The sequence below is a fragment of the Bradyrhizobium sp. AUGA SZCCT0176 genome (assembly GCF_018130145.1).
In the GTDB taxonomy this organism is placed as follows: domain Bacteria; phylum Pseudomonadota; class Alphaproteobacteria; order Rhizobiales; family Xanthobacteraceae; genus Bradyrhizobium.
Map to the genome: position 1 here is coordinate 1 of NZ_JAFCMB010000012.1, position 55,989 is coordinate 55,989.

Below are 55,989 nucleotides of genomic sequence, written 5' to 3' on the forward strand. Positions count from 1 at the left end.
GACCTGTACCCCCTCACCCGGATCGCACCGGACGATGCTTCGCATCGCCGAGGCGATCCGACCTCTCCCCGCAAGCGGGGCGAGGTAAGACAGCGCCATCACCGCACTCACTTCACCAACGAGCATCCACCATCCGCCATCGGCCGGAACGCCTGATCGGCGGGAATCGTCGAAACCAGCTTGTAATAATCATACGGATATTTCGACTCCGCCGGCTTCTTTACCTCGAACAGATACATCGGGTGGATGACGCGGCCGTCCTGGCGGATGGTGACGTCGCCGAACAGCTTGTCCTTGCCCTTGAACTTCTTCATCTGCGGCACGGCGTCCCTGGCATGGTCGCTGCCGGTCGCCGCCACCGCGTTGAGATAGGCGAGCGTGGAGGCATAGACGCCGGCCTGATTGCCGCTCGGCATCTTGCCGTTCATGCCGGGCCGCGCCGCAAAGCGTTTGGCGAACGCACGGGTGTCGTCATCCATGTCCCAGTAAAACGCCTCCAGCAGTTGCAGCCCCTGCGCGATCTTCAATCCCATGCCGTGCACGTCGTTGACGAACAACAGGAACGCCACCATGGTCTGGCCGCTCTGCTGGATACCGAACTCATTGGCCTGCTTGACCGCATTGATGGTGTCGCCGCCGGCATTGGCAAGGCCGATCACCTTGGCCTTGGAGCTCTGCGCCTGCAGCAGGAACGACGCGAAGTCCGACGTACCGAGCGGATGCTTGCTCGAGCCCAGCACTTTGCCGCCATTCTTTTCGATGTAGTTGGTGGCCTCGGCCTCGATGCCCTTGCCGAGCGCATAGTCGACCGTGACGAAGTACCAGTCCTTGCCGCCGCGCCCCATCATCGCCGCCGCCGTGGTGTTGCCGGTGGCCCACGCGTCGTTGACCCATTGAATGGTGTTGGGCGAACAGGCCTTGCCGGTGAGGTCGGAGCTCGCTGTCGATGACGCCAGGAACGTCATGCGGGAGTCCCGCACCAGCGCATTGATGGCGAGCCCGACCGCCGAATTGGGCACATCGACGATGGCATCGACACCCTCGACATCGAGCCATTTGCGCGCGATCCCCTGACCGACGTCAGCCTTGTTCTGGTGATCGGCATAGACGATCTCGACCTTGATGTTCTTGCCGCCGCCGCCAAAGTCCTCCGCCGCCATGCGCGCGGCTTCCACCGACCCCATGCCGTTGGTGTCCTGGAAGATGCCGGAAATGTCGTTGAGCACGCCGATCCGGACGACGTTTTCGGAAATCTCCGCCCGCGCCGGTCCGAACGCGGCGCAGGATAGCGCGAGCGCCAGATAGACCCTGATATTCTTCATCATTCTCTCCCTATGGATGTGATCGTTGTTGTTCCCGGACTGCGCCGGGTTTGAATTCAGATCTGCCGGTCCGGCAGCCGCACGATGAGGCCGTCGAGTTCCGGCGTGATTTTGATCTGGCAGGACAGCCGGCTGTTCGGCAGCCGCTCGGCGGCGACGCCGTGGAGCAGCTCGTCCTCCTCCTCGCTCATGGGCGCGAGCCGCGCGATCCAGCCCTCATCGACATAGACATGGCAGGTCGCGCACATCGCGTTGCCACCGCACTCGGCCACGATCTCGTCGACGCCGTGCGTGGTTGCGACCTGCATGACGCTGGCGCCGACGCTCGCGTCGATGCGTTCGGAACGGTTGTCGGGACGATTGAAAATGATGGTCGGCATGATCAGGCTCACGCTGCTTTGATGGACACGGGCAGGCTTTCGAGGCCCCGCAGCGTGTTATTGAAACGCCGCGTCGCCGGCCCCGTGATCTCGATCGCACTGACCCGTTTTGCCAGCGCCGAAAGCACCGCCTCGCCTTCCAGCCGCGCGACCAGCTGGCCGACGCACATGTGAATGCCGGAGCCATAACCGACGTGGCCACTGGTCTTGCGCGTCACGTCATATTCGTCAGGCCGGTCCCATCGCCGCGGATCGCGGTTGGCTGCGGCGAGGAACATCAGGATTTTCTCGCCCTCGCCGATCCGCGACCCGCTGATCTCGACGTCCCGTGTGGTGGTCCGGAAGAACGTCTGCACCGGGCTTTCGAAGCGCACCGCCTCCTCAAAGGCGTTGCGCGCCAGCGTTGGGTCGCTCCGCAGCCGTGCCCATTGATCGGGAAAACGCGCCAGGCAATAGACCGCGGCGCCGATGCCGTTGACCGTGGTATCGAGGCCGGCGCTGAGCAGCGAGCGCACCAGCAATGGCGCTTCCGCGGCCGTGATATCGCCGGCATCGGCGCGGGCATGGATGCAGGCGCCGAAACCGCCGGGCGCGAGATTTTCACGCTGGCATTGGTCGGCGACATAGGCCTGATGCGGCGCCGAGCGCTCGATCGCGTCCTGACGCAGCTTGTTCGGCGGCCCGAACGAGTTGAAGACAAGGCTCGCATAGGGCAGCAGGTTTTCGCGCCCCTCCGGCTTGAGTCCGAGCGCATCGGGAAACACGGACAACGGATAGGCCTCGGCGAGGTCGGCGATGGCGTCGAAGCTGCCTTTGGCGAGCAGCGCTTCGACCCGGGATTCGGCGGCGGCGACAAAGCTGCCGCGCAATTGCTTCATCACCGTCGGCGATAGCACCCGGCTCAGCACCGCCCGTGTGCGCGCATGTTCCGGCGGATCGGCCTCCAGAATGATGCTTTGCGGCCGCCAGGCCTTTTCCTTCGCAAAGTCGCTGAGGCCGACGCCGCGGCTGGAGCAGAAGGTCAGGGGATCGTTGAGGACGGCATGGACCTCGGCATGGCGGGCGACGCCGTAGACGTTCCACTTGTCGAACCAGACGACCGGCCCAGCTTCCCGGAGCACCTCGTGAGCGGGATGCGGGTCTTCGAAGAACTCGATCGAGAACGGATCGATGTCCATATGCGGCACGCCCGCCGATGGCGTGAAGCCTGATGTACTCATTCCGACCTCCCAAAGTTTGTTCTTGTAAAGAGCTGGCGCATGTCTCTATCTCTCAAGCCCAGCGTTTGCAGCGATGATCAGGGACATGAGCAGTCAACCACCCGCCAGGAATGCGCGCCGGCAGAGACCGGCGGAGGTCGCAGATGCCGATGACGGCCCGACCCTCGATCTCGAGCGCTACGTTCCGGCGTTCATCACCTTCATCGCCAACAAGCTCTCGAACAGCGCCACCGCGTTCTATCAGCGCAATTTCGGCGTCAACGTCACGGAATGGCGGATCATGTCGCTGCTGGCGATCGAACCCGGCATCCCGGCCTCGCGGATCTGCCACGTGATCGGCTTCGACAAGGGACCGGTCAGCCGCACCCTGTCGATGCTCCAGAAGCGCGGCCTGGTTGCGATCCGGACCGCCCCGGACGACGGACGCACCCATTCGATATCGCTGACGGCGAAGGGACGCTCCACCCACGACAAGGTCATCGTCGCCGCGCTCGAACGCGAACGACGGCTGCTGTCCGTCCTGCGCAAGGACGAGCGGGAGGTGCTGATCGACCTGCTGCGCCGCGTCCACGGCAATCTCGATGCCGTCAAGGGCGTCGGCGGCCCATAGGCTGTCCGGCAACGACCATTTCATATGAAGCGCACCGGTCCGCGCCGCGGATGACACGGCGGCGTTCCGTGACCCGCTTTGGCTTTCGCCCATCCATACCTCCCTGCGAGACCCGGCAGCTGGACTGCTTCTGCGGCCATCATTGACCGAGAGACTGGCACGAATTAGTTGCCGTGGCAACAATATAGAGTTGCTAAAGCAACGAAATGCTCGGTCGGGAACTTTGGCCCTGCTGCATGCGGCTACGCTCGTCATGCCCGGCCTTGTGCCGGGCATCCACGTCTTTGCATCCTTTAAGCACGAAAGACGTAGATGGCCGGGACAAGCCCGGCCATGACGAAGGAGGAAATCTGACAGCTAAGGAAGGCTCAGACAGTACTGGCTGCTTTTTCGGCCCAACCCTGAGGATCGCCGCACGCCGCGCCGCGCCGTCTATTTCGACAGCGGACAGCCGCCGTCCTTCTCGGGCCGGAACGCGTCCTCGCCCTTGATCGTGCCGACCACTTTCAAAAGGTCCCATTTCGACTGCGACTCATCCGGCTTCTTGACCTCGAGCAGGTAGAGCGGATGGATTTTTCGTCCATCGGCGCGAATGAAACCCTTGCCGAACAGCGGATCGTCGGTTGGCATCGCCTTCATCGCTTCGACAACCGCCTTGCCGTCGGTAGCGCCGCCGGCCTTGTCGACGGCCTTGAGGTAGTGAATCACCGAGGCATAGACGCCGGCCTGCATGTCGTTGGGATAATTCTTCTGCGGGTGGCGCTCGGCAAACTTTGCGGCGAAGCGGCGGGTGCCGTCGTTCAGATCCCAGTAGAACGGATTCATGATCTGCGCGCCCTGCGCCGCCTTCAGCGTCAGCGCCGGCAACCCGTTCATGCCAAGGATCAGGCCGACCAGCTTCTGCTTCTGGGTGAGGCCGAATTCGGCCGCCTGCTTCATCGACGTGATGGTGTCATCGCCGGCATTGGCGATGCCGACGATATCAGCACCGGAGCCTTGCGCCTGCAGCAGGAAGGAGGCGTAATCCGCCGTCCCCAGCGGATGGCGGACGGCGCCGACCACCTCGCCGCCGGCGGCCTTGACCGCTTCCATCGCCTGCTTTTCGAGATCGTGACCGAACGCATAGTCAGCGGTGAGGAAGAACCATTTCTTGCCGCCCTTCGCCACCACCGCCTTGCCGAGACCGTGGCCATACGCGTAGGTGTCGTAGGTCCAGTGTACGGTGTTGGGGGTGCATTTCGCGCCGGTCAGCAGCACGGTTCCGGCGCCGGAGCCGATGAACACCTTGTTCTTCTGTTCGCTGATGCCTGCGACCGCGAGCGCGATCGCCGAGTTCGGCAGATCGAAGATCGCATCGACGCTTTCGTTTTCATACCAGCGCCGGGCGATGCCGACGCCGATGTCAGGCTTGTTCTGGTGGTCGGCCGCGACCACCTCGACGACCTTGCCGACGGCCTTGCCGCCGTAATCCTCGACCGCCATCTGGGCCGCGACCACCGAACCGATGCCCTGGTAGGTCGCGAACACGCCGGACTGATCGTTCAGGATACCGATGCGGACTTTTTCCTGCGCCTGCGCGCCCGAGACGAGCAGGACCGCGGCCGCAGCAACCAGCGGCGTCTTCAGCCGCGAAAAAACATGACCCATCCGGACCTCCCTGTGTTTACAACTCCAAAAGGCAATCTTCACGCTGCCGAAATTACTTATATAATATAAGTATTTTTCGGAGAGTCAATCTCGACCGGGAATCACCGAACACATGCAAAAACCCCGCAGCCGCGCCGCGGCGAAAAAATCCCCGCTGGTTGAAACCGCCGATGACAAGAGAAAGTCGCTCGATCTGAGCGCGTTACAGCAGACGCCCGGGTTCATGATCCGGATCCTGCAGCTGCTGAATTTCGAAGCTTTTTTCCGGCACTTCCAGGCGCTGGAAGTGTCGCCGGTCGAATACTCCATCCTCATGACCGTGCGCGACAACGAGGCCGTGACGCAGAGCGAACTCGCCGCCGTGCTCAAGATGCAACTGCCAAACCTCGTGAAGATCCTGTCTGCCATGGAAGAGGCCGGCATCGTGAGGCGGAAGCGATCGTCCCGCGACAAGCGTGCGGTCGAGCTTTCGCTCAGCGCGGCCGGGCAAAGGCGGGCCGATGAGGCAAGCCGGGCTGGCGAGACCTTCAATGAACACACGCTCGCCCCGCTCAGCAAGCCAGAGCGGGCGGCATTTCTTCAGATGCTGACGCGGCTGGTCGACGCCTACCGGCACGAACTTTCGCGAAGCAACGCCTCTTGAAGCTTAGCCGGCGCACCCGATCCACTCGGCCGATGCGCTGTCGTCCAACACCGCCACCGCGCCTGCCCGGCGGGTCAGCACCGCGCGCTGGTTGATGTAGCCCTTGTCGGTGATCTCGCCGCCATCGACGGAAGCAGGTTCGGCCAGCAGCAGCGCGCGCGTGGCGTGGCCGGACGAGTTGGTGCCCTGCGCTTTCAGTTTGGCGAGACCCTGCCCGATCGCGGCGCGAACTTCTTCGTGGCCGATGACCTCATCGGCGGCGGCGTTGTCGGGCAGACCGGCATGGGCACGACAAGCGGCGATGTTGGGGAACACCAGAAAGCGGACTTCATCGCCGCCATGTCCGGCGACGACAATATCCTGCGCCAGCGGCGCGAGTGCTGCGATGCCGGCGACGCGCAGCGTGCCGACATTGACCCACGTACCGGAGTTGAGCTTGAAATCCTCGGCGACGCGGCCGTCGAAAAACAATCCGAGTTCTGGCCGCTCGGGATCGGCAAAGGTCACGGCGTCGCCGATCAAATAAAAGCCTTCCGCATCGAACGCCTGCGCGGTGAGTTCCGGCGCCTTCCAGTAGCCGGGCGTGACATTCGGTCCGCGCACCCGCACCTCGAGCTTGTCGCCTGACGGAACCAGCTTCAGTTCGGTGCCTGATATCGGCACGCCGATATTGCCGGAGCGCCTGGCCTGGAAATGGCAGTCGGTCGCGAGCGGCGAGGTTTCGGTCGAGCCCCAGGCCGACACCATCGGCAGCGCGCGGCCGCTGGTTTTGATCGAGAGTTCCTCCAGCGCATCCCAGAGATTCTGCGGCAGCGCCGCCCCCGCATAGAACGCGAACTTCACCTCGCCAAAGAATTTTTGGCGCAGTTCCTCGTCACTGCGCAGCGCCGCGATCAGCATGTCGAAGCCGCGCGGCACGTTGAAATAGACCGTCGGCATCACGCTGCGCAGGTTCGCCAGCGAAGTCGCGAACAGCCCCGGCGCCGGCTTGCCGCCGTCGACATAGAGCGTGCCGCCATTGCGCAGCACCAGATTGAAATTGTGGTTGGCGCCGAACGTATGGCTCCAGGGCAGCCAGTCGAGGATCACGAGATCGTCGCGCGCCGCTTCCAGGAACGTCCAGGTCTGCGCCTTGGCCTGCTGGCTCGAGGTCAGCATGCGCTGGGTGTTGATCACAGCCTTCGGCGTGCCGGTCGAACCCGAGGTGAACAGGAACTTTGCAATTGTGTCCGGCGTGACGGCCTTGAAGGCTTTTTCGACGACCGGCGTTTCCGGTGTCGCCGCGATCTTTGGGAATGGGATCACGTCGCTATCGCTGGGATCGCTGCTGACAATTTTTGCCGAATGCAGCGGTGCAATCGCCGCGAGCGCCGCCGCGAATGGTTTGGCGTTGGAGACATAGATCGCGCCGGGCCCGAGCAGACTGATCATGCCCTTGAGCTTGTCGAAATCCCTGGACATCAGCGAATAGGCCGGCGAGATCGCCGCCGAGGGTACTCCGACATGCTGAGCAGCCAGCGCTAACAATGCATGGTCGACGCTGCTGTCGGACAGGATCACCAATGGCCGTTCCGCGCTCAGCTCCTGCGCCAGAATCCACGCCGCGGCCGAGCGAACCTGCCGCAATGCACCGGCATAAGTGACGGTGTTCCAAGGCACATCTGGTGTCTTGCGGTCGGCAAGAAAAATCCGCTCGGGCGTCTGCCGGGCCCAATGTTCGAGCCAGTCGCCGACGCAGCGCGCGCCTGGCTTCAGCGGCACCGTCGATTTCAGGATGATGCTGCCGTCCGTGCGGCGATCGGCAGAGATCGCGGGCTTCGCAAACAGCGCTTCGGATTGGTCGCGGCCTGTGGCGGCGGCTGTCGTCATCGGTTTCCTCCTCGCGCGGCCCATCGGCCGCCGGCCTCTTTGGGCCGCTCTTGCGCATATTGTTGGTCGCAACAATTGTTGTCGTCAACAACAATATTTCCTTCGCCGCTGCAAAGCGCTAGAAGGGAAGCGACGCCGGGAGAAACGATGTGTCCAACAGAGCGGCCCAACCAGCCTTGAAAACCCCGGTTTCCGCGAACGGCAAGCGCGGCGGAAATGGCAAGGCACGCGACCAGGAGCAGAATATCGAGATCGGCCTCGACGGGCTGGTCGGCCATGCCGGCTACGCGGTGCGGCGCTTCCAGATCTGGATCTTTCAGGATTTCATCCGGACGCTGGCGGCGGTCGATATCAAGCCGACGCAGTATTCGGTGCTGACGGTGATCGGCGCCAATCCGGGCCTGAGCCAGATGGCGGTCGCCAAACGGCTCGGGATCGAGCGCGCCCGGCTGGTGCACCTCCTGGACAGTCTGGAAGATCGCAAGCTGGTGCGGCGCGTCCAGTCCCGGACCGACCGCCGCTCCCACGCGCTGCACCTGACCGCACGGGGCGAGGCGTCGCTGCGGCAATTCAAGCTGCTCGCGGCCGAACACGAACGTCATGTGGCCGAGAAGATCGGGGCCGAGAACCGGGAGCAACTGCTGCGGATTCTGGCGCCGTTCACCTGAACGCGCGGGCGCGACGAACTCCAAGCCCCGCAGCTGACACCGCGCCTATAAATTAGGCAAAGACAAGGCGCCGCGCTTGGAGCGCGAGCACGCCTCGTTTTCCGACAAGGCAATTAAACCATGGACATTGCAGGGCTATTGCCGTCTCGCGGGTTGCATCCTTAATTGTACACAATGGCACATCGCTTGCTTCAATCCGGATGGAACTCCTCGCTTTGGGAAGTCGATCGTGACTGACCTCAGCCAACCCAGGACGGGCATCACGTGACTGAAACCGTTGCTGCGATCGTCGCCGCGCACCGCGCCGGCACCATGACGCCGGCCCAAACCGTCGCGCGCAGCTATCAGCGCATCCGCGACCACAACGATCCCGCCGTGTTCATCTCCCTGCGCGACGAAAAGGACGCGCTGGCCGAAGCTGAAGCGCTGAGCGCAAACGATCCGGCGACGCTTCCGCTGCTGGGCGTGCCGGTCGCGGTGAAGGACAATATCGATGCGCTGGGCCTGCCGACCACGGCCGCCTGCCCGGCGTTTTCCTATCTGCCGACGCGGGACTCGACCGCGGTCGCAAAGCTGCGCGCGGCCGGCGCCATCATCATCGGCAAGACCAATCTCGATCAGTTTGCCACCGGCCTGGTCGGCGTGCGCTCGCCCTATGGCACCCCGGTCAACCCGGTCCGCAACGATCTCATCCCAGGCGGATCGAGTTCGGGATCGGCGGTCGCGGTGTCAGCTGGGTTAGTGCCGCTCGCGCTCGGCACCGACACGGCAGGAAGTGGCCGTGTGCCGGCGATGCTCAACAACATCGTCGGGTTGAAGCCGAGCCTCGGGCTGATCTCCAATGCCGGAATGGTGCCGGCCTGCCGCACGCTGGATTGCGTTTCGGTGTTCGCGCTCACGGTGGACGACGCCGTGACGGCACTATCAGCGATGGCCGGCCCTGATGACGCCGATCCGTTTTCACGCGACCGGCCGCTCGGCGCGGTCACGGCATTTCCCGGACAACTCCGGCTCGGCGTTCCCCGCGACGGTCAATTGGTCTTCTTCGGCGACCGTGAGTCGGAGCAGGCCTATGGCGAGGCGCTGAAGCGCTGGACCTTGCTGGGCGCGACGCTGGTCGAATTCGATCTCGAGCCGTTTTATGAGACCGCGCGGCTGCTCTATGAGGGACCCTGGGTCGCCGAACGCTATCTGGTGATCCGCGATCTCCTGGCGTCGTCGCCGGATTCGATTCATCCCGTCACGCGCGAGATCACCATAGCCGGCGCGCGGCCGACCGCAGCCGATACGTTCGCCGCGCTCTACCGGCTGCAGGCGCTGCGGCGCGTCGCCGAGCGCACCTTTGGCAATGTCGATGCGCTGGTGCTGCCGACCGCGCCGACCGCCTACTCGACCGCGCAGGTGCTGGCCAATCCGATCGAGCTCAATAGCCGGCTCGGCACCTACACCAATTTCGTCAACCTGCTCGATCTCTGCGGGCTGGCGCTGCCATCCGCGATGCGGTCCGACGGCATTCCGTTCGGCATCACGCTGCTCGCGCCTGCCGGACATGACGCGCAGCTCGCCAGCATCGGCCGCGCCTTCCACGCCGATACCGGACTGAAGATGGGTGCCAAGGACCTGACGCAGCCGCCGCTCGCAGCATTGTCGCCGCAACTGAGTGGCGACGAAATCGCGATCGCGGCCGTCGGCGCGCATCTCTCCGGCATGGCGCTGAACGGCGAACTGACTGATCTCGGCGGACGCCTGCTGGAAGAAGCCTCGACCGCGCCGGACTACAAGCTCTATGCGCTCGACACCACGCCGCCAAAACCCGGCATGCTGCGCGTCGAGGCGGGCGCGGGATATCAGATCAAGCTCGAACTCTGGGCGCTGTCGGCGGCTTCATTCGGAAAGTTCGTCGCCGCGATTCCGCCACCGCTGTCGATCGGAACCGTTCGTTTGGCTGACGGCCGCGGCGTGAAGGGATTTTTGGTCGAACCGGCCGCGGTGAGCGGCGCGCGCGATATTTCAGCATTCGGCGGCTGGCGCGCGTTCATGGCTCAGAAGGTTTGATACTCCCTCGCCCCGCTCTTGCGGGGAGAGGGTTGGGGTGAGGGGCCTCTCTCCGAGCAAAGATTGTCGAGCGACCTGTACCCCCTCACCCGGATCGCACCGGACGATGCTTCGCATCGCCGAGGCGATCCGACCTCTCCCCGCAAGCGGGGCGAGGTAAGGAAGAGCGCCTCTACGGATGCGACACCGCGTAAATCTCATACTCCCCGCGTACCAGTTCGATATGCGCGCGCATCGCGCCCGCCGCGCCGGTCTTGTCGCCCCGCATGATCGCGACCACGACGCTGTCGTGTTCGGCGTGCGATTTTGCGAGGCGCCCGAGATTGCGGAACTGGGCGCGGCGGAACGGCTGCACCCGCACCCGCGTCGCCAGGGTCATCTCGGCGATATAGCCGTTTTGCGAGCCGGCATAGATTGCGTTGTGAAAGCGCTCGTTGACTTCGTGGAACCGCTCGGGATTGCCGGCGTAGCTCAGCACCCGCAGTTCCTCGTGGATCGCCTCCAGCTTCTGGCGTTCCGCGGCCGGCATCCGCTCCGCGGCGAGTCCTGCGCACAGCGCTTCCAGCTCCGCCATCGCCTCGAACATTTCAGTCAGACGCTCGATCGACGGCTGGGCCACCACGGCGCCGCGATGGGCGCGGGATTCGACCAGGCCGCTCGCCACCAGCTGCCGCAGCGCCTCGCGCACCGGCGTTCGCGACACGCTGAAGCGTCGCGCAATATCGGTCTCGTCCAGCCCCGATCCCGGCGCCAGCACCCCGCGAACGATCTCGTCGGCAAGCTGCAGCCGCAATTCCTCCGCGCGCGTGACCTTGTCCGCCTGCGGCGAGGCGCGGTCGACACGCCGCACCACCGGCTCGGACTCTAGGCCGGCTTGCGGGATGCGCGTTGGAAGATCGTCAAGGCTCATGTCGTTTGACCCAAAATCCCTTCGACTCCGATCCCTTTACGAGGCCGGCTCGTCAATGATGCTGACATGGGCGGCGACGATTCTCCACCCCTCGGGAAACCGTATCCAGGTCTGCATCTGGCGCCCCACCTTCTTGCCGCTCCACACGTCGCGATAAAATAACGTCGAGGCGACCGCGGTATCGCGGCCATAGGTGGTGATCACGGTCTTGTCGGTCGTACGCATCAGCCCCACCGGCGAGCGGCCGGCGCGGAACGCCATGATCGCCTCATAGCCGTAGAGATTTTCGTTGATGCCGTAGCGCAGCGTGTGGGGATCGTTGCGGAACAATTCGTCCAGCACCGCGACGTCGTTCGACACCAGCGCCGTTTCATAGCGCGCGAATTGCGCTGACACCTCAGTGAGCACGTCGGGAAGATCGATATCCATGGCTAAAGTCCTCTTGGCGCAGGCGCCGCAGCAACGCCGGATTGCTCCAGCGCATAAGCGACGCGAAGCGCGATATCCTCGCGCCACGGTGCGGCGATGATCTGAACCCCGATCGGCATCGGCGCCAGCGGCACCGGCACCGCGACCACGGGAAGCCCGATGAACGAAATCGGCTGGGTATGGATGCCGATATTGGCGCGCACCGGCAGTTCGACGCCGTCGAGCTTGAAGGTCACCTGGCCGAGTTTTGGCGCGGTGCAGGGCGTCGCCGGCGCGATGATCACGTCGACCGACTTGAACAGCTCCAGCACCTGCGTGCGATACCAGCGGCGGAATTTCTGCGCGCGATCGACCAGCGGCGCCGGCACCATCGCGCCCGCGATCAGGCGATCGCGCACCGCCGGATCGAAATCGTTCGGGCGCTTGCGCAGGCGATCGAGATGCAGCGACGCGCCCTCGGTGGTGGAGATGACGTAAGCCGCGGCCCGCGCGCGCGCGGCCTCGGGGATTTCAATCGTCTGCGTTGCACCGAGAGCCTTGGCAACGCGCGCCACGGCCTCGACGGCCTCCGGAAACACGTTCTTCTGGAAATAACCGCCGGCTATTGCGACGCGCAACCCGCCGATGCCTTGCGTGAGCTGCGACGTCACGGGCTCGAGCGGCCGCGTGGTGCACGCGGCGTCATCCGCATCAGGCCCCTGCATCACATCATAGGCCAGCGCGAGATCGCCGACGCTGCGCGCAAAAGGTCCGAGATGATCGAAGCTCGCCACGAACGGAAACGAGCGCGCCCGCGACAGACGGCCGTAGGTCGGCTTCAAGCCAAAGATCCCGCAGAACGACGACGGCACCCGGATCGAACCGTTGGTATCCGAGCCCAGCGCGATCGGCACCAGGCCGCCACCGACCGAACTGCCGGAACCACCGGAGGAGCCGCCCGTCATGCGCGTCGGATCGTGCGGATTGCGCGACGGGCCGTCATGGACGTTCTCGCCGGTGAAGTCGTAGGCGTATTCGCCCATGTTGAGCGCGCCGACCAGGACGGCGCCCGCCGCCTCCATGCGCTCGACCAGCGTCGCATCGCGCGACGACGGCGCAAGGTCGCGGTTGATCTTCGAGCCTGCGCGCGTCGGCAGGCCCTTGACGTCGAACAGGTTTTTCACCGCGAATGGCACGCCCGCGAGCGGGCCCACCTTTTGTCCCGCCGCAATCGCCGCATCGACCGCGCGCGCCTTGGCCCGCGCGCGATCCGCGGTCACGTCAGTGAAGGAGTTCAGAACGGAATCATGTTTGGCGATCCGCGCCAGCGCGTCTTCGGTCGCCGCAAGCGCGGTCATCCTGCCACCGCTCACGGCCTGCGCGATCTCTTGAGCGGTCTGTTGAACGGTCATGGCGCGTTCAGGCTGCGAAGACACTGGCGGGCTCGGTTTCGTCGGGCAATGCAAATTCATCGACCAGCCGCGCCAGTCTCAGCGATACTTCGAGGTTCGCGCGCACCGCCGGCCGCCAGGAATCTTCCACCGGCAGCGCCAGCGCTTTGGCGACGGCGTCGATATAATCGTCCAGGGGTTCGGCCATTTCGCTCCCATCCAGGTTTATGAGTGAACCGGCAACGGCGGATGCGGGATCGCCGTCAGCAGCTCCTTTGTATAGGCGTCCTGCGGATTGCCCAAGACCTGTTCGGACGGGCCCTGCTCCACGATTCGTCCCGCGCGCATCACGATGACACGATCGCACAACAGGCGCACCACATTCAAATCATGGGAGACAAACAGATAACTCATACCCATCGACGCCTTGAGGTCCTGCAGCAGATTGAGCACCACCGCCTGCACGGAGACGTCGAGCGCCGCGGTCGGCTCGTCGAGGATCACGAGCTTTGGGTGCAGCGCAATCGCGCGGGCGATGCCGACGCGGGCTTTCTGGCCGCCGGACAATTGATGCGGAAAGCGATCGAGCAGATTAATGGGGAGACCGACCAGCCCGGCCAGTTCCTCGCAGCGGGCGCGCAGCGCGTCGCGTCCCCTGATGTCGCCGAGCTGCATGATCGGATCGACAATGGCGCGCGCCGCCGTGAAGCGCGGGTTGAGGCTGTCGGTTGGATCCTGGAACACCATCTGGATGCTTTTGCGTAGCGGCAGCCGCGCAAAGGCGTTGGGCAGCATGGAGCCGATCTCGTCGCCGTCGAACACGATACGGCCCGAGGTCTGGTCGAGAAGCCGCATTACCATCATCGACGTCGTGGATTTGCCGCAGCCGGATTCACCGACCAGACCGACGCTCTCGCCGTGGCCGACCGTAAAGCTGATGCCGTCGACCGCGCGGAACAGTTCGGCCTCGACCGGCGGCTTGCGCGAGAACAGCTTGCCGAGCACGGCCGTGGCGCCCTGGCGCGGATACTCCTTCACCAGTTTCTCGACCAGCAGCAGCGGCTTGGTTTCGTTGTCGGCCGGCCCAGCTGAAGTCAGCGCCGGCAGCGCCGCCGCGTCTTCCTCCGGCAACAGATCGCGCAAGGAGACACCGAGCCGCGGCGTCGCGCGCATCAGCTTCTTGGTGTAGGCATGTTCGGGGTTGGCGAAGATGTTGGCGGATTTCGCGGTCTCGACCACGCGGCCCTTTTCCATCACCACCACGCGGTCGCAATAGGCGGCGGCAAGGCCAAGGTCATGAGTGATCAGGATGGTCGACATGCCGCGCCGTTTCGTGAGCTCGACGATCAAATCCATCACGGCCTTTTGCGTCGTGACGTCGAGGCCGGTGGTCGGCTCGTCCGCGATCAGAAGCTGCGGATTGCAGGCCAGCGCCAGCGCGATCACGACGCGCTGGCACATGCCGCCGGAGAGTTCGAATGGATAGGCGTGGTAGCGCTCGCGCGGGCGCGCGATCTTGACCTGCTCCAGCGCTTCGATCGCCTTCTCGCCGCGATCACTGGCCGCTGACTGCACATGCTGGCGCAGCACGTCCTCGATCTGGTCGCCGACTTTACGGATCGGATTGAGCGCCGCGCGCGGGTTCTGGAAGATCATCGAGATTTCGCGGCCGCGCAAATCGCGCATCTGGTTCTCAGTCGCGGCCTTGACGTCGATGCCGGAAAACATCACCGAGCCCTCGGCGATCTTGCCGGCGCGGTCGAGGATCCGCATCACAGCGTAAGATGTCACCGACTTGCCGGAGCCGGACTCGCCGACGATGCCGAGCGTCTCGCCCTTGGCCACGGAGATGTTGACGTGCTGCACCGCCTTGACGATACCGCGCCGTGTGGCGAATTCCACCGTGAGGTCGTTGACGTCGAGCAATGGCTGCGCGGTCATTGGCTCGCCCTCAAGTTCTGCGCTGCGGATCGACGATATCGCGCAGACCATCGCCAAGCAGGTTGAAGCAGAACACCGCGATCATCAGCGCGAGGCCCGGGAACAGCGCGATCCACCATTCGCCCGACACCATGAAGCCGGCGCCCTCCGCGACCATGATGCCCCATTCGGCGGTCGGCGGCCGCACGCCAAGGCCGATGAACGACAGCCCTGCGGCGTTGAGGATCGCGTAACCCATGGTCAGCGACATCTGCACGATCATGATCGGCATGATGTTGGGCAGGATGTGCACCAGCAGAATCCGGAACTCGCCATTGCCCGACAGCCGCGCCGCCTGCACGAAGCCGGCGTTGCGCCGGACATTGGCCTCGGCGCGGGCGACGCGGGCATAGAGCGGGAAATTCACGATCGCGGTCGCGATGATGATGTTCTGCACGGTATTGCCCAGCGCAGCGACGATGCCCATCGCCAGCACGAACAGCGGAAACGCCATGATGGTATCTGCGATGCGGCCGACGATGCGGTCGGTCCAGCCGCCGAAATAGCCGCCGGCGATGCCGGCAAGCCCGCCCATCAGGAACACCAGCGCCACGGAAGCCACCGCGATGAACACATCCAGCCGTGTGGCCACGATGACGCGGCTGAAAATATCGCGGCCCAATTGATCGGTGCCGAACCAGTGCGCCGCCGACGGCGCCTTCAGCGCGGCTGAAGTGTCGCTTGCCAGCGGATCATAGGGAACAACATAGGGGCCGAATATCGCCGCGAACAGGATCACGACCAGCAGCCCGAAGGCAAAGGCGGTGACGCGGTTCTCGCCGAGCACATAGCGGGTATGTTCGAAGATCGCCGATAGTCCCGAGGTTCGCGCGGGACCGGCGGGTTCGACGGCAGGCGCAACGGTGCTCATGCTTATTACCCTTCCAATCTCACGCGCGGATCGATCACGCCATACAGAATGTCGATGATCAGATTGAGCAGCACGTACATGACCGCCATGGTCAGCACGAAGCCTTGCACCGGCGCGAAGTCCGACGAGATCAGGGCTTCCACGGCGTAGGAGCCGATGCCGGGCCAGGCGAAGACTTTCTCCACCAGCACGTTGGCCCCGAGCAGGAACGAGAACACCATGCTGAGCGTGGTGATCACGGGCAGCATCGCGTTACGGAAGGCGTAAGTGACGATCACGGTGCCCGGCGACAGGCCGCTGGCGCGCGCGGTGCGGACGAAATCCGAGGCCAGCACCGCCAGCATCGAGGCCCGCGTCATGCGCGCGATCGGCGCCAGCGAGAAGATCGCCAGCGTCGTTGCGGGGAGGATCAGCTGGCTCAGCGCGGAACGAAACGCCTCGAGGTCGCGCGCGATCAGGGTGTCGATCAGATAGAAGCCGGTCACCGTCGGCGGCGCGCTGTAGAACACATCGAGCCGGCCGAGCGGCGCCGGCGACCAGCCGAGCCGGAAATAGAAGACATAGACCAGCACCAAGCCGGTAAAGAACACCGGCAGCGACACGCCGGCCGTCGTCGTTATTCGGCAGAGGTGGTCGATCCACGAGCCGGGCCGGGTGGCGGCCAGCACGCCAAGCGGGATAGCGATCACGATGGAAACAAACAGGCCGAGCAGCGTCAGCTCGGCAGAAGCCGGCAGGCGATTGCGGATTTCGGCGGCGACGGGCTGGCCGGTGGTCAGCGAATTGCCGAAATCGCCATGGGCGAGATCGTTGGTGTAGCGGAAGAACTGTTCGATCAGCGGCTTGTCGAGGCCGAGTTTTTTCCGGATCTGCTCGACCGCCTCCTTGGTCGCGGCCGGCCCGGCAAAATACGCGGCGGGATCGCCGGGTAGCGCCCGCGTCAGCAGGAACGTCACGATCACGACCCCGATCAACGACGGGATCGCAAACATCAGCCGCTTGCCGATCATGGTCAGCATGGCGGATTACGCCTTCACCAGCGCGCGATAGTCGAGCCTTCGGTGGAACCAGTATTGATAGCCGGAGATGTTCTTCTGCATCGCGACGTTGACGAAGGGCTGATACAGCGGAATGCGCGGGATATCCTTGTAGGCGAGATCGACGAAACCCTTCACGTCGCTGTCGTAGGCCGCCTTGTCGCCGGTCGAGGCCGCGTTGCGCGCGCCGTCGATCAGCTTGTCCATCTCCGGCGACTTGTAGCTCATGGTGTTGAAGACGGAATTGTTGCCGTGATAGCACCAGTAGAAGAAGTATTCGGGGTAATCGAGCCAGCCCGAGAACACGTTGGTGTAGAGCGGCATCTCCTTCTTGTTCAACTCGGTACGCCAATTGGCGCCAGGGATCTTGTTGATCGTGGCCTTGATGCCGATCTGGGCGAGGCTCTCCTGCACCAGCACGCAGAGCGGCTCGTTGACCCCGGCGAAATTGAGATCGAACGAGATCGTGGTCTCGAAACCGTTGGCGTAGCCGGCTTCCGCCAGCAGCGCCTTCGCCTTGGCCATATCGGTGGAATATTTGGTCGGCTGCGGCCACGCCACTTCGGTGGCCTTGTCGGCGGACGCGCCGAACATCGGATTGGCGAGGCCGAACAGCACGACGTCCATGATTTTTTGATAGGGAAGCGCGTAGGCGATCGCCTGGCGCACCTTGGGATTGTCGAACGGCGGCTTGGTGACGTTCATGCCGATATACTGGATGCCGTTGGAGAACGGCAGCGACACCACGTTGAGCTTGCCATTGGCCTTCATCTCCTGGAAATCCTTGAACGGCAATTCATAGGAGATGTCAGCGTCGCCGCGCTCCAGCAGCGCGCGGCGGTTGCCGGCCTGCGGCACCATGCGCCAGATCACGCGCTTGATCTTCGGCAGGGGGCCACCGACCCAGGCGTCGTTGCGCTCCATGATGACTTCGGTGCCGGCGGTCCACTTCGACAGCTTGTAGGCGCCCGAGCCCGCGGTCTGCTGTTTTGTGTATTCGAGACCCCAGGGGTCCTTCTCGCTCGCATTCTTCTTCACGAGCTCGGAATTGACGACGCAGGGTACGATGACCGCGAGGTCGGGGATCGTCAGCCGGTCCTTCTTGGCAAAGTCGACGCGTACGGTGTTGTCGTCGACGACAACGAACTGCTCGGGCTTGGTCAGCGAGCCCGCGCTCATCTGGAAGGTCGGAAAGCCGCCGACCGAGACCGCTCGATCGAGCGACCATTTGACGTCCTTGGCCGCGACCGGCGTGCCGTCGTGGAATTTCGCGTTCTTCTTCAGCTTGAAGGTCACCGACATGTCGTCGATCTTCATGTCGTCGGCGAGTTCGCCCTTGAACTTGTCGCGGTCGTAATACGGCACGCCGCCGGGACCGCTCTTCATCTCATGGGTGATCAGGCGGTCGTAGCAATTCCACGACACTTCATAGCCGGGCACGTTGGTGCCGACGCCATGGATGTCGAGGTTGTTTGGACCGCCTTCCGAGACGATCAGAAGCGTCTCCGACCGCGCATCGGCCTTGGCGGGGGAGAAAATGGCCGGCGCCGGCACCAGGGCGCCGGCGGCGACCCCGGTGACGGATTTCAGGAAATCGCGACGCTTCATGGTGATGCTCCAACGCCCGAGGGAAACGGCTTTGGAACTGGGAATCGCAAGGTTCGTGCCAAACCTTAATGAAGGGCTAACCTCTCCATAAGAGATTGATATTACATAGTAATATCAATTATCTGACCAAATTGTCTCGACGAAGCGAGCTTCAAATTGCATACAAAGATGCATAATTGCCCGCTCTTTGAGCAGAAATTTTGTACGCCTCTTTGATGTGCGGTTTCGTCGCACCCGTCAAACCGGCCACACTAGGTCCTGCAATTCGGAAAGGTTGCCGGCCCTGCCCTGCCAGTCCTCGATGCAGATATGCCGGACCGGATCGCTGGCCCGATGCAACAGCATCAGCGCCATCAGCCGCCGTTTCATGGCCGGATTGATGTCGGCGGGCGCGTATCCGAACCCTTCGAACAGGCTGCGTATCCGCCGTGGGTTTCCCGCGGCCATGAACGCGCTCGGACCCAGCAGGTCATATTCGCCCCAGCCGGTCATCACGTCGCCGAAATCAAACAGCCCCGAGAGGCGCCAGCCGGTGCCTTGCTGGCTCAACAAGAAGTTCTCCGGAATGTATTCGCCGGTCAGGATGACCGGCGGCTTGTCCAGCGGAATAAGCGTCGCGGCATCGCGCAGGATGTCGTCGAAGCCATCGAGAAACTTCTTTGACATCCCGAGGCGCTCGTGCCGCGCGCGGCAGCCCTCGATTTGCCTGGATATGAACCGGTCCCATTGCGGCTCGATGTTTGCGAGTTCTCCGAGCGGGGCGCGCTGCACTTCGGCGATGGCCGCGCCGATCTGCGCAAGCACGCGTTCCTTCTGGTCTTCAGGCAGCCTCGGCCAGACCTCGGAGCCGACGACACCGTGCAGCCGCGTGATGATGAGATAGGGCCACCCGTCGCGCTCGCCTTCGAACAGGATTTCCGGAATCGGGATGCTCAATTGTCCGCGTAACTGCCTCAGCGATGCGCGCTCGGAGACAAACTGGCCGCGAAGGATTGGCGGAAAGAGCTTCAGGATCAGGTCATCGTCGAGGCCGATGACGAGGTTGGTACCGGTCGCGAAAACATGCGGCGCCGCCGGCTTCAAGCCGTGGCCATGCGCGATGTCTGATACCACCGGCAGCCAGCGGGACTGGTCGGCGCGCCAGGCCTGAAAGGCCTCGAAATCGGAAAGAACTGGCAGCGAAGGTGTCATCACTCAACCGTCATTGCGAGCCAACGGGTCGCGCGAATGCGCACCCGATGACAGGCTCCGCGAAGCAATCCATTCTTTCTTTCCTTGGAGCGATGGATTGCTTCGCTTCGCTCGCAATGACGAAAAAATTGATTTCTCGCGCCCTATCGGTCCGGATTCGCCCGCTCGAACTGGCGCAGCAGACGGTTGCCGCGCTCGGCGGCGAGGTCGAGGGCGGCTTGCGCGGTCCGCTTGCCGCTAAAGACCTGCTCCAGTTCCTCGTCGATCGCGTCGCGGATCAGCACGAACGAGCCAAGCCGGATTCCCTTGGAGTGCTCGGTCGGCGGCTTCAAGGTCATCTGCTCGATCGAGATCGCCGCTCCGGGATTGCGATCATAAAACCCCTGCGCACGTGAGAGATCGAAGGCGGCGCGGGTGATCGGCAGATAGCCGGTGTTCTGGTGCCAGCCCGCCTGGACTTCCGGCCTCGACAGAAACGCGAAAAACTTCGCGACCCCGGTATATTCAGCGCGTGGCCGGGCCCGCAGCACCCATAAGGTCGCGCCGCCGATGATGGTGTTCTGCGGCGCGCCAGTCACGTCGGGATAATACGGCATCAGGCCGTAACCGACCTCGAATTTCGAATTGGCCTTGATGTCGGCGCGGGTCGCCGACGAGCCGATGAAGATTCCGCACTCGCCCTTCTGGAAGCGCGGCTCGGCCGACTGGCCGCGGCCGCTATAGTCGTACACTTTCGTGGCCTGCCATTCCGCCAGCTGCGTGATGTGACGCACCACGCTCGGGTTGTTGAAGGTCAGTTCGGCGTCGAGACCGCCAAACCCATTGCCCTTGGTCGCCAGCGGCAGGTTATGGAATGCCGAAAAATTCTCGACATTGATCCAGGAAGGCCAGGAGGTGGTCAGGCCGCAGACCGCGCCCGCCGCGCGCAACCTCTTCGCCGCAGCCCCAATTTCGGGCCAGGTTTTCGGCGCCACTTCGGGATCTAGACCGGCGGCGCGGAAAAGGTCCTTATTGTAATAGAGAATCGGTGTCGAGGCGTTGAACGGGAACGACAGCATGTTGCCGGCGACGTCGGAATAATAGCCTGCGACGGCCGGCAGATAGGCAGCCGGCGAGAACGGCTCCGACTGGTCGCGCATCAACTCGAACACCGGATAGATCGCGCCCTTTGCCGCCATCATGGTCGCGGTCGCGATCTCGTTGACCTGAACGATGGCGGGCTGGCTGCGTGAACGAAAGGCGAAGATCGCCGCCGTCACCGTTTCGGTGTAATTGCCCTTGTAGGCCGGAACGATCCGGTAGTCGGATTGCGAGGCGTTGAAATCGGTCGCGAGCTTCTCCAGCTGCTTGCCGAGTTCACCCGACATCGCGTGCCACCACATGATCTCGGTGGTCGCCTGCGCCGGAGTTACCAGCACGGTGAGTGCGAGCGCGACGGGCTGAAACAACCTCAAGACCGACTTCACTGATGAATCACTTTGCCAAAACCGCTTGTCAGGACCGCGACCAAATCTGCGCGCTGCGCCCTCATAGATGCCCGCGCCCGCCGTTTCAATCCACCACCGCCGTCGCACCGCACAATTAACGATTGCAGCGGCTCCGGATAGCCAAGTGTGGGCGCCTTCTGCTAAAAAAACATTGAACCTTTTCTTCCCGCCGCAGACTTCTTCACAAGGGGATTTGTTGCCTGTGTATCGCCGCGCCGACCTTTCGCGGATCATAATGCTTGTTCTGGCGTTGTTCCTGACAGCGGCCGCAACGAGCGTTTTTGCGCGCGAATTTCGCGCCGCCGATACCCAGAACGAGAGTTATCCGACCGTGCAGGCGCTGCACTACATGGGCAGCCTGGTTGCGGAACGCACCGGCGGCCGCCACGAGATCAAGGTGTTCCATTCGCGCCAGCTCGGCGAGGAAAAGGAAACCCTGGAGCAGACCCGCGCAGGCGCCATCGATATCAATCGTACCAACGTCGCATTGATCGGGACCATGGTGCCGGCGATGAATGTGCTGGCGATGCCGTTTCTGTTCCGCTCCATCGAGCATTTGCAGAAGGTGCTGGATGGTCCGATCGGCAACGAGATCCTGGACAGCTTCGAACCTTACGGCTTCGTCGGCCTCGCGTTCTACGATTCCGGCGCCCGTTCGATCTACAACCACGTCCGCCCGGTCACCTCGATGGCCGACCTCAAGGGCTTGCGGATTCGGGTGCAGCAATCCGAGCAGATGGTCGAGATGATCCGCTCGCTCGGCGCCGATCCGGTCGCACTGCCCTACGGTCAGGTGCTGACCGGACTCTCGACCAAATTGATCGACGGCGCCGAGAATAACTGGCCGTCCTTTGTCACCACCGATCACTACAAATTCGCCGGCTTCTACACCCTCACCGAACATACGATGAGCCCGGAAGTGCTGGTGATGTCGAAAAAGGCGTGGTCTAGCCTGTCGCCCGAAGACCAGAAGGCCTTTCGCGAAGCCGCACAGCGCTCGAGCCGCTTCATGCGCGAAAAATGGCGCGATCTCGAAGAGCGCTCGCGCAAGCAGGCGGAAGACGCCGGCGTCAAGATCGTCACCGATTTCGACCGCAAGCCGCTCGAGGCGGCGATGGCGGGAATTTACGCCAAGGCGCAGCAAGACCCCGCGATTGCGCGGCTCATTGAACGAATTCGCAAGGTGCAGTGAGTTGGCCGCAACCTCGCAACAAGACGGATCAGTGGAACGGCCGGCGAGCCTCGCCGCACGCGGCCGTATTCGCATCGTCCAGGTGCTGCGCGCGGTCCCGATCCGCTGGCGCATCCTGTCGATCGCGGCCTTGAACTCCGCCGTGGTCGTGGTGCTGGCCGCGCTGATATGGAACGGCGCCAAGGTGCTCGGTTCGGCCTGGGAAGATGTTCGCCACGTCAGGGAATCCGACAAGATCCTGGCGCTGCTTGAAAGCGAAACCAGCCGGCTGCAGAACCTGATCCATCGCTACATCAACCAGCCGAGCCCGGAACTGTTCGCGGAGATCCTGCTGCTGCGCGAAGCCGTGCTCGGCACACTGACCAACCGCGCCTCGAACGACCCGATGCTTTCGGGCTCGGTCGAGCAGCTCGAGCAGGTCACCGACCGCTTCCTCAACGGTTTCGGCGAACTGCGCGCGGTGCAGGCGACGATCTCTAAAACCTACGAGCAACAGGTGCTGGGCCCGGCCAGGGACATGGCCGGGCTCTATTCCATCATCGAGGGCGCCACCGGGCACCGCGATGCGCTGATCTGGCCGTCGCTCGGAAAATCCCGCGAGGCGTTTACCGGGATGCTGGTCGCCGCCAACGCCTATTACCTTTCGCTGGCGTCGGCTTCGGCCGAGGACGCCCGCCGCAATACCGAGACGATCGAAAAAACCATCCCGGTGATGTCCGACCTTGCCGACAATGATTTGCAGCGCATGGCGCTGACGCGGCTGCATGCGAAAACCCTGGCGTTGCGCGAGGGACTGGCGAAGCTGACCGAGCAGCTTGCGATCCGGACCGAATTGTTGCGCAACACCATCGACGCCAGCCAGGCCGATGCGATCGGCGTGATCGACAGCCTGTCGGTGAAGATGCGCCAGCGCGAGCAAAAGGCGCAGGAAACCTTCGACCGCACGCTGGCGGGCATTTCGCGCCGGGTGCTGTCGATCGCCGTGATCTTCCTCGGCATCATCCTGTCCGCGGGTGTCCTGATCGCGCTCTCGATCCGGCTGCCGCTGCAGCAGATCATGGCGTCGATGCACGCGATCACCTCGGGCAATTACGATCGCGCCGTGCAGGGCACGTCAGCCAAGGACGAGGTCGGCGCGATGGCGCGCGCGGTGGAGGTGTTCCGCGAAAACGCCATCGCCAAACGCAAGACCGAGGACGAGCTGCGCGCGTCGAAGGAAAAGGCCGAGGGCGCGCTGCTCGAACTCAATGCCGCCCAGCAGAACCTGATCGACGCCGAACGGCTGGCGGCGCTGGGCGGCCTGGTCGCCGGCGTCGCCCACGAGGTCAACAACCCGATCGGCATCAGCCTGACGGTGGCATCGAGCTTCGCGCGCCGCGCGGAAATCTTCGAGACCGAGCTGCGCACCGAGCCGCTGCGCCGCTCCAAGCTCGACGAGTTCGTCAAGAGCTCGCGCGACGCCGCCGGGCAACTGGTGGCCAATTTGCACCGTGCCGGCGAACTGATCCAGTCGTTCAAGCAGGTGGCGGTGGACCGCTCCCATGCCGAGCGGCGGCAATTCAGCCTCAGCGAGGCCACCGACCAGATCGTCGCGAGCCTGCGCCCGGTGTTGAAGAAGGCGACGATTACGCTGTCGGTCGACGTGCCGGAGGGTCTGTTGATCGACGGCTATCCCGGCTCCTACGGCCAGATTTTAACCAATCTTTTCCTCAACGCAGCCAATCATGCCTTCGCCGACGGCCGTTCCGGCGCGATCTCGCTTTCGGCACGGGCCCGCGGCAGTGACGATGTCGAAATCATTTTTGCCGATAATGGGGCCGGAATGACGCCGGACGTCCAGCGGCAGGCGTTCGATCCGTTCTTTACCACGCGCCGCAACGAGGGCGGTACCGGACTGGGCTTGCATATCGTCTATAATCTTGTCACTCAACAGCTCGGCGGCCGGATGATGCTGGAGTCAAGGCTAGGACAAGGCACCACTTTCCGCATTATCATGCCCAAGGTCGCCAAGGGAATCGTAACCAGCGGACCCACTATCACAGACGCAGCAGCCGACGGAACCCCTCAATGGCCGAACAGGACGATGTCCTCCACCTGATCGACGATTCCGAAACCGCCCCGGATGATTCGTCTGTACGCAAATGGAAGATCGCCGTCATCGACGACGATCAGGCGGTGCATGAAGGCACCCGGTTTGCGCTGAGCGACTACAACCTCCACGGCGCCACGCTGGAAATCCTCTCCGCCTATTCCGCGGCTGAAGGCCGCGTCCTGATGCGCGACAATCCCGATATCGCCGCCGTGCTGCTCGACGTCATCATGGAAACCGACGTCGCCGGCCTCGACCTCGTCGAGTACATCCGCAACGACATCAAGAACGAGACCGTCCGCATCATCCTGCGCACCGGCCAGCCCGGCCAGGCGCCGGAGCGCCGCGTCATCGTCCAGTACGACATCAACGACTACAAGGCCAAAACCGAGCTCACCGCCGACAAGCTGTTCACCTCGCTGACCGCCGCCTTGCGCAGCTATCAGCAGCTCGAGCGCATGGTGCAGACAAGGCGCGGGCTCGAAATCATCATCGACGCCGCCTCCACCCTGTATGATTTCAAATCGATGCAGCGCCTCGCCGAAGGGGTGTTGACGCAACTGGCTTCGCTGCTCAATGTCGATTGCGCCGGTATACTGGTGCTGCGCGACGACGGCGCCCCCGGCAGCGAATTCTCCGTGCTGGCGGGTTCGGGTTGCTACAGCCGCTTCATCGGCTCGACCAGTTCAAAATCACTCGATCCGGATTTGCGGCAGATGGTGGAAGACGCCTTCACGCGCCGCAAGAACGAGTTCGCCGACCACCGCAGCGTGCTTTACCTGCGCACCGGCTCTGGCCGTGAGGTCGTGGTGCTGCTGCAGGCCGAGCGCCAGCTTTCCGACACCGATCGCGCGCTGGTCGAGATTTTCTCCAGCCGGCTGTCGATCGCGTTCGACAATGTGATCCTCTACCAGCAGCTGCACGCGGCCAATACCCAGCTCGAAGACCGCGTCGCCCAGCGCACCCGCGCGCTGATGCAGGCCAACCGCCGGCTTTCGGCGCAGTGGCTGCGGCTGCAGCGCGCCAACGGCTTCAAGAATGAAATCCTCGGCACCGTCGCCCACGACCTGAAAAACCCGCTCGGCGTCATTCTCGGCCGCACCGAAATGCTGAACGAACTGATCAGCGCCGGCTCGCCGAAGGAAAACGTCACTGCGCAGGTCGACCACATCCGCGACGCCACCAAGCGCCTGACCTCGATGGTCGATCATCTGATTTCGGATGCGATGGCGGACGCCTTCGACATCACCATCCGCCGCGAGCCGGTCGACGTCGGCGCCCTGGTGGCCGAAGTCACCGACGCCAATCTGCCCTCGGCCGTGAACAAGCAGCAGACCATCAACGTCTCCGCGCCGCCGAATTTCGTCACCATGTGTGACGTCGACCGGATCCGCGAGGCGATCGACAATCTGGTCAGCAATGCCATCAAATATTCACCTATCGGCGGCAAGATCACGGTGGGCGTCACCCATGAGGGTGACAACACCGTCGTGCGGATCACGGACGAGGGCGCGGGCCTGTCGCCCGAGGATCTCGGCCGGCTGTTCGGCCGCTTCCAGCGGCTGTCAGCCAAGCCGACCGCGGGCGAAAGCTCGACCGGCCTCGGTCTATCGATCGTCAAACGCATTATCGACATGCATGGCGGCCATGTGACCGCGGATAGTCCCGGCCCCGGACAGGGGTCGACGTTTACGGTTACACTGCCTGCAGCAGAGACATCATGAGCCAGAGCCAGCACATCATCATCGTCGACGACGAGGCGCCGGCCCGCGAAATGGTCGGCGATTACCTCAAGATGCACGGTTTCGCCGTGACGCTATGCGACGGCGGCAAGAGCCTGCGCGGCGTCATCGAAACCAATGTGCCCGACCTCGTCGTGCTCGACCTCAACATGCCCGAGGAAGACGGGCTCTCGATCATCCGCGACCTGAAAAGCCGCATCAACGTCCCCGTCATCATGCTGACGGCGACCGCAAGCCCGATCGACCGCGTCGTCGGCCTTGAGCTTGGGGCTGACGATTACATCGCAAAGCCCTGCGAGCTGCGCGAATTGATGGCGCGCATCCGCTCGGTGCTGCGCCGCAGTGCGCCGGTCAAGGCGGCGACGCCCGAGGCCGCCGGCGCCAAGGCGGAAAAGGAGCAATTGGTGCGGTTCGGCACCAAATGGCTCGATCTCGAGGCCCAGGCGCTGCGCGACGACGAAGGCAACGAGCATCCGCTGACCGCGTCCGAATTCGGCCTGTTGAAGGTGTTCGCGGCCAATCCGAAGCGGGTGCTGTCGCGCGAGCGGCTGCTGGAGCTGGCGAATGCGCGCGACGCCGAAGCGTTCGACCGTGCGGTCGACCTCCGCATCATGCGGATCCGGCGCAAGATCGAGATCGACCCGACCAAGCCCGCCGTGATCCGCACCATCCGCGGCGGCGGCTACCTGTTCTCGCCGACCGGCGAGAAGGGTTAGCTGCGAAAATCAGCGTCGTCCCCGCGAAGGCCGGGACCCATAACCACCTACAGTCGTGATTCTGCACGTTTGGTCGTTGTCCTGTTCCAACAAGATTGGCTGCGGCGTATGGGTCCCGGCCTTCGCCGGGACGACAATTTCTCCCGCACTGCGGAACGATTTTCGATCTGAAATCCTCCAATTTTCCGCACATTGAAATCATTATCATTTTCGCCCGAAATGTTTCGTCGCAGCCGCTGTGACGAAACAATTCTCCCCGGCACGAAACCATTTTCCCCCTTCCGTGCAGACATCCCGAAACGTTCGTTAACTAGAAATCTCCCAACGACACGCCGCCAAGCGGCGAACTGGGAGTTTGTCATGCCGAACGTGATTGCCATCAACGCTGCAGCCCGCAAGCACATTGCCGATGCCCGCGCGACATCGGACGAATCGCTGCTGGAGAGCATTGCCAAAGGCGACCGCACGGCGATGCACGTGCTTTATTCCCGGCATCACGTACGGGTTTACCGCTTCATCCTGCGCATGGTGCGCGATACCACGATGGCGGAAGACCTCGTCAGCCAGGTGTTTCTGGACGTGTGGCGCACCGCCAGCCAATTCGAAGGCCGCTCCCAGGTTTCGACCTGGTTGCTGTCGATCGCCCGCTTCAAGGCGCTGACCGCGCTGCGCCAGCGCAAGCATGAGGATATCGATCAGGACGACGTGCTCGAGATCGCCGACGAAGCCGACACCCCGGAAGCGTCGCTCGACCGCAGCAACACCAGCGCCATCCTGCGCGCCTGTGTCGCCAAGCTGTCGCCGGCGCACCGCGAGATCATCAACCTGGTCTACTACCACGAGAAGTCGGTGGAAGAGGCCGGCGCGATCATCGGTATTCCCCAGAGCACAGTGAAGACCCGGATGTTCTACGCCCGCAAACAATTGGCCGACTTGCTTAAGGTCGCAGGCGTGGACAGCATCGCCGCATAAAACTTAGATATTTCAATCAGTTATATTGGCATAGGAAGCAAGAAACCGGGTCGATTTCGAAGCCAAAGATTAAAGGCGACGAAACAAATGAAACAATCCACGACATCACCCGGAAAAACTCTGCCCCTATACCTATCATCAACAACGCAACACCAACGCCGAACAGGAGAGCGAACATGCTGAAGCCGTCCTTCCGCCTCTTCATTGTCCCGCTCGGCGCGGTCGCCACCCTCGCTTCATTGTCCGCCCAGAACGTCTCGCCCCGCGCCCAGCGCGATACCGGTTCGATGTTTGTGCGCGAACAAGTGGTCGATTGCAGCACCAAGAGCGCCGCTGAGGTCTGTGTGATCCCGGACGCCGTTCGCTAAACAAGTTTCTGACGAGCCGACCAAGCTTTAACCGACCAAGGCTTAACCTCCCAAGAACCTCCAACGACCCGGCCGGGATGCCCCCCGCCCGGGTCGCTCTGTATTTGGCGGGTGCGATCCGCTCCCTCAGCTATCGTTCAGGACTAATTTGCAACTAATTCGCATTTGCATTATCGTCATGACCTGACTTTAGGGATTTCAAGGATCACAGGGGGAGGCCACCATGTTCGTCTCGTATCGCGCAGCCATCGGCGCGTCTGTTTTGCTCGGCCTCGTCTCGGGCGGGGCGATCGCGGCCGGCGATTTGTCGCGGCAGACGCCGATCGAGGTCACCGTCGCATTGGGCTCGCCGGGCAAGCATGAATTCACGCCGAAGCAACTGAAGTTCGAGACCGGCAAGCTCTACAAACTGATCCTGCGCAACGACAGCAACGACCCGCATTATTTCACCTCGCATGCGTTCTCGGCGATGGTATGGACGCGCAAAGTGCAGGTCACGCAACAGCGCGACGGCAAGGGCGTGACGCTGGCCGAATTCAAGGGCGCGATGCGCGAGATCGAAGTCTATCCGGGCCACTCCGCCGAATGGTGGCTGGTACCGGTCGCCGCCGGCCGCGTCACCGACCTGCGCTGCGACATCAAGGGCGCCGACGGCAAGACCCACGCCGACCTCGGCATGACCGGCGAGATCGTGATCGAGTAATGGTGCGCTTCCTGCTTGACGCGATCGAGCCGGTCGTGATGTTTGCCGCTGACAATGGAAGCTGCGGCAAACCCGGATGAAGTTCGGCTGCGCAAGGGATCCTCGCTCAGGGAAAGGTTTGTCCAGGCGGGCTCCGGCGCTGTAATTCTTCTGATTATTGTCCCGGGCCTGCTTACCTGGGCCTCGGGCGGCCGACCATTCATTCCTGCACTCTGGGTCGTGCCGCTCGGATTGTTCCTGATCGGCGTTGCCGCCCTTGAGCGCAATGTGGCCTGGATCATCACGCAAGATGGCATCCTGATCGGCGAGCAGCGTCCGCTTGGTCAGGTGCACAAGCGAATGATCAGCCATCACGACATCGCAGAGGTTCGCGTCCGCAAGAACAGGTTCAGCTATCCCGCGAGTTTCAGCCTCGTGTGCAGGCTGGCCTCAGGGGGTGTCTTGATCTCGCCACCGCTGCCGGACATCACGCGCGTCAACGAAACCGCCTCAATTGTTACGGGATTGCTCGGTTGTCCCGATGCCGCGCCCATCGACAACCCGCTCGAGGCCGGCAACGCCGAGATCACCCTTGGCTCGCCGGTCAGCTCCGATCTGGGCCGCGTGATTCGAATGGCCGTGCCGGTTGTGGCCGGCCTGTGCGCTCTGCCATTCCTCATCGCATTCTGGATCGGCGAGTGGGAGATGGCGCTCGGATTGCTCTTGCCGCTCGGCTTTCTCGCTGCCTTTGCTCTCTACCGCTACGCGCACCGCCTCGCCGGCGCGTGCTGGTTCATTCGGCAAGGCGAGATCCGTGTCGAGCGGATTGCGTTAAGCGGCAAGCCATCCGCCGAGACGATCCATGCAGGTGACGTCGCAGCGATCGAGGTCGACGAGCCCGATTCCAAGGACCGGACCTGCACCATCAGCATTCGGCTGCACACCGGCCAGACCTTCTGCAGCCCGACAAAGCACGACGAAAATGCCGCACGTGCCGTGCGCGCAGAAATCATTCGGCGTCTCAATACGCCTCCGGATGCCGGAACATTGTCCGGATAGAGGACCTCTGCTGCAAAAGCCGCGGTACTGTTATCGCATCCGGCATGATAGGTTTCACGCCAGGTTAGCTGCGATAGGTGGTGCCGATGTTCGAAGGCTGGGATGCCGTTGTATTGGCCCGGGCGCAGTTTGCCTTCACGATGTCGTTCCACATCGTATTCCCGGCCTTCTCGATCGGGCTCGCCAGTTATCTCGCGGTGCTTGAAGCGCTGTGGCTGTGGACCCGGCGCGAGGTCTATATCAACCTGTTCAATTACTGGCTGAAGATTTTCGCCGTCGCTTTCGGCATGGGCGTGGTGTCGGGCATCGTGATGTCCTACCAGTTCGGCACCAATTGGTCGGCCTTCTCGGACAAAACTGGCCCCGTGATCGGCCCGCTGATGGCCTATGAGGTGCTGACGGCGTTCTTCCTCGAGGCGGGTTTCCTCGGCGTAATGCTGTTCGGGCTCGATCGCGTCGGCCCCAGATTGCATTTTTTCGCGACGCTGATGGTCGCGGTCGGCACGCTGATTTCAGCGTTCTGGATTCTGTCGGCCAATTCCTGGATGCAGACACCCACAGGTCACGCCCTCAATGCCGAAGGCCAGTTCATCGCCGTCGACTGGTTCAAGGTGATCTTCAATCCATCATTCCCTTACCGGCTCGTGCACATGGTGCTGGCGGCGTACCTGACCACCGCGTTGGTGGTCGGCGCGGTGGGCGCCTGGCATCTGCTGCGCGACCCGCATCTGGCCGGCCCGCGTGTGATGTTCTCGATGGCGATGTGGATGGCGACGATCGTCGCCCCGCTCCAGATCCTCGCCGGCGACCAGCACGGGCTCAACACGCTGGAGCATCAGCCGGTGAAGATCATGGCGATGGAAGGCCATTTCCAGAGCCACAAGGACGGCGCGCCGCTGATTCTGTTCGGCTGGCCCAATCAGGCCGCGGGCAGGATGGACTACGCGATCGAAGTCCCCAAACTGGGCTCGTTGATCCTCAAACATTCCCTCGACGCGCCGATGGCCGGCCTCGACACCGTGCCGCGTGAAAACTGGCCGCCGGTGCCGATCACCTTCTGGTCGTTCCGGATCATGGTCGGCATGGGGCTCCTGATGATGGGGCTCGGCCTGCTCAGCCTGCTGATGCGCTTCCGCGGTACGCTGTACAATTCGCGTCCGCTGCACATGTTTGCGGTCGCGATGGCTCCGTCGGGTTTCATCGCAGTGCTGGCGGGCTGGATCACCACCGAGACCGGGCGTCAGCCATACACGGTGTATGGATTGCTGCGAACGGTGGATTCGGCGTCGCCACTGGCTGCGCCCGCGGTCGCCTCGTCGCTGATCGCCTTCATCATTGTTTATTTCGTGGTGTTCACCGCCGGCGTGATCTACCTCCTGCGCCTGATGGCACAGCCGCCGCATCACGGCGAGGAAGGTCCGCGCAGCGACGTCCCGGCGCGCGCCGCCGGCATCACGCCGGCCGCCGGTGCTGTCGCCGAGGGAGCCGCGCGATGATCCCCATCGACCTTCCGACCATCTGGGCCTTCATCATCGCCTTTGCGGTGTTCGTCTATGTCGTGATGGACGGCTTCGATCTCGGCCTCGGCATCCTGTTTCCGCTGTTTCCGAAGAAGGAAGATCGCGACGTCATCATGAACAGCGTCGCGCCGGTCTGGGACGGCAACGAGACCTGGCTGGTGCTCGGCGGCGGCGGCCTGATGGCGGCCTTCCCGCTGGCCTATGCCGTGCTGATGCCGGCGCTCTACACGCCGATGATCGTGATGCTGCTCGGGCTGGTATTCCGCGGCGTCGCCTTTGAATTCCGCTGGCGCACCACGCGCGAACGCAACCGCTGGGACATTGCGTTTGCCGGCGGCTCGCTGCTGGCGACGCTGGCGCAGGGCATTGCGCTCGGCGCCATCCTGCAGGGCATTCAGGTCTCGGGGCGACATTATGCCGGCGGCTGGTGGGACTGGCTGACGCCGTTCAGCATCCTCACCGGCGTCGCGCTCGTGATCGGCTATGCGCTGCTCGGCGCGACCTGGCTTGTCATGAAGACCGAAGGCGAATTGCGCGACCGCGCCTATCAGCTGAGCTGGCTGCTGCTGGTTGCGATGCTGTGCGCCATCGGCATCGTCAGCATTGCAACGCCGTTCCTGCATGTGCAGTACACCCATCGCTGGTTTGCCTGGCCCAACATCATCCTGACCGCGCCGGTGCCGGTCGCGGTAGCCGCCGTCACCGTGATGTTGCTGCGCAGCCTCGCCAACAAATATGACTACCAGCCGTTCTTCCTGACGCTGGCGCTGTTCGCGCTGTCCTATGCCGGGCTCGGCATCAGCATGTATCCCTATATCGTGCCGCAGAGCATCACGATCTGGCAGGCGGCCTCGCCCGAGAACAGCCAGTTGTTCATGCTGGTCGGCGTCGCCATACTGATCCCGCTGATCCTCGGCTATACCGCGTGGGCCTATTGGGTGTTCCGCGGCAAGGTCAAAGCCGAAAGCGGCTATCACTGATGACAAAGGCGTTTTCCAGCGAAAAAAGCTCCAGCGAGCCGACACCGCGGCCGCTGACGCAGCGCCTGCTGTGGTTTGCCGCGCTGTGGCTCGGCGGCGTCGGCACGGTGACGCTGATCTCCTACGGCCTGCGGCTCTGGATCGCGCCGAAATGAGGCCTTTGTCACAATCACCGGCGATTGTGATATCAGAAAATAGAAGCCATTCCAGCAGGATACCGCCCCTGCTGCCCTAAACTTGCCATCAAGCTGGCCCTGAGATTTGATGGTTCCGCTGATTTGGCTATAAGCGCCAACCAATTGGCCAACGCGCCAACAAGGAGAGCTCCGCAATGACGAAGTTTCGGCACCTGATCTGGATGATGATCGCAACGAGCGGTCTGATCCTCTCAGCCTCGCAGAGCAACGCGCAGCTGCGGCAGCCCGATGTGGGCGACCAGCCGGGGCTGGTCGCCGACGAATCCGTCCAGCTCGATCCGCAGTTCAGGAAGACGGCGGTGCTCTACCGCACCAACGAAGCGCCGGGCACCATCATCGTGGTCACGGCCGAGCGCCATCTCTATCTGATCCAGGGCGGCGGCCGCGCGCTGCGCTACGGCATCGGCGTCGGCCGCGAGGGTTTCACGTGGCAGGGACTCGTCAACATCACGCAAAAGAAGGAATGGCCGGATTGGACGCCGCCGCCGGAAATGATTCAACGCCAGCCCTATTTGCCGCGCTTCATGGCCGGCGGCCCGGGTAACCCGCTCGGTGCGCGGGCGATGTATCTCGGCACCACCGTCTACCGCATTCACGGCACCAACCGCCCCGACACCATCGGCACCGCCGTCTCGTCCGGCTGCTTCCGGCTCGTCAACGCCGACGTCGCCGATCTCTATGAGCGCGTCCCGGTCGGCACCAAGGTGATCATCCGGCAGAAGCCCGAACTGTAATTGCGACAGCACCGTCTCTTCCGCAGATCCATTTCCCTGAAATTGGTGAGTTAAAAAATGCTACGTACATTTCGAGGCGGCCTCCTCATTGGGCTGGCGGTCGCAATCGCGGTCGCGGCTGGCGCAATCACCTATGAACGCTATGACACCAAGACCCTGAAGCGGACGCTGAAGCGCGGCGAACTGCTGTGCGGCGTCAACAAGGGCCTGCCGGGCTTCTCGATCCCCGACGACAAGGGCGACTGGACCGGATTCGACGTCGATTTCTGCCGCGCGGTGGCGGCTGCGATCTTCGACGATCCCAAGAAGGCGAAGTTCATTCCCCTCGACGCCAGCGAGCGGTTCAAGGAGCTGTCGAGCCGCAAGGTCGACATTCTCTCGCGCAACTCCACCTGGAGCATGTCGCGCGAGGTCAACAACGCGCTCTATTTCCCGGCCGTCGCCTATTATGACGGTGAAGGCTTCATGCTGCCGGCCTCGCGCAAGATCGATTCCGGACTGGACCTCAACAACAGCAAGATCTGCGTGCAGGACGGCACCACCACCGTGCTCAACGTCGCGGATTATTTCCGCGCCAACAACATGAAATACACGGAGATGAAATTCGCCAAGCTGGACGATGTCGTCAAAGCCTATAATGAAGGCAAGTGCGACACCCTGACCGCCGACGTCTCCCAGCTCTACGCGCTGCGCCTCAACCTCAGCAAGCCGGACGACCACACCATCCTGCCCGACGTCATCTCGAAGGAGCCGCTGGCACCCGTGGTGCGGCAGCGCGACGACGACTGGATGATGATCGTGAAGTGGACCCTGTACGCGATGATCAACGCCGAGGAGCTCGGCATCACCTCGAAAAACATAGACGACGCGCTGAAGTCGAAGAAGCCGGACGTGATGCGGCTGGTCGGCACCGAAGGCGCCTATGGCGAGGACCTCGGCCTCACCAAGGATTGGGCCGCCCGCATCATCCGCCACGTCGGCAATTACGGCGAGATCTACGACCGCAATGTCGGCGCCGAATCCAAGCTCAAGATCCCGCGCGGCCTGAACTCGCTCTGGAGCAACGGCGGCATCCAGTACGCCCCGCCGATCCGGTGACGGCCGATAAGGCCGTCATCCCGGGATGGTGCGTTAGCACCAGACCCGGAATCTCGAGATTCCCCGATGCGCAATTGCGCACCTGCGGTTCGCGCTACGCGCGCCCCGGAATGACTGCCTAGATTCTCAATAACTCTTCATCCGCGCCAACTGATCGGCGTGATAATTGCTGTCGCCGAACAGTTCCTGGCAGACCCGCGCGCGCTTCATGAAGAAGCCGATGTCGAACTGGTCGGTCATGCCCATGCCGCCATGCATCTGCACGCCTTCCTGGACCGCCCGCGTCGCGGTGGTCCCGGCGCGTGCCTTTGCAACCGCAACCGCGGCACTGGCGTTGGCGAAATCGCCATCGAGCGTCTGCAGCGCCTTCAGCACGGCAGCGCGCGTGATCTCGATATCGATATAGAGCTCGGCGGCGCGATGCTGCAGCGCCTGGAATTCGCCGATCAGCTTGCCGAACTGTTTGCGCTCCTTCAGATACGTCACGGTGCGGCCGAACACTTCCTCGCTGAGGCCTACCATTTCGGATGCGACCGCGCCGCGGCCGATATTGAGCACGCCTTCGAGCAATGCTCCGCCCTGATCGACCTCGCCGAGCACGCTGTCCGCATTGACCTCGACATTGTCGAATTCGATGCGCGCCGCATTGTGCGAATCCACCATCGCGGTGCGCTCGACCGCGAGGCCCTTGGACTTGGGATCGACCAGGAACAGCGTCAGCCCGTTGCGCTCGCCGGCGGAGCCAGCCGTGCGCGCCGCGACGATCAGGAGATCGACGGTGTGGCCGTCGACCACAAAGGCTTTTGCGCCGTTGAGCTTGAAGCCGTTGCCGGAACGCGACGCCTGCAGCTTGGTCTGCAACGGACGATGCTTGGCGCCCTCGTCGACCGCAAGCGCTGCGAGCAGCGAGCCGTCAGAAATTTTGGGCAGATGCGCGGCCTTTTGCGCGTCGCTGCCGCCGCGCGTCAGTGCGGAGGCTGCCAGCACCGCGGTCGAGAGAAACGGCGACGGCATCAAGGTGCGGCCGATTTCCTCCATCACCACGCCTGCCTCGACGGCGCCTAACCCGCTGCCGCCAAAGTTTTCCGGCACCAGCAGACCCGAAAAGCCCATCTCGGCAAACGCCTTCCAGAGCTCGCGGGAAAATCCCGTGGCGTCCTTCGCATCGCGCAAGGCTCGCAGATGCGACACCGGCGCCTTGTCGCTGATAAGGCCGCGCGCGCTGTCGCGCAGCATGGATTGTTCTTCGGTGAGGACGAGTGCCATGGAGAGGATCCGAAACGCTTGAGTTGATCGACTGACTGAATTTGTTTCGTCATGCCCGGGCTTGTCCCGGGCATCCACGTCTTTGGCTCACACCGTGAGAAAGACGTGGATGGCCGGGTCAAGCCCGGCCATGACGGTGTGGGAGACTAAGCCCCCGGCAGATCGAGGATCCGCTTGGCGACGATGCCGAGCATCACCTCCGAGGTGCCGCCTTCGATCGAATTGGCCTTGGTGCGCAGCCAGGCGCGCGGGCGGGCGCCGCCTTTGGAGCGCTCGCTTTCCCATTCCAGCGCGTCGACGCCGCCGGCCGACATCAGGATTTCGTAGCGGCGCTTGTTGAGTTCGGTGCCGTAATATTTCATCGCCGAGGAAAACGCCGGATGCGACTGGCCGGCTTTCGCCAGATCGACCGCGCGTTCCGCCGCCGCCGACAGCGCCGCCTCGTCGATCTCGAAGCTCGAGATCTGGCCGCGCAGCATCGCATCATCCAGCCGGCCCTGCTCGTCGCTGCCGACCGAATCGGCCGCGACCTGCCCCAGCGGACGGCCGACGCCGCGCTCGCCCATGCCCGAGATCATCGCGCGTTCGTGCTGCAGCAGATATTTCGCCACATCCCAGCCGCGGTTGACGGTGCCGACCACATGCGATTTCGGCACCCGCACCCCATCAAAGAAGGTTTCGCAGAACGGCGAGGCACCCGAGATCAAGAGGATCGGTTTGGTCGTGACGCCCTTCGACGTCATGTCGAACAGAATGAAACTGATGCCGTCATGCTTCTTCGCGGCGCCATCGGTGCGCACCAGGCAAAAAATCCAGTCGGCGTAGTTGGCATATGACGTCCAGATCTTCTGGCCGGTGATGACGAAATCATCGCCGTCGCTCTCGGCGCGGGTCTGCAGCGAAGCGAGGTCCGATCCGGCGTTCGGTTCGGAGTAACCCTGGCACCAGCGGATCAGACCCGCGGCGATGTCAGGCAGATGCTCCTTCTTCTGCGCCTCGTTGCCGTATTTCAGCAGCGCCGGCCCGAGCATCCAGATGCCGAAGCTCGACAGCGGCGAACGCGCGCCCATCGCCGCCATTTCCTCGCGCAGCACCTTGTGCTCGGCGCGATCGAGCCCTCCGCCGCCATATTCCTTTGGCCAGTCGGGCACCGTCCAGCCCTTGTCGCGCATCCGCTCGAACCAGACGCGCTGCGGTTCGGAAGAGAATTTGGCGTTGCGGCCGCCCCAGTACGTGTCGCCTTCCGAGGTCATGGGCTTGCGCATCTCCGGCGGGCAATTGGCCTCGAGCCAGGCGCGGGTTTCACGGCGGAATTGATCAGGATCGGACATGGTGCGTTTCCATATGGGGCGAGTTGAAACGACCTTAGTCGCCGCATCGCGGAATTCAACATCTCTCTGCGCCGCGCCATGCTCGGTCAGCCGTAGTCACGCGCCGGGATCGGGTGTATCGCAGAGGCGGCAACGATTGAAAAACAAGAGGAAACCGACATGCGGCTGAAGTTGCTTTCGCCTGGCGAAATGAACCCCGAGCAAAAAGAAACCTACGACGAGTCGATTGCCGGCAAGCGCGGCGCCGCGCCGGCGCCGATGATGGCCTGGCTCAACAGCCCCCAGATGGCCAAGCATGCCACGCGGCTCGGCGAGCAACTTCGTTTCAACACGATCTTTCCCGCAAAGCTTTCCGAGATCGCGATCCTCGTCACCGCACGGCACTGGACCTCGCATTACGAATGGTTCGCGCACAAGCGCCTGGCGCTGAAGGGCGGCATGGACCCGAAAATCATCGACGACATCCGCGACCGCCGCACGCCCACCTTCGACGACCCCAAGGGCCAGATGATCTACGACGTCGCGAAATCGCTGCACGAGGGGCACGAGGTCTCCAAGCCGTTGTACGACGCGGCGGTGGAATTGCTTACGGTGCGCGGCGTGACAGAGGTCATCGGGCTGTGCGGATACTACACGATGGTTTCGATGACGCTGAACACGTTCGAGTTCGGGCTGCCGGATGGGGAAGTTTCGGACTTGGCATAAGATTTGGAAACGCATGGTTTCTGAATTGCCGGTATCCGTCTCCCGGATTCTCCCTACTTTAAAATCTCGGCAAGGCAAATGGAGACATCGACATGCCCGACAACACTCCCATCATCGCCGGCACACGGATCGGGCATGTCCATCTCAAGGTCGCCGACCTCGAACGCGCGCTCGGGTTCTACTGCGGTGTGCTCGGCTTTGAGATCATGCAGCGGATGGGCTCGGCCGCGGCGTTCATTTCGGCCGGCGGCTATCATCATCACATCGGCCTCAACACCTGGGAAAGCAAAGGCGGCCATCCGCCGCCGCCGGGCACCACCGGGCTGTTCCACACCGCGATCCTCTACCCCACCCGCCCGGCGCTGGCGGACGCGCTGCATCGGGTGATGCAGGCCGGCATTGCGCTCGACGGCGCCAGCGACCACGGTGTCAGCGAGGCGCTGTATTTGCGCGATCCTGATGAGAACGGCGTCGAACTTTACCGCGACCGGCCCAAGGAAGAATGGCCGCGCGCCGCCGACGGCTCGCTGTCGATGTTCACGAAGCGGCTGGATCTCGAAGATTTGCTGCGGCAACGGGAAGCGTAGTCTTTTCTCACCGTCATTGCGAGCGAAGCGAAGCAATCCATCTCTCCGCCCGCGGCGCTATGGATCTTCGTCGCTACGCTCCTCGCAATGGCGCCGTCTTCCCGCGAATCATGATCAGCACGGCGGCAATCAACTCGAGACCAATGCAGCCGTAGAACGGCAGCGAATAGCTTCCCGACATGTCGCGCAGCAGTCCGACCACGCCGGGACCAAATGCATAGGTGATCTGGTTGATCGCGGTGATCAGGCTGACCAGCACGCCGAACGCGCGCGGATCGAATTCGCGCTGCACGATCAGCGCCGGCAGCGTGATCAGATTGCCTACCGAAAAGCCGAACAGCGCGCAGGCCGCCATCAGCGCGTAATCATTGTGCACGTTGATGACGACCACCAGCGCCACCGCCTGGCTGACGAACGAGAGCGCGGATGCCAGCCGCTGGTTCATCTGGTCGATCACGAACGAAAACAGCACGCGGCCGACCACCGCCATGGCGGTCAATAGCGCGACCGCGATCGCCGCGCGCTCGCGCCCGATCACCGAATCCAGAAACGAGATCAGATGCACGATGAAGCCGACCTGCGCGAACAGCACCAGCGCGAAGGCTAACGATACCGACAGGAAACCGATATCGCGAAACGCCCGCGCGCGAATCTGGATCGGCGATGGCCCATCCGCGGCGCTGACCTCGCCCCCGTTTGCGCTCGCATGGCCCGGCGGCCGCCCGACGTAAATCAGGATGACCGGTACCATCAGCACGACCATCACGACCGCAGCGGCAATCATCGCGCCCGGGAAGCCGAAATAGCCGATCGCCAGTACCAGCAGCGGCACGCCGGCGATACCGCCAAAGCTGGCGCCGTTCAACGCCAGGCTGATCGCCATGCCGCGCTTCCTGTCGAACCAGAGGCCCAGCGTGTTGGTGATCATGCCGAGGCTGGTCCCGGCCCAGCCGAAGGCGAGAAAAGCGTTGGCGAGATAGAGCTGCCAGGGTTCGCGCACCTGGCCGATCGCAACAGCGGCGATCGCCATCGTGCCTATGCCGGCGATCATGCAGTTCCGGGGACCGAACGCCCTGATCGCCTCGCTGACGAAGGCAACCAGCGCCGCGCCGGACAGATAGAAGAACGTCGTGCCGAGCGAAATCAGCGACGCCGGCCAGCCGTGCAGCCGCTGCAGCTCGGCGACATAGACGCTCTGGCCGTAAAAGCCGAGCCCCCAGCCGAAGGTCGCGAGCAGGAAACAGACGAGGACAATCCGCCAGCCGTCGTAGCGTAGCGAAGTTTCGTCGATGGCGGTGTGAATGGGGCCCTTTAACATTCTTGTTCTTTGTTCTTGCACCGTCATGCCCGGATCAGTCCGGGCATCCACAATCTTCCTTACCACCAAAGGCTTGGATGGCCGGGTCATCTAGCGCGAAGACGCGCTTCGCGCTTCTGCCCGGCCATGACAACAACAAATAGCAGAATCACAAGAGCAATAATTCGGCGCAGGCCGAAATGTCAGCAGCTGTCATCAGGCCTTCTTCGGCGGCTCGTAGAAGAACCGCTCGCGGAAAATCCTGTCGCCGCGCCATTCCTGCATGGCGACTTCATCGATCCGCATCGCTGCGCCGGATGGGTAGGTGAAATCGAAAATCCAGTGGATCGCGACACGATCGCCCTCGAGGACCGAGGACACGCAGGTGGTGACGACGCTCGACACCCGCTCCAGCGTCGCGCGCTCTTGCCCCACCAGCACGTCGCGGCCGACGCGCGGCGGCGCGCTGTTCTCCTGCATGGTGGCGTCTTCGGTGTAATAGCGTTCGATGGCGCCGGCATGGTCGCCGGAAACGACGACGGCGATGAATTCGTCAAGACGCGCGCGCGAGGGCATGGGGGCCTCCAGAATGTGACTGCTACTAGATAGTGGGGCCGGCAAGTTCGTCAACTTCCCGAAACTTCGCCCGCCGCCGCGCGAATGATGCGAGCGACAGCACCGCGAGCCCGAGCAGCACCGGCGGAAACACCACCATGTTGACCATCGACCAGCCGTAATGCGCCAGCAACTGGCCGGACGAGAACGAGCCGATCGCCATCACCCCGAACACCAGGAAATCGTTGAAGGCCTGCACCTTGTTGCGCTCCTGCGGCCGGTGCGTCTCCAGCACCAGCGCGGACGCGCCGATGAACGCGAAATTCCAGCCCACGCCGAGCACGATGAGGCAGGCCCAGAAATGCATCGCTGTGATGCCGGATAGGCCAATCAATGCGGCGGCGGCCTCCAGCAACAGGCCGAGCGCGACAATGCGAGGCGCGCCGAAGCGTGCGATCAGCGAGCCCGTGAAGAAGCTCGGCCCATACATCGCCACGATGTGCCACTGGATGCCGAAGTTGGAATCGCTGACGGTGAGCCCGCACATCTTCATCGCGAGCGGCGCTGATGTCATCACCAGATTCATCATGGGATAGGCGATCACGCCGCACAGCGCCGCCGCAATGAAGCGCGGCTGCCGCGCGATCTCGAACAGCGGCCGGCCGCCATGCATGTCCGCCGCGGCAGGTTTTGGCGCATCGACGCCGAACAAGACCACCATCGCCACCAACGCCACCAACGCCTGCGCGACGAAACTGAAGGCAAACAGATAAGGCGGCCAGATATCCATGGTCCATTGCACGAGCTGCGGACCGAGCACGCCGGCAAACACACCGCCCGCCATCACCCACGACACCGCCTTTGGGCGGAACGCGACGCTGGCGCCGTCGGCCGCGGCAAAGCGATAGGATTGCGCCACCGCGCCATAGAGTCCGCCGAAGAAGGTCGCACAGCAAAACAGCCAGAACGAGCCTTGCAGGATGGCAGCCGCACCGATCAGACCGGTGAGCACGCCGCAGCCGGTGCCGATGATGAAGGCGACGCGGCGGCCATAGGCACGCGAAATTGCCCCGGTCGGCAGCGTGCCGGCGGCGAGGCCTAGCACATACATCGAGAGCGGCACGGTCGCGAGCGAGATGTCGGGCGCCAGCGTCGCGCCGACGATCGAACCGGTGGCGAAGATCACTGCCGAGTTGGCGCCGGTCAGCGCCTGCGCCGCGGCGAGACGCAGCACATTGGCGCGCGCCCGCGCGTCATTGGTCATCTCTGCGGTGGCAGTGGTATCCAGCATCGGCATTCCCGCCCGGCAGGCCCCGGCGGGAGCTGCAATTCATTGGCCTGTTTGATTTGCGGCACTATGAAGACGTGCAGACGTGCGATCAACCGACGCAAACGGGCGCGCGCTATGCGCTGGGCTCACCCTTTATCGTTCGCTCGAACACCAGAATCAAATTATTCGCCGGCATCGGTACGGTTTCGATCAATGCAAGCCCGACGCCTTCAGCCAACCGGCTGACATCTTCGATATCGCGCACGCCCCATTCGGCGTCGCGGTCGCGAAGGCTGGTGTCGAAGACGGCGTTGCTGAGCGCGGTGTGCTTGCCGTCGCGCTTGAACGGGCCATAGAGAAACAGCCGCCCGTCGCTGCGCAAGTAACGCGCCGCGCCGGCGAACAATCCTTCCGCGACGCGCCAGGGGGCGATGTGAATCACATTCGCGCAGAACACCGCCAGCAAGTCGGAAGGCCCGCTACCGTCATGCATCTGATCGCACCATGCGGGATCGCTGAGATCGATCCGCATTTCGGGACGGATGTTCGGCAGACCCGCATGCGCGCGCCACGCCGCAATGCTGTTCAGATGCGCCTCGTTGAAATCGCTCGGCCACCAGGTGATGTCGGGCGCATGGCGGGCGAAATGCACCACATGCTGGCCGGTGCCGCTGCCGGCCTCCAGCACGTCGCCGGATTTGCCGGCGAGGAATTTCTGCAGCACCGCCCAGATCGGCGCATGGTTGCGATGGAATGCGGCCGCGTCCAGCCGGCCGTCGGCTTCAATCGGCCGGCCATCCTTGCCAAACTCCACCACAAACTCAGCCACCGCAAAATCTCACTTCAAGTCTTCGCAATAGATTTCCTTCAAGAGCTGCAAGACGCGCAGGGCACGCTGATCCACCACGCGGTAATGCAGCGTCTGCGAGGCCCGCCGGAATTCGACCAGACCATCGGCGCGCAATTTGGCCAGATGCTGCGACAGCGCCGACTGGCTGAGCTTGGCGACGCCGACGAGTTCACCGACAGTCATCTCGCCGCGCACCGCGAGAAAGCAGAGAACCAGCAGCCGCTTCTCGTGACCGAGCAATTTGAGCAGTTGCGCGGCCTCACCGGCCTGTTTCGCCAGCTTCTTCAGGGACGCCTCGTCCTCTGCGGCGTTGCCGATGGGCATCTTGTTGGTTGTTGCCGCTTCTGCTCTCATCGCCTGTATCCGGATCGAAATCAGCGCCGCCTGGGCGCGGTGTATCAGTTTATCGCGCCCATGGTTATTTAGCATTGACTAAATTAGTGAATGACGATAAACCCGCGAAAAAGCAACAAATGATGCGGCCATGTGGCGGCAAGGGGAATGAAACGTGCGGCCTGATCTCTGGCGCAGCATATCTCTACTGTCGAGCACGGGCGCGCACACGCGGCTCGGCCGGCGTTCCCTGCTCGGCCTTGGCGCGGCGCTGACCGGTAGCCTTGCGCTCGGTCCAAAACAGGGAAATGCAGAGCCCTCGCCGGCATCCCCACCCGCGGACGCGCCATGGTCGCAATCGATCGGGCCCGGCGTGGTCGACCGGCCCTATGGCCGGCCCGCCGATACCGAGGCCGGCGTCATCAGGCGCAACGTGCCGTGGCTCACCGCCGGCACCGAATCCTCGATCAGCTTTTCGCCGCTGCAGGATCTGCACGGTATCATCACGCCGAACGGCCTGTTTTTCGAGCGCTATCACGCCGGCCGGCCGGACGTCGATCCGGAGCAGCACAAGCTCATGATCCACGGCCTGGTCGAGCGCCCGCTGCTTCTCTCGATGAAAGACATCGTCCGTTTTCCGCAGGTCACGCGCATCCATTTCATCGAATGCCCGGCCAATGGCGGCATGGAGTGGCGCGCTGCGCAGTTGAACTCGCTGCAGTTCAATCACGGCATGATCTCCTGCGCGGAATGGACCGGGGTGCGGCTGTCGACCCTGCTGGAAGAGGTCGGCATCAAGAAGGAGGCCAAGTGGGTCATGGTCGAGGGCGCCGACGGCGCGCACATGAACCGCAGCCTGCCGCTCGACAAATGCCTCGACGATTGCCTCGTGGTCTACGCGCAAAACGGCGAGGCGCTGCGGCCCGAACAGGGTTATCCGCTGCGGCTGGTGGTGCCGGGCTGGGAAGGCAATGTCAGCATCAAATGGCTGCGCCGGATCAAGCTCGGCGACAAACCCTGGCATTCGCGCGAAGAGACCTCGAAATATACCGACCTGATGCCGGACGGCACCTCGCGCGGCTTCACCTGGCTGATCGACGCCAAATCCGTCATCACCTTCCCCTGCCCCGAAAAGCCCCTCTCGGGTCCCGGCCTCTATGAAATCAGGGGATTGGCATGGACCGGCAACGGCAAGGTCAAGCGCGTCGACGTCTCGACCGACGGCGGCGTCAACTGGCAGAGCGCGCGGCTGCATGAGCCGGTGCTGTCGAAAGCGCTGACGAAATTCACGATACCCTGGCGCTGGGACGGCGCGCCGGCACTGCTGGAATCCCGCGTCATCGACGAGACCGGCTATGTGCAGCCGACGATCGCGCAGCTGCGCAAGCAGCGCGGAACCAATTCGGTCTATCACAACAATTCGATCCAGACCTGGCAGGTGAAGGGCGACGGGAGCGTGTTCGATGTCCAGCTCGCGTAAGCACCTCGCGCTGCTTTGCGCCGGCGTGATCACCGCCGCCGGCACCTTCGCTTACGCCGCCGAGCCCGGATATTACGGCTATGGCGAGCGGGCGACGCCTGGGCAGATCGCCGGCTGGGATATCGATGCGCGCGGCGAGGATGGTGTGGGCCTGCCCGCGGGCCGCGGCGGCGTGCACCGGGGCGCGGAGGTCTATGCCGAGCAATGCGCGGCCTGCCATGGAACTTTCGGCGAAGGCGAGGGCCGGTTTCCCAAGCTCGTCGGCGGCGCCGGGACGCTCAGGGACGACCGGCCGGAGCTGACGGTCGGCAGCTACTGGCCGTTTGCGCCGACCCTGTGGGACTACATTAACCGCGCCATGCCGATGGCTGCACCGCACACATTGTCAGCCGATGACGTTTATGCTTTGACCGCCTATATTCTGAACCTGAACGACATCGTTCCCAGTGAATTTGTCGCCGACCGGGAAAGCTTGCCGAAAGTCAAAATGCCCAATCGCGACAATTTCCTCTGGACCGATCCGAGGCCCGATACGGCAGCTAAACCGTGCATGAACGCATGCGTTGACCCCGCCGGCGTCAAAATCGTGTCCACGGCGGAAGGCAAGAACCTGACGCCACGTACCACGGGTCCGCTCGACACGATACAAGCAAAATAGAATTGGCAAGCAAAGTAGAGTTGGCAAGCTTGAATAGAAATTACGGGAAACGTCCTTGAGCAACACACCTCTAAACAAGCTTGGGCTGATCGCGGCGATGGTGCTGGCGCTATCGATCGGCGCAGCCGCGAGCCCCGCTTATGCCCAGTCCGCGGCGGCGGAAGGCCAGAAACTGGCCTTCGACCGCAGCAAGGGCAACTGCCTGACCTGCCACGCGATCAAGGGCGGCCAGTATCCCGGCACGCTCGGGCCGGAGCTGGTCGACATCAAAAGCAAATACCCCAACCGCGACGAGCTCGTCGCCATTATCTACGACGAAACCAAGCGCAATCCGCTGACTGTGATGCCTCCGTTCGGACGAAACCGGATTTTGACCGACAAGGAAATCAGCGCGGTCGTGGATTTCCTGCAAACATTGTGACGGCGCGCCTTTCAGGAGAACTTTCGGATGACAAATACTGACAATGGATTTTCCGCCACGCGGCGCCTGATCCTGCAAGGCGCGGGCGCGGTGGCGCTGGTCGGCCTTGGCAATCTTCCCTTTGGCCTCGCGCCGGCGTTCGCGGCCGCCAACGACAAATATCCGGAAGAGGCGTTCAAGCAGAAGAGCGAAGCCGACGCGATCAAGTCGCTCTACGGCAAGACGGCAGAAGTTTCCGACAAGGTGAAGATGGACGCGCCCGAGATCGCCGAGAACGGCGCGGTGGTGCCGGTATCGGTCACGACGACGCTCGCCGACGTGACCTCGATCTCGTTCCTGGTGGCTGAAAACCCGGTCGCTCTGGTGGCCTCCTACAAGATTCCGGCCGGCACGATGCCGAGCGTTGCCAACCGCATCAAGATGGCGAAGACCAGCAACGTGATCGTCGTCGTCGAAGCCGGTGGCAAGCTCTACAGCGCCACCAAGGAAGTCAAAGTCACCGTCGGCGGCTGCGGCGGTTAAGACACAGATAATCGAAGGATCGAAACAATGGCATCGACCATTCGCGTGCGCGCCACCTCGTCAGGCGAAACCACCGAAGTGCAGGCGCTGATCCAGCACCCGATGGATTCCGGCTTCATCAAGGATTCCAAGGGCGAGCTCATTCCGCCGCATTTCATCCAGCAATTGACCTTCGAATATAACGGCAAGCCGGTATTCACAGCCGATTGGGGCGGCGGCGTCTCCAAGGACCCCTACGTCAAGTTCGCCTTCAAGGGCGGCAAGAAGGGCGACGAACTGAAAGTGAGCTGGGTCGACAACAAGGGCGCCACCGACACGACAACGGCGAAGATTCAATGAAGCTGCGATCCACGATACAGTTCGCGGCGGCGGCGTTCGCGCTGGCTCTGCTGGCGTTCGCCGCGCCGCCTGCGGTCTCCGCCGACAAGGTCGACCCGGTCGCCGACGAGAAAGCGTTCAAGAAATTCTTCTACGACAAATTCCCCAAGCTGAAGCCGGAGGATTTCGTCAACGGTCCCTATTCGATGGACGCGGACCTGTACAAGCAATGGCAGGATAAGGAACAGTTCCCTCCCTACGAGTTCTCGCTCGAACTGGGCAAGGAGATGTTTTCCAAGCCGTTCAAGAACGGCAAGACCTATGGCGACTGCTTCCCGAATAACGGCATCGGCATCCGCCAGGACTATCCCACCTTCGACGAGAAAGAAGGCAAGGTCATCACGCTGGAGCTGGCGCTTAACCGCTGCCGCGAGGCGAATGGCGAGCCGGCGTTCTCCTATGTGCGCGACGAGATGGCGGCGCTGACCGCCTATATGGCCTTCACCTCACGCGGCAAGCCGTTCAACATCAAGGTTCCGAACGACCCGCGCGCGCTGGCTGCTTATGAAAACGGCAAGGAATATTTCTACACGCGGCGCGGCCAGCTCAATTTCTCCTGCGCCACCTGCCATGTGCAGAGTCCGGGCGAGAAGGTCCGCACCGAAGTGCTGGCGCCGGCGCTCGGCATTGTCAACGCGATGCCGATCTATCGCTCCGAGTGGAACGGCATGGGCACGACGAGCCGGCGCTTCACCACCTGCAACAGCCAGATCCGCGGCGTGCCGCTGACGCCGCAGGACGATGAATATCGCAACGTCGAATACTACCTGTCCTATGTCAGCAACGGATTGCCGATATCAGGCCCGGGAGCGCGGCCATGAGGATCACGACACTCACATCGATCGCAGTGTTGCTGCTGCTAGGTGCGACATCGGCGCTGGCCGCCGGCGAGGACGACTACAAGGCCGCCTACGCCGCTGCTGAAGCCGCCAACAAGCAGGCGGCTTCCTTGCGCAATCAATGGACCACGACGGCCTCTATGCTGGCGGCGGCCAAGAAGTTCGCCGATGGCGGCGATTTCGACAAGGCCACAGCGTCAGCCAAAGAAGCGGAAGCGCTGGCGAAAGCTTCGATCTTCCAGGCCACCAGCGAAAAGGAACGCTGGAGAGATTTGGAAATTCGCTAGGGCATGATCCGGAAAAGTGGATACCGGTTTTCCGACAAGATCATGCTCAAGTAAGAGGCGTGTTTTTGCGACGCGCGGAGATTAGTATGCCGATCCGCCGCCGGGAGTTTCTGACGCTAGCAGGCGCGGCTACCCTCGCAGGCAGCCTGCCTCGCCTCGCGCGCAGCGCCGACAGCGTCTACGACCTCGAACGCTTCGGCAATGCCCGCATCCTGCACATCACGGATACGCACGCGCAGCTCAAGCCGGTGTTCTTCCGCGAACCCAGCGTCAATCTCGGCATCGGCTCGATGCAGGGCAATCCGCCGCATCTGGTCGGCAAAGCCTTTCTCGACCGCTTCGGCATCCGGCCCGACAGCGCCGATGCCTATGCCTTTACCTGCATCGAGTTCGAAAAAGGCGCGCAACGGTTCGGCAAGCTCGGCGGCTTCGCGCATCTGAAAACGCTGGTCGATCGCCTGCGCAGCGACGTCGGCGCCGGCCGCTCGCTGCTGCTCGACGGCGGCGATCTCTGGCAGGGCACCGGTCTTGCCAACGTCCTGAAGGGCGCCGACATGGTCGACGCCTCGAACCTGCTCGGCATCGACGCTATGACCGGCCATTGGGAATTCACCTATGGCGAGAAGGCGCTGCGCAGCAATCTCGAGCGTTTCAAGGGCGAGTTCCTGGCGCAGAACGTTTTCCTGACCGAGGAAGCCGCCTTCAACGACGCCAAGGCGTTCGATCCGGCATCGGGCCGCGTGTTCAAGCCGTACACGATCAAGGAGATCGGCGGCCGTCGGGTCGCCGTGATCGGACAGGCTTTTCCTTACGTGCCGATCGCGCACCCCAAACGCTTCACGCCGGACTGGAAATTCGGCATCCGCGACGAAGAGCTGCAGAAGCTCGTCGATGGCTTGCGCAACACCGACAAGGTCGATGCGGTCATTTTGCTGTCGCATAACGGCATGGATGTCGATCTCAAACTCGCCAGCCGCGTCACCGGCGTCGACGTCATTCTGGGTGGTCACACCCACGACGCCGTGCCGCAGCCGATTGCGGTGACCAATCCGGGCGGCGTCACGCTGGTGACCAATGCCGGCTCGAACGGCAAGTTCCTCGCCGTGCTCGATCTGGACATCGGCAAGGGAAAGGTCGCAAACGTGCGCTACCGGCTGCTGCCGGTGTTCTCCGAACTGCTGAAGCCAGATCCGGCGATGCAGGGGCTGATCGACAAGACCCGCGCGCCGCATGCGGGCGACTGGGTCGACAAGATCGCTTCCGCCGATCGGCTGCTCTACCGCCGCGGCAATTTCAGCGGCAGCATGGATCAGTTGATCTGCGACGCACTGCGCGGCGAACTCGATGCCGAGATCGCCCTGTCGCCGGGTTTCCGCTGGGGCACCACGGCGCTGGCAGGCCAGGCGCTGACGATGGAAGACGTGCTGGCGCAAACCGCGGTCACCTATCCCGAGACCTACGTCGTGACCATGACCGGCAGCCAGATCAAGGACGTGCTCGAAGACGTCTGCGACAACCTCTTCAACACCGATCCCTACTACCAGCAAGGCGGCGACATGGTCCGGCTCGGCGGCCTCGCCTATGCCTGCACGCCGGCGGAAAGCGTCGGCAAGCGGATTTCCGAACTGACGCTCGATAATGGCAGCCCGCTGCAAGCCGCCAAGAGCTACAAGGTGGCGGGATGGGCCTCGGTCAACGAACAGACCGGCGCGCCGGTCTGGGATGTGGTGGCGAAGCATCTGAAGTCGGGCAAGCCGCCCAACCGCTCGGCCCCGGGCGTGACGCTGAAAGGCGTCGAAGGCAATCCGGGCATTTCGAAACAGGTATGACAGGCCTTACCACCACCCTGCGCATCATGACCGCGGCGCTGTTGATCGCAGCGACTGCACCGGTCGTGCGCGCCCAGCAGGCGCCGCTGCAGGACAAGCCGTTTGCCGAGCACAAGATCGTGCTGCAGCTTTCGGACAATGACCCGCGCAAGCAGGGTCTCGTGCTCAGCGTCGCCAGCAACCTGATGAAGCACTACGACCCCGACAAGGTCGCGATCGAAATCGTGGCATTCGGCCCGGGCATCGAACTGCTGCGCCCGGAGAATCCCAACCGCAAAATGGTCGAGAGCCTGGTCGCCCAGGGCGCGCGGTTCGATATCTGCCTCAACACCGTCGACACGCTCGAACGCGAGAGCGGCAAACGGCCGGAATTCATCGCGGCTGCGACGCCGGTCCAGGTCGGCGTCGCGCAGATTCTGTTCCTGACCGAGAATGGATATACGCTGGTCAGGCCTTGAATACCGCTGTCCGGCCTTCGGGGAGCAAGACTCCCTCGACAAAGCCATCTCGTGGAGACGAAAGCCGTTTGAGAAGGCGACAAAAATAGAATAATATCCTCCGCGAGACCCAGATAGAGAACGCGGCAGCGACCATGATCTTTCGTCAGCTCTTCGACAGCGTTTCGGGCACCTACAGTTACCTGCTGGCCAGCCGCGCCGGCGGCGAGGCGCTGATCCTCGATCCCGTGCTGGAAAAGGCCGACCGCTATTGCCAGCTGCTGCGCGAACTCGATCTGCGGCTGGTCAAGGCGGTCGACACCCATCTGCACGCCGACCACGTCACGGGCCTCGGCGAACTGCGCGATCGCACCCAGTGCATCACCATCATGGGCGAGCAGAGCAAAGCCGACGTGGTGTCGATGCGCGTCTCCGACGGCGACAAGGTGATGATCGAAGGTTTGAGCCTGGATGCCCTGTACACACCCGGCCACACCGACGATTCCTATAGCTATTTGATGGGCGACCGCGTCTTCACCGGCGACACGCTCTTGATCCGAGGCACCGGCCGCACCGATTTCCAGAACGGCAGCGCGCGGGCGCAATATGATTCGATCTTCAACCGGCTGCTGAAGCTGCCGGATGAGACCATGGTATTCCCCGCCCACGACTACAAGGGCGACACGGTCTCCACCATCGGCGAGGAGAAGCGTTACAATCCGCGCCTGCAGGTCCGCGGCATCGACGAGTATGTCGAGTTGATGAACAATCTCAATTTGCCGAATCCAAAACTGATGGACGTGGTGTTGCCAGCCAACATGCATGTCGGCCTGCACCAGGACGATCTCGCCAAACAGGGCCTCGCACTGTCGGCGCGCGCCGCGATCGACAGTATCGGTAAGCCCGACATCCTGCTGGTCGATCTGCGCGAGGCCAGCGAGCGCGCCAAGCACGGCACGCTGTCGGGCGCCCTGCATGCGCCCTACCCCGGCATCGCCGAAAGCTTAGCGCCGGGCGGCATGCTGCGCGAAGTCGCGGCCGCGACGGGACGGCGCGTGGTGTTCTTCTGCGCGTTCGGCGAACGCTCGGCGATGGCGGTCACCGCCGCCAAGAACGCCGGCCTTGCCAACACCGCCCATATCGAGGGCGGCATCGACGCCTGGAAGAAGGCCGGCGGCCCGGTGGTGATGGGGTAGAATCTTTTGCCGTCGTCCCTGCGAACGCAGGGACGACGAAATAGTCTTTCCGGGACTTCACCGCCCCACCCGCTTCAATTCCGCAGTCAGTACATCCAGCGCTTCCGCCAGCATCACGCCGCCGCATTCGGTCAGCCGTTCCGGAATCACGATGCGTTTTTCCGGCGGATAGAACCGCGCGAGTGCCGGATGCAGCAGAAAGGCCTGGCCGTCGTCGCGCGCGAAATCGCCGGCCTGCGACACCAGCAGCAAATCCGGTTTCTGGCTCACGATCGCCTCGAGTGAAGCGAAGCCGCCGAAATTGAAGCCGAGATCACCGGCCGTGTTGAACAGCCCGGTCTCCGCCAGCAGCGAGCCGACAAAGCTGTCGCTGCCCGCGACCCAGCCGCGCCGCGACAGCGGCAGCACCCGATAGTGTTTTGCGGCGACAGCCTGGCGCGCCCGCGCTAACGCCGCATCGAGCAACGCGATCTGCGCCGCCGCGCGATCGGGGTGGCCGACGATATCGCCGAACTCGCGAATCTGGTCCTTCACTTCAGGCAGCGTTCGCGGCACCGGGAGTTCGGCGAGACGCAGCCCATGCGCTTTGAGCAATTCCCGCGTCGAACGCTTGTCGTACAGATTGGCGACGACGATGTCGGGCTTCAGCACCATCACGTCTTCCGCGCCGCCCGACAGTTTTGGATAGCGAGCGACGTCACCGGCCACCCAGGCATCGCGCGAATAACGCGAAAGTCCCAGGATCTGTTCGGGATCGGCCAGCGACAGCAGCAATTGATCGCTGCAGACGTTCATCGACACGATGCGCGGCAGCTTGGCGGCAGACGCTGCGCTATCAGGCATCGCCAGCGCGGCAACCGCCAGCAGCACGGCAAGCCGGCGGCGTATCACAGATCCGCCCACGGTACGATCACGGCCTCGCGCTGGTATTCGGCGCGGTAGGCGCTGATCCGGAACACGTCGGCTATCACCCGCTCCGACAGCGCTTCCACCGGCGCGCCCTGCGACACCAGCCGGCCCTCCTTCAGCACCAGCACATGATCGGCGAATCGTGCAGCCAGGCCGAGGTCGTGCGTCACCACGATGACCAGCACGCCCTTGTCGGCGGTGGCGCGCAAATTCTTCATCACGTCGATCTGGTGACGCGGATCGAGCGAAGCGGTCGGCTCGTCGGCGAGGATGACAGGTGCCTCCACCGCGAGCACGCGCGCCAGCGCGACGCGGCTGCGCTCGCCGCCGGACAGTTCGGTGACGCGGCGTTCGCTGAACTCCACCACATCGACGGCCTGCATCGCGCGCAATACGGCTTCAGTATCCCTGGGCGACAGCCGCGCCGGATCGGTCGCGCCATGCGGATAGCGGCCGAGCGCCACGATGTCGCGCGCCGGCAGCGGCCAGTGCACGATGTGGCCCTGCGGCAAATAGGCAAAGCGCTTGGCGCGTTCGCGCAGCGACAGATCAGCCAGCGCATCGCCGCCGATATGGACGTCACCGCGGGACGGCAGCAGCCCCGACAACGCCCGCAACAGCGTGGTTTTGCCGGCGCCGTTCGGTCCGACCAGCGCGACCAGATGCCCCGCGGTGAGCGACAGCGAGACATCGCTGAGCACATGGCGGCCGGCCAGTGTCACGTTCACACTGCGGGCGGTGAGAAGCGCGGCTTCGCTCAAGCGACACCTCCCCCGAGCGCGCGGCGTTCGCGCGCGATCAGATAGAGGAAGAACGGCACGCCAATGATCGAGGTCAGCACGCCGACCTTGATGTCACTGGTCGAGGGAATGATCCGCACCGCGATGTCGGCGGCGAGCAGCAGCGCCGAGCCTGCCAGCGCACTCGGCACCAGCAGCCGCGCCGGATCATGACCGATCAACGGCCGCATCAGATGCGGCGCGACGAGGCCGATGAAGCCGATGGTGCCGGTGACCGCAACCGCGCCGCCGACCCCAAGCGCAACGCCGGTGATCACGATCAGCCGCAGGCGCCCGACATCGACGCCGAGGCTCTGCGCGGTTTCCTCACCGAGGCTGAGCGCGCGAAAGGAATGGCGCTGGCTGAACAGGATAATACCACCGGCAACGATGAACGGCAGCGCCAGCATCACGTGCTGAAAACTGCGATCCTCCAGCGATCCGAGCAGCCAGAACGCGATCTCCAGCACCACGAAGGGATTGCTGGAGAGGTTCATCACCAGCGCGGTGGCGGCGCCCGCCAGACTCGAAATCGCAAGGCCCGCCAGGATCAGGATCAGCAGCCCGGCATTGCGGCCGGCGATCGTCAGCAGCACGAACACCGATCCGAAAGCGGCCATGATCGCCACCACCGGCAACGCATAGGAGCGCACATCGGCCCACCCCAGCGCGATCACCAGCACCGCGCCGAACGCGGCCGATTGCGGCGCGCCGAACAGCGAGGGCGAGGCCAGCGGATTGCGCAGCAGGCCCTGCAGCGACGCGCCTGACATTCCCAGGATGGCGCCGATCGCCAGCGCCAAGATGGTCCGCGGCAGGCGGATTTCCCGCACGATCACCTGCGACACATCGCTGCCGCCGCCGAGGAGAGCTTCCATCACCGCCAGCGGCGACAGCCGCACCGGCCCGATGCCGAGCGAGATCAGCACCAACAGCCCGACGAGGCCGGCGAGCGCGGCCGTCACGCCAATCCGGCGCCGCGCGGCCTCCTCGTTTGCAGCAATGATGGTCTCAACACTCATCGATCGTCCCCGGACGGTCAGCCCGTACCGCACTACGCGTTCGAACGGTACTGCTCATGCGACATAAAAGACGCACTCGTCCAGTGAGGATCGCAGGCGAGGCCTTATGGGATTGACTCTATCTTTGACAAACTTCTACCATAATTTTCGACGGTTCCCGTTTTGGGGATCAAAAGGGAATGCGGTGCGGGGACAGTCCCCCAATTCCGCGGCTGCCCCCGCAACTGTAAGCGGTGAATCTTTCGTCCTACGCCACTGGGATTCTCGGTCCTGGGAAGGCGACGAAAGGTAACGACCCGCAAGCCAGGAGACCTGCCGTCAGCCGTGGTCACACGCGAAGATGTCGGTCGGGGAGTACAGGCATTAGTTTCACCAGAGCTGCTTACAGCACGATGGTGGGACTTGGTTCGCTGTGACGTGCCACTGACGTCATACCGAGGCCTGAACCATGTCTTCCACCACCACTGCCGCCAAGCGGTGCCGCCGTCTTTTGCTGGCGTCCAGTTTTCTGGCGCCGATCATGGCGCTCACCAATTCCGGCGCGCAGGCCCAGCAGACCGCCACAGCGGATCAACTGCCGGCGATCGAGGTCAACCCGCCCGGCGACCAGAACCGGACCCGCGCCAAACCCGCTTCCGATCAAGGCTCGGGCACGCGCCGCGTCGTCGCGCCGAACCCGAGGCCGTCAAGCAATCGGAACCCTGCGCCGGGGACCGGCTCGAACGTCGCGTCACAAGGCGATGGCCAGGGCGGCGGCGGAACGCCCGTCCGGCAATTCGCCGGCATCGTCGGCACATCGGCGACCGTCATCACGGCTGAAGAAATCGCGCATTCACCCGCGCAGACCTTGCAGGAAATCATCGCGCAAACACCGGGCGTGCAGCTCACCAGCCTGTATGGCGGCGTCAACGGCGCGAAGACCAGCGTCGATCTGCGCGGATTCGGCGCGTTTGCGACCTCCAACACCCTCGTGCTCATCAACGGCCGCAGGCTCAATGACGTCGACATGGCCGGTGTCGATTTTTCAACCATCCCGCGCGATTCGATCGAGCGCATTGAAATCACCCGCGGCAACAGCGGCGCGGTGCTGTACGGCGACAATGCGGTCGGCGGCGTCGTCAACATCGTGCTGAAAAACGGCGTCGGCGGCCCGCCGGTCGCGATCCGCGGCGAAGCCGGCGTCGGCTCCTTCAACCAGCGCATGGCCTCGGTCTCGGCCGCGACCAATTTCGGTCCGTGGTCGACGTCGTTCTATGGCAACGCCATCAAGTCAGACGGCTACCGTGTCAACAACGCGCTCGACCAGCGCAACGGGGTCGGCAACCTCAACTACACCACGCCCGGCCTCACCGCGTTCCTGACCGTGACCGGCGACGATCAGAAGCTCGGCTTCCCCGGCGGCCGCATCGTCGATCCCTCGATCGGCGTCAACGAACTGGTCACGGCCCGCACCGGCACCAGCACGCCGTTCGACTACGGCAACCAGCAGGGCGCCAGCGCCACCGCCGGCTTCACCAAGACCCTGTGGAACGGCGTCGATCTCATCATCGATGGCGGTGTGCGGGACAAGAAACAGCAGGCCGCGTTCTTCAATCCCTTCGCCAACAGTTACGTCGACAGCCATCTTCAGACATGGTCCCTGACACCTCGATTGAGCGTCAAGAATGTAATGTTCGGACTACCCTCTTCGATCCTGACGGGCATCGATTATTACGATGCGACGTTCCATCAGGAGCGGCCGGAATTTAAGGGCACACCGCCGATCCATACTTACGATCTGTCGCAAAGAACGATTGCCGGCTATTGGCAGCAAACCCTTGGGCTGTTGCCGACAACGGATTTCTCGTACGGCGCGCGAATCCAGAACACCAGCCTGAGTGCGCGGGACCGCCTTAACGATCCGCCGAATTGCGCCCTGTTTTTTACCTGCGGCGCTCAGAACCTTCCGCTGGATAGCAGCGAAGTCCAGCACGCGCTGCATGTCGGCCTCGAACATCGCTTCAACAATATCGTCTCGGTATTCGGCCGGGCCGCCCGCGCGTTCCGCACGCCGAATGTCGACGAGAGATTGTCCTCCGGACCCTCCTTCGATCCTGTCTTCTTCACCCCAATTCCCGGCACCTTCCAGCTGAAAACCCAGACCTCGCACGACGTCGAAGGCGGCTTCCGCATCAAGTCGGGCGGATTCCAGATGCAATCGAGCATCTACAACATGGACCTCGAGAACGAGATCCATTTCGTCCCCGCGCTGTTCTACAACGTCAACCTCGATCCGACCCGCCGTTACGGCTCCGAGACCAGCGCCTCGCTTCGCATCAGCGACAGCGTGCTGCTGCGCGGCGGTGTGGCCTACACCCGGGCGGTGTTCCGTGAAGGGCAGTTCGCCGGCAAT

At 63.3% G+C, this 55,989-nt stretch carries 55 protein-coding genes and 1 riboswitch (1 of these 56 only partly in view); of the genes, 30 read left to right on the top strand and 25 right to left on the bottom strand.

Annotated features, from left to right (window positions below):
* Nucleotides 1–107: 107 nt before the first annotated feature.
* From JQ600_RS24580 to JQ600_RS24590, 3 genes are read right to left on the bottom strand one after another with little or no spacing between them, the layout of a single operon-like run.
* Entirely contained in the window at nt 108–1,322 is a 1,215-nt protein-coding gene (locus JQ600_RS24580; protein WP_212390840.1) for an ABC transporter substrate-binding protein, read from the bottom strand.
* Between the two features lie 56 nt (nt 1,323–1,378).
* Nucleotides 1,379–1,702 carry a 2Fe-2S iron-sulfur cluster-binding protein gene (locus JQ600_RS24585; RefSeq protein ID WP_212267457.1) on the bottom strand — a complete coding sequence of 108 codons (324 nt, stop codon included), beginning with the start codon at nt 1,700–1,702 and terminating at the stop codon, nt 1,379–1,381.
* Between the two features lie 8 nt (nt 1,703–1,710).
* Nucleotides 1,711–2,922: a cytochrome P450 gene (locus JQ600_RS24590; RefSeq protein ID WP_212267455.1), complete on the bottom strand. Its 1,212-nt coding sequence runs from the start codon at nt 2,920–2,922 to the stop codon at nt 1,711–1,713.
* 85 nt (nt 2,923–3,007) lie between these two features.
* Here JQ600_RS24590 and JQ600_RS24595 point away from each other — a divergent pair, with 85 nt between their 5' ends.
* On the top strand, nt 3,008–3,532 hold the full coding sequence (locus tag JQ600_RS24595; RefSeq protein ID WP_212390839.1) for a MarR family winged helix-turn-helix transcriptional regulator: 525 nt from the start codon (nt 3,008–3,010) through the stop codon (nt 3,530–3,532).
* A 432-nt stretch (nt 3,533–3,964) separates the two neighbouring features.
* Here the strand turns inward: JQ600_RS24595 and JQ600_RS24600 are convergent, their stop codons facing one another.
* A complete protein-coding gene (locus JQ600_RS24600) occupies nt 3,965–5,179 on the bottom strand; it encodes an ABC transporter substrate-binding protein (RefSeq protein WP_212490129.1) in 1,215 nt (404 codons plus the stop codon).
* A gap of 112 nt (nt 5,180–5,291) precedes the next feature.
* Between JQ600_RS24600 and JQ600_RS24605 the strand changes: the two genes are divergently transcribed.
* The gene (locus JQ600_RS24605) at nt 5,292–5,822 is read left to right on the top strand and encodes a MarR family winged helix-turn-helix transcriptional regulator (RefSeq protein ID WP_212390837.1); all 531 of its coding nucleotides are present in this window, start codon (nt 5,292–5,294) and stop codon (nt 5,820–5,822) included.
* Between the two features lie 3 nt (nt 5,823–5,825).
* Here JQ600_RS24605 and JQ600_RS24610 read toward each other — a convergent pair whose 3' ends face one another.
* Nucleotides 5,826–7,691 carry a feruloyl-CoA synthase gene (locus JQ600_RS24610; protein WP_212390836.1) on the bottom strand — a complete coding sequence of 622 codons (1,866 nt, stop codon included), beginning with the start codon at nt 7,689–7,691 and terminating at the stop codon, nt 5,826–5,828.
* Between the two features lie 149 nt (nt 7,692–7,840).
* Here JQ600_RS24610 and JQ600_RS24615 point away from each other — a divergent pair, with 149 nt between their 5' ends.
* Nucleotides 7,841–8,359, top strand: a complete 519-nt coding sequence (locus JQ600_RS24615; protein WP_409363333.1) for a MarR family winged helix-turn-helix transcriptional regulator — start codon at nt 7,841–7,843, stop codon at nt 8,357–8,359.
* A gap of 264 nt (nt 8,360–8,623) precedes the next feature.
* Nucleotides 8,624–10,414, top strand: coding sequence for an allophanate hydrolase (atzF, locus tag JQ600_RS24620; protein WP_212490130.1), 1,791 nt, complete (start codon nt 8,624–8,626; stop codon nt 10,412–10,414).
* A gap of 172 nt (nt 10,415–10,586) precedes the next feature.
* On the opposite strand, the gene JQ600_RS24625 is transcribed toward atzF, so the two are convergent.
* The 10 genes from JQ600_RS24625 to ugpB all read right to left on the bottom strand — a co-directional run bounded on the left by JQ600_RS24625 (nt 10,587) and on the right by ugpB (nt 21,264).
* Complete coding sequence (locus JQ600_RS24625; protein ID WP_212390834.1) at nt 10,587–11,324, bottom strand: GntR family transcriptional regulator; 738 nt, start codon at nt 11,322–11,324, stop codon at nt 10,587–10,589.
* 36 nt (nt 11,325–11,360) lie between these two features.
* A complete protein-coding gene (gene hpxZ / locus JQ600_RS24630; RefSeq protein ID WP_212267440.1) occupies nt 11,361–11,753 on the bottom strand; it encodes an oxalurate catabolism protein HpxZ in 393 nt (130 codons plus the stop codon).
* Nucleotides 11,754–11,755: 2 nt separating this feature from the next.
* On the bottom strand, nt 11,756–13,144 hold the full coding sequence (locus JQ600_RS24635; protein ID WP_212390833.1) for an AtzE family amidohydrolase: 1,389 nt from the start codon (nt 13,142–13,144) through the stop codon (nt 11,756–11,758).
* A gap of 7 nt (nt 13,145–13,151) precedes the next feature.
* A complete protein-coding gene (locus JQ600_RS24640; protein ID WP_192735513.1) occupies nt 13,152–13,331 on the bottom strand; it encodes a DUF4089 domain-containing protein in 180 nt (59 codons plus the stop codon).
* A gap of 17 nt (nt 13,332–13,348) precedes the next feature.
* Nucleotides 13,349–15,064 carry an ABC transporter ATP-binding protein gene (locus tag JQ600_RS24645; RefSeq protein WP_212390832.1) on the bottom strand — a complete coding sequence of 572 codons (1,716 nt, stop codon included), beginning with the start codon at nt 15,062–15,064 and terminating at the stop codon, nt 13,349–13,351.
* A gap of 10 nt (nt 15,065–15,074) precedes the next feature.
* A complete protein-coding gene (locus JQ600_RS24650; RefSeq protein ID WP_212390831.1) occupies nt 15,075–15,974 on the bottom strand; it encodes an ABC transporter permease in 900 nt (299 codons plus the stop codon).
* Nucleotides 15,975–15,979: 5 nt separating this feature from the next.
* Nucleotides 15,980–16,993, bottom strand: coding sequence for an ABC transporter permease (locus JQ600_RS24655; protein ID WP_212267432.1), 1,014 nt, complete (start codon nt 16,991–16,993; stop codon nt 15,980–15,982).
* Between the two features lie 6 nt (nt 16,994–16,999).
* Nucleotides 17,000–18,619, bottom strand: a complete 1,620-nt coding sequence (locus JQ600_RS24660) for an ABC transporter substrate-binding protein (RefSeq protein WP_212267430.1) — start codon at nt 18,617–18,619, stop codon at nt 17,000–17,002.
* A gap of 237 nt (nt 18,620–18,856) precedes the next feature.
* Nucleotides 18,857–19,810 (bottom strand): phosphotransferase, encoded by a 954-nt coding sequence (locus JQ600_RS24665; RefSeq protein ID WP_212390830.1) that lies wholly within the window; start codon nt 19,808–19,810, stop codon nt 18,857–18,859.
* A gap of 143 nt (nt 19,811–19,953) precedes the next feature.
* A complete protein-coding gene (gene ugpB, locus JQ600_RS24670) occupies nt 19,954–21,264 on the bottom strand; it encodes a sn-glycerol-3-phosphate ABC transporter substrate-binding protein UgpB (protein ID WP_409363332.1) in 1,311 nt (436 codons plus the stop codon).
* Between the two features lie 229 nt (nt 21,265–21,493).
* Between ugpB and JQ600_RS24675 the strand changes: the two genes are divergently transcribed.
* The 13 genes from JQ600_RS24675 to JQ600_RS24735 all read left to right on the top strand — a co-directional run bounded on the left by JQ600_RS24675 (nt 21,494) and on the right by JQ600_RS24735 (nt 34,646).
* Nucleotides 21,494–22,489: a TRAP transporter substrate-binding protein gene (locus JQ600_RS24675; protein WP_212390829.1), complete on the top strand. Its 996-nt coding sequence runs from the start codon at nt 21,494–21,496 to the stop codon at nt 22,487–22,489.
* A gap of 31 nt (nt 22,490–22,520) precedes the next feature.
* Nucleotides 22,521–24,587, top strand: a complete 2,067-nt coding sequence (locus JQ600_RS24680) for an ATP-binding protein (RefSeq protein ID WP_212390828.1) — start codon at nt 22,521–22,523, stop codon at nt 24,585–24,587.
* A complete protein-coding gene (locus JQ600_RS24685; protein WP_212267415.1) occupies nt 24,557–26,302 on the top strand; it encodes a DUF3369 domain-containing protein in 1,746 nt (581 codons plus the stop codon). Before JQ600_RS24680 ends, JQ600_RS24685 begins: the two co-directional genes overlap by 31 nt.
* Entirely contained in the window at nt 26,299–27,036 is a 738-nt protein-coding gene (locus JQ600_RS24690; RefSeq protein WP_212001768.1) for a response regulator, read from the top strand. Before JQ600_RS24685 ends, JQ600_RS24690 begins: the two co-directional genes overlap by 4 nt.
* A gap of 360 nt (nt 27,037–27,396) precedes the next feature.
* On the top strand, nt 27,397–28,008 hold the full coding sequence (locus JQ600_RS24695) for a sigma-70 family RNA polymerase sigma factor (RefSeq protein WP_192735524.1): 612 nt from the start codon (nt 27,397–27,399) through the stop codon (nt 28,006–28,008).
* Between the two features lie 176 nt (nt 28,009–28,184).
* On the top strand, nt 28,185–28,376 hold the full coding sequence (locus JQ600_RS24700; protein WP_212267410.1) for a hypothetical protein: 192 nt from the start codon (nt 28,185–28,187) through the stop codon (nt 28,374–28,376).
* 223 nt (nt 28,377–28,599) lie between these two features.
* Nucleotides 28,600–29,079: a hypothetical protein gene (locus JQ600_RS24705; protein WP_212267408.1), complete on the top strand. Its 480-nt coding sequence runs from the start codon at nt 28,600–28,602 to the stop codon at nt 29,077–29,079.
* A 54-nt stretch (nt 29,080–29,133) separates the two neighbouring features.
* A complete protein-coding gene (locus JQ600_RS24710) occupies nt 29,134–30,117 on the top strand; it encodes a hypothetical protein (protein WP_212267406.1) in 984 nt (327 codons plus the stop codon).
* An 86-nt stretch (nt 30,118–30,203) separates the two neighbouring features.
* Nucleotides 30,204–31,613, top strand: a complete 1,410-nt coding sequence (locus tag JQ600_RS24715; RefSeq protein WP_212390827.1) for a cytochrome ubiquinol oxidase subunit I — start codon at nt 30,204–30,206, stop codon at nt 31,611–31,613.
* Nucleotides 31,610–32,617: a cytochrome d ubiquinol oxidase subunit II gene (gene cydB, locus JQ600_RS24720; RefSeq protein ID WP_249136071.1), complete on the top strand. Its 1,008-nt coding sequence runs from the start codon at nt 31,610–31,612 to the stop codon at nt 32,615–32,617. Before JQ600_RS24715 ends, cydB begins: the two co-directional genes overlap by 4 nt.
* On the top strand, nt 32,617–32,772 hold the full coding sequence (locus tag JQ600_RS24725) for a DUF2474 domain-containing protein (RefSeq protein WP_212390826.1): 156 nt from the start codon (nt 32,617–32,619) through the stop codon (nt 32,770–32,772). The genes cydB and JQ600_RS24725 overlap by 1 nt, the downstream gene beginning before the upstream one ends.
* A gap of 176 nt (nt 32,773–32,948) precedes the next feature.
* Nucleotides 32,949–33,548, top strand: a complete 600-nt coding sequence (locus JQ600_RS24730; RefSeq protein WP_212001779.1) for a L,D-transpeptidase — start codon at nt 32,949–32,951, stop codon at nt 33,546–33,548.
* Between the two features lie 57 nt (nt 33,549–33,605).
* On the top strand, nt 33,606–34,646 hold the full coding sequence (locus JQ600_RS24735; RefSeq protein ID WP_212001781.1) for an amino acid ABC transporter substrate-binding protein: 1,041 nt from the start codon (nt 33,606–33,608) through the stop codon (nt 34,644–34,646).
* A 126-nt stretch (nt 34,647–34,772) separates the two neighbouring features.
* Here the strand turns inward: JQ600_RS24735 and JQ600_RS24740 are convergent, their stop codons facing one another.
* Nucleotides 34,773–35,912 carry an acyl-CoA dehydrogenase family protein gene (locus tag JQ600_RS24740; protein ID WP_212390825.1) on the bottom strand — a complete coding sequence of 380 codons (1,140 nt, stop codon included), beginning with the start codon at nt 35,910–35,912 and terminating at the stop codon, nt 34,773–34,775.
* A gap of 146 nt (nt 35,913–36,058) precedes the next feature.
* Complete coding sequence (locus tag JQ600_RS24745; protein WP_212390824.1) at nt 36,059–37,243, bottom strand: acyl-CoA dehydrogenase family protein; 1,185 nt, start codon at nt 37,241–37,243, stop codon at nt 36,059–36,061.
* Between the two features lie 159 nt (nt 37,244–37,402).
* Here JQ600_RS24745 and JQ600_RS24750 point away from each other — a divergent pair, with 159 nt between their 5' ends.
* Nucleotides 37,403–37,948 (top strand): carboxymuconolactone decarboxylase family protein, encoded by a 546-nt coding sequence (locus JQ600_RS24750; RefSeq protein WP_212390823.1) that lies wholly within the window; start codon nt 37,403–37,405, stop codon nt 37,946–37,948.
* Between the two features lie 92 nt (nt 37,949–38,040).
* Nucleotides 38,041–38,535: a VOC family protein gene (locus tag JQ600_RS24755; protein WP_212390822.1), complete on the top strand. Its 495-nt coding sequence runs from the start codon at nt 38,041–38,043 to the stop codon at nt 38,533–38,535.
* A gap of 73 nt (nt 38,536–38,608) precedes the next feature.
* Here the strand turns inward: JQ600_RS24755 and JQ600_RS24760 are convergent, their stop codons facing one another.
* From JQ600_RS24760 to JQ600_RS24780, 5 genes are all read right to left on the bottom strand, one after another.
* Nucleotides 38,609–39,853 carry an MFS transporter gene (locus tag JQ600_RS24760; protein WP_212390821.1) on the bottom strand — a complete coding sequence of 415 codons (1,245 nt, stop codon included), beginning with the start codon at nt 39,851–39,853 and terminating at the stop codon, nt 38,609–38,611.
* Nucleotides 39,854–40,048: 195 nt separating this feature from the next.
* Nucleotides 40,049–40,408: a nuclear transport factor 2 family protein gene (locus JQ600_RS24765; RefSeq protein ID WP_212208898.1), complete on the bottom strand. Its 360-nt coding sequence runs from the start codon at nt 40,406–40,408 to the stop codon at nt 40,049–40,051.
* Between the two features lie 25 nt (nt 40,409–40,433).
* The gene (locus JQ600_RS24770; RefSeq protein ID WP_212390820.1) at nt 40,434–41,678 is read right to left on the bottom strand and encodes an MFS transporter; all 1,245 of its coding nucleotides are present in this window, start codon (nt 41,676–41,678) and stop codon (nt 40,434–40,436) included.
* A 112-nt stretch (nt 41,679–41,790) separates the two neighbouring features.
* Nucleotides 41,791–42,486, bottom strand: coding sequence for a DUF938 domain-containing protein (locus JQ600_RS24775; RefSeq protein WP_212390819.1), 696 nt, complete (start codon nt 42,484–42,486; stop codon nt 41,791–41,793).
* A gap of 9 nt (nt 42,487–42,495) precedes the next feature.
* Complete coding sequence (locus JQ600_RS24780; protein ID WP_212267557.1) at nt 42,496–42,831, bottom strand: helix-turn-helix transcriptional regulator; 336 nt, start codon at nt 42,829–42,831, stop codon at nt 42,496–42,498.
* A gap of 208 nt (nt 42,832–43,039) precedes the next feature.
* Between JQ600_RS24780 and soxC the strand changes: the two genes are divergently transcribed.
* From soxC to JQ600_RS24830, 10 genes are all read left to right on the top strand, one after another.
* Nucleotides 43,040–44,320, top strand: coding sequence for a sulfite dehydrogenase (soxC, locus tag JQ600_RS24785; protein ID WP_409363334.1), 1,281 nt, complete (start codon nt 43,040–43,042; stop codon nt 44,318–44,320).
* On the top strand, nt 44,304–44,978 hold the full coding sequence (locus JQ600_RS24790) for a c-type cytochrome (RefSeq protein ID WP_212390818.1): 675 nt from the start codon (nt 44,304–44,306) through the stop codon (nt 44,976–44,978). Before soxC ends, JQ600_RS24790 begins: the two co-directional genes overlap by 17 nt.
* Before the next feature lie 97 nt (nt 44,979–45,075).
* Nucleotides 45,076–45,399, top strand: a complete 324-nt coding sequence (gene soxX, locus JQ600_RS24795) for a sulfur oxidation c-type cytochrome SoxX (protein ID WP_212390846.1) — start codon at nt 45,076–45,078, stop codon at nt 45,397–45,399.
* 27 nt (nt 45,400–45,426) lie between these two features.
* On the top strand, nt 45,427–45,921 hold the full coding sequence (gene soxY, locus JQ600_RS24800; RefSeq protein ID WP_212390817.1) for a thiosulfate oxidation carrier protein SoxY: 495 nt from the start codon (nt 45,427–45,429) through the stop codon (nt 45,919–45,921).
* Between the two features lie 27 nt (nt 45,922–45,948).
* Nucleotides 45,949–46,260: a thiosulfate oxidation carrier complex protein SoxZ gene (soxZ, locus tag JQ600_RS24805; protein WP_192735543.1), complete on the top strand. Its 312-nt coding sequence runs from the start codon at nt 45,949–45,951 to the stop codon at nt 46,258–46,260.
* Nucleotides 46,257–47,120: a sulfur oxidation c-type cytochrome SoxA gene (gene soxA, locus JQ600_RS24810; protein ID WP_212390816.1), complete on the top strand. Its 864-nt coding sequence runs from the start codon at nt 46,257–46,259 to the stop codon at nt 47,118–47,120. The genes soxZ and soxA overlap by 4 nt, the downstream gene beginning before the upstream one ends.
* Nucleotides 47,117–47,425 carry a hypothetical protein gene (locus JQ600_RS24815; protein ID WP_212390815.1) on the top strand — a complete coding sequence of 103 codons (309 nt, stop codon included), beginning with the start codon at nt 47,117–47,119 and terminating at the stop codon, nt 47,423–47,425. The genes soxA and JQ600_RS24815 overlap by 4 nt, the downstream gene beginning before the upstream one ends.
* An 86-nt stretch (nt 47,426–47,511) precedes the next feature.
* Nucleotides 47,512–49,254, top strand: coding sequence for a thiosulfohydrolase SoxB (gene soxB, locus JQ600_RS24820; protein ID WP_212390814.1), 1,743 nt, complete (start codon nt 47,512–47,514; stop codon nt 49,252–49,254).
* The gene (locus JQ600_RS24825; protein WP_409363331.1) at nt 49,251–49,712 is read left to right on the top strand and encodes a hypothetical protein; all 462 of its coding nucleotides are present in this window, start codon (nt 49,251–49,253) and stop codon (nt 49,710–49,712) included. Before soxB ends, JQ600_RS24825 begins: the two co-directional genes overlap by 4 nt.
* Nucleotides 49,713–49,846: 134 nt before the next feature.
* On the top strand, nt 49,847–50,887 hold the full coding sequence (locus JQ600_RS24830; protein WP_212267358.1) for an MBL fold metallo-hydrolase: 1,041 nt from the start codon (nt 49,847–49,849) through the stop codon (nt 50,885–50,887).
* 57 nt (nt 50,888–50,944) lie between these two features.
* Here JQ600_RS24830 and JQ600_RS24835 read toward each other — a convergent pair whose 3' ends face one another.
* From JQ600_RS24835 to JQ600_RS24845, 3 genes are read right to left on the bottom strand one after another with little or no spacing between them, the layout of a single operon-like run.
* On the bottom strand, nt 50,945–51,730 hold the full coding sequence (locus JQ600_RS24835; protein WP_212390844.1) for an ABC transporter substrate-binding protein: 786 nt from the start codon (nt 51,728–51,730) through the stop codon (nt 50,945–50,947).
* A gap of 44 nt (nt 51,731–51,774) precedes the next feature.
* Nucleotides 51,775–52,557, bottom strand: a complete 783-nt coding sequence (locus JQ600_RS24840; RefSeq protein ID WP_212490131.1) for an ABC transporter ATP-binding protein — start codon at nt 52,555–52,557, stop codon at nt 51,775–51,777.
* Complete coding sequence (locus tag JQ600_RS24845; RefSeq protein ID WP_212267352.1) at nt 52,554–53,597, bottom strand: iron ABC transporter permease; 1,044 nt, start codon at nt 53,595–53,597, stop codon at nt 52,554–52,556. Before JQ600_RS24845 ends, JQ600_RS24840 begins: the two co-directional genes overlap by 4 nt.
* A 134-nt stretch (nt 53,598–53,731) precedes the next feature.
* Nucleotides 53,732–53,932: riboswitch (cobalamin riboswitch) on the top strand.
* Between the two features lie 113 nt (nt 53,933–54,045).
* Between JQ600_RS24845 and JQ600_RS24850 the strand changes: the two genes are divergently transcribed.
* Nucleotides 54,046–55,989, top strand: partial view of a TonB-dependent receptor gene (locus JQ600_RS24850; protein ID WP_212390812.1) — the 5' portion only. Its footprint extends 336 nt past the window's final position; 1,944 of the gene's 2,280 nt are visible here — the first part of the coding sequence; its start codon is at nt 54,046–54,048; the stop codon falls past the right edge of the window.

What these genes read in the sequence shown, in the direction of transcription:
- JQ600_RS24580 (WP_212390840.1), bottom strand. Translation starts at nt 1,322, where the DNA reads ATGAAGAATATCAGGGTCTATCTGGCGCTCGCGCTATCCTGCGCCGCG.
- JQ600_RS24585 (WP_212267457.1), bottom strand. Translation starts at nt 1,702, where the DNA reads ATGCCGACCATCATTTTCAATCGTCCCGACAACCGTTCCGAACGCATC.
- JQ600_RS24590 (WP_212267455.1), bottom strand. Translation starts at nt 2,922, where the DNA reads ATGAGTACATCAGGCTTCACGCCATCGGCGGGCGTGCCGCATATGGAC.
- JQ600_RS24595 (WP_212390839.1), top strand. Translation starts at nt 3,008, where the DNA reads ATGAGCAGTCAACCACCCGCCAGGAATGCGCGCCGGCAGAGACCGGCG.
- JQ600_RS24600 (WP_212490129.1), bottom strand. Translation starts at nt 5,179, where the DNA reads ATGGGTCATGTTTTTTCGCGGCTGAAGACGCCGCTGGTTGCTGCGGCC.
- JQ600_RS24605 (WP_212390837.1), top strand. Translation starts at nt 5,292, where the DNA reads ATGCAAAAACCCCGCAGCCGCGCCGCGGCGAAAAAATCCCCGCTGGTT.
- JQ600_RS24610 (WP_212390836.1), bottom strand. Translation starts at nt 7,691, where the DNA reads ATGACGACAGCCGCCGCCACAGGCCGCGACCAATCCGAAGCGCTGTTT.
- JQ600_RS24625 (WP_212390834.1), bottom strand. Translation starts at nt 11,324, where the DNA reads ATGAGCCTTGACGATCTTCCAACGCGCATCCCGCAAGCCGGCCTAGAG.
- hpxZ (WP_212267440.1), bottom strand. Translation starts at nt 11,753, where the DNA reads ATGGATATCGATCTTCCCGACGTGCTCACTGAGGTGTCAGCGCAATTC.
- JQ600_RS24635 (WP_212390833.1), bottom strand. Translation starts at nt 13,144, where the DNA reads ATGACCGTTCAACAGACCGCTCAAGAGATCGCGCAGGCCGTGAGCGGT.
- JQ600_RS24640 (WP_192735513.1), bottom strand. Translation starts at nt 13,331, where the DNA reads ATGGCCGAACCCCTGGACGATTATATCGACGCCGTCGCCAAAGCGCTG.
- JQ600_RS24645 (WP_212390832.1), bottom strand. Translation starts at nt 15,064, where the DNA reads ATGACCGCGCAGCCATTGCTCGACGTCAACGACCTCACGGTGGAATTC.
- JQ600_RS24650 (WP_212390831.1), bottom strand. Translation starts at nt 15,974, where the DNA reads ATGAGCACCGTTGCGCCTGCCGTCGAACCCGCCGGTCCCGCGCGAACC.
- JQ600_RS24655 (WP_212267432.1), bottom strand. Translation starts at nt 16,993, where the DNA reads ATGCTGACCATGATCGGCAAGCGGCTGATGTTTGCGATCCCGTCGTTG.
- JQ600_RS24660 (WP_212267430.1), bottom strand. Translation starts at nt 18,619, where the DNA reads ATGAAGCGTCGCGATTTCCTGAAATCCGTCACCGGGGTCGCCGCCGGC.
- JQ600_RS24665 (WP_212390830.1), bottom strand. Translation starts at nt 19,810, where the DNA reads ATGACACCTTCGCTGCCAGTTCTTTCCGATTTCGAGGCCTTTCAGGCC.
- JQ600_RS24685 (WP_212267415.1), top strand. Translation starts at nt 24,557, where the DNA reads ATGGCCGAACAGGACGATGTCCTCCACCTGATCGACGATTCCGAAACC.
- JQ600_RS24690 (WP_212001768.1), top strand. Translation starts at nt 26,299, where the DNA reads ATGAGCCAGAGCCAGCACATCATCATCGTCGACGACGAGGCGCCGGCC.
- JQ600_RS24695 (WP_192735524.1), top strand. Translation starts at nt 27,397, where the DNA reads ATGCCGAACGTGATTGCCATCAACGCTGCAGCCCGCAAGCACATTGCC.
- JQ600_RS24700 (WP_212267410.1), top strand. Translation starts at nt 28,185, where the DNA reads ATGCTGAAGCCGTCCTTCCGCCTCTTCATTGTCCCGCTCGGCGCGGTC.
- JQ600_RS24705 (WP_212267408.1), top strand. Translation starts at nt 28,600, where the DNA reads ATGTTCGTCTCGTATCGCGCAGCCATCGGCGCGTCTGTTTTGCTCGGC.
- JQ600_RS24710 (WP_212267406.1), top strand. Translation starts at nt 29,134, where the DNA reads ATGGAAGCTGCGGCAAACCCGGATGAAGTTCGGCTGCGCAAGGGATCC.
- JQ600_RS24715 (WP_212390827.1), top strand. Translation starts at nt 30,204, where the DNA reads ATGTTCGAAGGCTGGGATGCCGTTGTATTGGCCCGGGCGCAGTTTGCC.
- cydB (WP_249136071.1), top strand. Translation starts at nt 31,610, where the DNA reads ATGATCCCCATCGACCTTCCGACCATCTGGGCCTTCATCATCGCCTTT.
- JQ600_RS24725 (WP_212390826.1), top strand. Translation starts at nt 32,617, where the DNA reads ATGACAAAGGCGTTTTCCAGCGAAAAAAGCTCCAGCGAGCCGACACCG.
- JQ600_RS24730 (WP_212001779.1), top strand. Translation starts at nt 32,949, where the DNA reads ATGACGAAGTTTCGGCACCTGATCTGGATGATGATCGCAACGAGCGGT.
- JQ600_RS24735 (WP_212001781.1), top strand. Translation starts at nt 33,606, where the DNA reads ATGCTACGTACATTTCGAGGCGGCCTCCTCATTGGGCTGGCGGTCGCA.
- JQ600_RS24740 (WP_212390825.1), bottom strand. Translation starts at nt 35,912, where the DNA reads ATGGCACTCGTCCTCACCGAAGAACAATCCATGCTGCGCGACAGCGCG.
- JQ600_RS24745 (WP_212390824.1), bottom strand. Translation starts at nt 37,243, where the DNA reads ATGTCCGATCCTGATCAATTCCGCCGTGAAACCCGCGCCTGGCTCGAG.
- JQ600_RS24750 (WP_212390823.1), top strand. Translation starts at nt 37,403, where the DNA reads ATGCGGCTGAAGTTGCTTTCGCCTGGCGAAATGAACCCCGAGCAAAAA.
- JQ600_RS24755 (WP_212390822.1), top strand. Translation starts at nt 38,041, where the DNA reads ATGCCCGACAACACTCCCATCATCGCCGGCACACGGATCGGGCATGTC.
- JQ600_RS24760 (WP_212390821.1), bottom strand. Translation starts at nt 39,853, where the DNA reads ATGTTAAAGGGCCCCATTCACACCGCCATCGACGAAACTTCGCTACGC.
- JQ600_RS24765 (WP_212208898.1), bottom strand. Translation starts at nt 40,408, where the DNA reads ATGCCCTCGCGCGCGCGTCTTGACGAATTCATCGCCGTCGTCGTTTCC.
- JQ600_RS24770 (WP_212390820.1), bottom strand. Translation starts at nt 41,678, where the DNA reads ATGCTGGATACCACTGCCACCGCAGAGATGACCAATGACGCGCGGGCG.
- JQ600_RS24780 (WP_212267557.1), bottom strand. Translation starts at nt 42,831, where the DNA reads ATGCCCATCGGCAACGCCGCAGAGGACGAGGCGTCCCTGAAGAAGCTG.
- JQ600_RS24790 (WP_212390818.1), top strand. Translation starts at nt 44,304, where the DNA reads ATGTCCAGCTCGCGTAAGCACCTCGCGCTGCTTTGCGCCGGCGTGATC.
- soxX (WP_212390846.1), top strand. Translation starts at nt 45,076, where the DNA reads ATGGTGCTGGCGCTATCGATCGGCGCAGCCGCGAGCCCCGCTTATGCC.
- soxY (WP_212390817.1), top strand. Translation starts at nt 45,427, where the DNA reads ATGACAAATACTGACAATGGATTTTCCGCCACGCGGCGCCTGATCCTG.
- soxZ (WP_192735543.1), top strand. Translation starts at nt 45,949, where the DNA reads ATGGCATCGACCATTCGCGTGCGCGCCACCTCGTCAGGCGAAACCACC.
- soxA (WP_212390816.1), top strand. Translation starts at nt 46,257, where the DNA reads ATGAAGCTGCGATCCACGATACAGTTCGCGGCGGCGGCGTTCGCGCTG.
- JQ600_RS24815 (WP_212390815.1), top strand. Translation starts at nt 47,117, where the DNA reads ATGAGGATCACGACACTCACATCGATCGCAGTGTTGCTGCTGCTAGGT.
- soxB (WP_212390814.1), top strand. Translation starts at nt 47,512, where the DNA reads ATGCCGATCCGCCGCCGGGAGTTTCTGACGCTAGCAGGCGCGGCTACC.
- JQ600_RS24825 (WP_409363331.1), top strand. Translation starts at nt 49,251, where the DNA reads ATGACAGGCCTTACCACCACCCTGCGCATCATGACCGCGGCGCTGTTG.
- JQ600_RS24830 (WP_212267358.1), top strand. Translation starts at nt 49,847, where the DNA reads ATGATCTTTCGTCAGCTCTTCGACAGCGTTTCGGGCACCTACAGTTAC.
- JQ600_RS24835 (WP_212390844.1), bottom strand. Translation starts at nt 51,730, where the DNA reads ATGCCTGATAGCGCAGCGTCTGCCGCCAAGCTGCCGCGCATCGTGTCG.
- JQ600_RS24845 (WP_212267352.1), bottom strand. Translation starts at nt 53,597, where the DNA reads ATGAGTGTTGAGACCATCATTGCTGCAAACGAGGAGGCCGCGCGGCGC.